General features: G+C 73.0%; 43 protein-coding genes, 3 tRNA genes and 2 pseudogenes (2 of these 48 cut by a window edge). 21 read left to right on the forward strand and 27 right to left on the reverse strand.

Going from position 1 to position 57483, the window contains the following annotated elements; all coding sequences use genetic code 11:
- Both ACFV1L_RS03315 and ACFV1L_RS03320 read left to right on the forward strand, forming a co-directional pair.
- Positions 1–944 carry the 3' portion of a low temperature requirement protein A gene (locus tag ACFV1L_RS03315; protein ID WP_380362407.1) on the forward strand. The gene continues 238 nt to the left of window position 1, outside the view, so the window shows 944 of its 1182 coding nt (coding positions 239–1182); its start codon lies off the left edge, out of view; its stop codon occupies positions 942–944.
- Between the two features lie 6 nt (positions 945–950).
- The gene (locus ACFV1L_RS03320) at positions 951–1586 is read left to right on the forward strand and encodes a pentapeptide repeat-containing protein (RefSeq protein WP_380362408.1); all 636 of its coding nucleotides are present in this window, start codon (positions 951–953) and stop codon (positions 1584–1586) included.
- 68 nt (positions 1587–1654) lie between these two features.
- Here ACFV1L_RS03320 and ACFV1L_RS03325 read toward each other — a convergent pair whose 3' ends face one another.
- Complete coding sequence (locus ACFV1L_RS03325) at positions 1655–1915, reverse strand: hypothetical protein (RefSeq protein WP_380362410.1); 261 nt, start codon at positions 1913–1915, stop codon at positions 1655–1657.
- Positions 1916–2105: 190 nt separating this feature from the next.
- On the opposite strand from ACFV1L_RS03325, the gene ACFV1L_RS03330 reads away from it, so the two are divergent.
- Complete coding sequence (locus tag ACFV1L_RS03330; RefSeq protein ID WP_380362412.1) at positions 2106–4157, forward strand: phosphocholine-specific phospholipase C; 2052 nt, start codon at positions 2106–2108, stop codon at positions 4155–4157.
- A 7-nt stretch (positions 4158–4164) separates the two neighbouring features.
- On the opposite strand, the gene pflA is transcribed toward ACFV1L_RS03330, so the two are convergent.
- The 3 genes from pflA to adhE form a co-directional block, all read right to left on the reverse strand.
- A complete protein-coding gene (gene pflA, locus ACFV1L_RS03335) occupies positions 4165–4923 on the reverse strand; it encodes a pyruvate formate-lyase-activating protein (protein WP_380362414.1) in 759 nt (252 codons plus the stop codon).
- 29 nt (positions 4924–4952) lie between these two features.
- The gene (pflB, locus tag ACFV1L_RS03340) at positions 4953–7220 is read right to left on the reverse strand and encodes a formate C-acetyltransferase (RefSeq protein ID WP_380362416.1); all 2268 of its coding nucleotides are present in this window, start codon (positions 7218–7220) and stop codon (positions 4953–4955) included.
- A 103-nt stretch (positions 7221–7323) separates the two neighbouring features.
- Positions 7324–10029 (reverse strand): bifunctional acetaldehyde-CoA/alcohol dehydrogenase, encoded by a 2706-nt coding sequence (adhE, locus tag ACFV1L_RS03345; RefSeq protein WP_380362418.1) that lies wholly within the window; start codon positions 10027–10029, stop codon positions 7324–7326.
- 288 nt (positions 10030–10317) lie between these two features.
- Between adhE and ACFV1L_RS03350 the strand changes: the two genes are divergently transcribed.
- The 3 genes from ACFV1L_RS03350 (at position 10318) to ACFV1L_RS03360 (ending at position 12048) form a co-directional block, all read left to right on the forward strand.
- Entirely contained in the window at positions 10318–10503 is a 186-nt protein-coding gene (locus tag ACFV1L_RS03350) for a hypothetical protein (protein WP_380362420.1), read from the forward strand.
- Positions 10504–10604: 101 nt separating this feature from the next.
- The gene (locus tag ACFV1L_RS03355) at positions 10605–10814 is read left to right on the forward strand and encodes a hypothetical protein (protein WP_380362422.1); all 210 of its coding nucleotides are present in this window, start codon (positions 10605–10607) and stop codon (positions 10812–10814) included.
- 193 nt (positions 10815–11007) lie between these two features.
- The gene (locus tag ACFV1L_RS03360; protein ID WP_380362424.1) at positions 11008–12048 is read left to right on the forward strand and encodes a hypothetical protein; all 1041 of its coding nucleotides are present in this window, start codon (positions 11008–11010) and stop codon (positions 12046–12048) included.
- Positions 12049–12216: 168 nt separating this feature from the next.
- Here the strand turns inward: ACFV1L_RS03360 and ACFV1L_RS03365 are convergent, their stop codons facing one another.
- A complete protein-coding gene (locus ACFV1L_RS03365; RefSeq protein ID WP_380362426.1) occupies positions 12217–15459 on the reverse strand; it encodes a S41 family peptidase in 3243 nt (1080 codons plus the stop codon).
- Positions 15460–15727: 268 nt separating this feature from the next.
- Between ACFV1L_RS03365 and ACFV1L_RS03370 the strand changes: the two genes are divergently transcribed.
- Both ACFV1L_RS03370 and ACFV1L_RS03375 read left to right on the forward strand, forming a co-directional pair.
- Positions 15728–17404 (forward strand): chitinase, encoded by a 1677-nt coding sequence (locus tag ACFV1L_RS03370; protein ID WP_380362428.1) that lies wholly within the window; start codon positions 15728–15730, stop codon positions 17402–17404.
- A gap of 389 nt (positions 17405–17793) precedes the next feature.
- The gene (locus tag ACFV1L_RS03375; RefSeq protein WP_380362518.1) at positions 17794–18174 is read left to right on the forward strand and encodes a VOC family protein; all 381 of its coding nucleotides are present in this window, start codon (positions 17794–17796) and stop codon (positions 18172–18174) included.
- Between the two features lie 52 nt (positions 18175–18226).
- Here ACFV1L_RS03375 and ACFV1L_RS03380 read toward each other — a convergent pair.
- Positions 18227–18300, reverse strand: a tRNA-Lys gene (locus tag ACFV1L_RS03380).
- A gap of 111 nt (positions 18301–18411) precedes the next feature.
- On the opposite strand from ACFV1L_RS03380, the gene ACFV1L_RS03385 reads away from it, so the two are divergent.
- Both ACFV1L_RS03385 and pgi read left to right on the forward strand, forming a co-directional pair.
- Positions 18412–19992, forward strand: coding sequence for a Na+/H+ antiporter (locus ACFV1L_RS03385; RefSeq protein ID WP_380362430.1), 1581 nt, complete (start codon positions 18412–18414; stop codon positions 19990–19992).
- A gap of 171 nt (positions 19993–20163) precedes the next feature.
- Entirely contained in the window at positions 20164–21828 is a 1665-nt protein-coding gene (gene pgi, locus ACFV1L_RS03390) for a glucose-6-phosphate isomerase (protein ID WP_380362431.1), read from the forward strand.
- Positions 21829–21891: 63 nt separating this feature from the next.
- Here the strand turns inward: pgi and ACFV1L_RS03395 are convergent, their stop codons facing one another.
- Entirely contained in the window at positions 21892–22551 is a 660-nt protein-coding gene (locus tag ACFV1L_RS03395) for a GntR family transcriptional regulator (RefSeq protein WP_380362433.1), read from the reverse strand.
- 58 nt (positions 22552–22609) lie between these two features.
- Here ACFV1L_RS03395 and ACFV1L_RS03400 point away from each other — a divergent pair, with 58 nt between their 5' ends.
- Genes ACFV1L_RS03400 through ACFV1L_RS03410 form a run of 3 tightly spaced genes read left to right on the forward strand, consistent with a single transcriptional unit; the run spans position 22610 to position 25439 of the window.
- A complete protein-coding gene (locus ACFV1L_RS03400; RefSeq protein ID WP_380362435.1) occupies positions 22610–23398 on the forward strand; it encodes a (Fe-S)-binding protein in 789 nt (262 codons plus the stop codon).
- Complete coding sequence (locus ACFV1L_RS03405; protein WP_380362437.1) at positions 23395–24825, forward strand: LutB/LldF family L-lactate oxidation iron-sulfur protein; 1431 nt, start codon at positions 23395–23397, stop codon at positions 24823–24825. Before ACFV1L_RS03400 ends, ACFV1L_RS03405 begins: the two co-directional genes overlap by 4 nt.
- Positions 24822–25439 carry a lactate utilization protein C gene (locus ACFV1L_RS03410; protein ID WP_380362439.1) on the forward strand — a complete coding sequence of 206 codons (618 nt, stop codon included), beginning with the start codon at positions 24822–24824 and terminating at the stop codon, positions 25437–25439. Before ACFV1L_RS03405 ends, ACFV1L_RS03410 begins: the two co-directional genes overlap by 4 nt.
- Positions 25440–25447: 8 nt before the next feature.
- Here the strand turns inward: ACFV1L_RS03410 and ACFV1L_RS03415 are convergent, their stop codons facing one another.
- From ACFV1L_RS03415 to ACFV1L_RS03445, 7 genes are all read right to left on the reverse strand, one after another.
- Positions 25448–25699, reverse strand: coding sequence for a hypothetical protein (locus tag ACFV1L_RS03415; RefSeq protein ID WP_380362441.1), 252 nt, complete (start codon positions 25697–25699; stop codon positions 25448–25450).
- A 127-nt stretch (positions 25700–25826) separates the two neighbouring features.
- Positions 25827–25900 (reverse strand) — tRNA-Lys (locus ACFV1L_RS03420).
- 86 nt (positions 25901–25986) lie between these two features.
- On the reverse strand, positions 25987–26532 hold the full coding sequence (locus ACFV1L_RS03425; RefSeq protein WP_380362442.1) for a bifunctional DNA primase/polymerase: 546 nt from the start codon (positions 26530–26532) through the stop codon (positions 25987–25989).
- 115 nt (positions 26533–26647) lie between these two features.
- Positions 26648–27046, reverse strand: coding sequence for a hypothetical protein (locus tag ACFV1L_RS03430; protein ID WP_380362444.1), 399 nt, complete (start codon positions 27044–27046; stop codon positions 26648–26650).
- 141 nt (positions 27047–27187) lie between these two features.
- On the reverse strand, positions 27188–28585 hold the full coding sequence (locus tag ACFV1L_RS03435) for an AAA domain-containing protein (protein ID WP_380362446.1): 1398 nt from the start codon (positions 28583–28585) through the stop codon (positions 27188–27190).
- A gap of 7 nt (positions 28586–28592) precedes the next feature.
- A complete protein-coding gene (locus ACFV1L_RS03440) occupies positions 28593–30191 on the reverse strand; it encodes a hypothetical protein (RefSeq protein ID WP_380362448.1) in 1599 nt (532 codons plus the stop codon).
- Positions 30188–31405, reverse strand: a complete 1218-nt coding sequence (locus ACFV1L_RS03445; protein WP_380362450.1) for a hypothetical protein — start codon at positions 31403–31405, stop codon at positions 30188–30190. The genes ACFV1L_RS03440 and ACFV1L_RS03445 overlap by 4 nt, the downstream gene beginning before the upstream one ends.
- 258 nt (positions 31406–31663) lie before the next feature.
- On the opposite strand from ACFV1L_RS03445, the gene ACFV1L_RS03450 reads away from it, so the two are divergent.
- Positions 31664–32308 (forward strand): histidine phosphatase family protein, encoded by a 645-nt coding sequence (locus tag ACFV1L_RS03450; RefSeq protein WP_380362452.1) that lies wholly within the window; start codon positions 31664–31666, stop codon positions 32306–32308.
- Between the two features lie 83 nt (positions 32309–32391).
- Here ACFV1L_RS03450 and ACFV1L_RS03455 read toward each other — a convergent pair whose 3' ends face one another.
- Complete coding sequence (locus tag ACFV1L_RS03455; protein ID WP_380362454.1) at positions 32392–33858, reverse strand: tetratricopeptide repeat protein; 1467 nt, start codon at positions 33856–33858, stop codon at positions 32392–32394.
- Between the two features lie 335 nt (positions 33859–34193).
- On the opposite strand from ACFV1L_RS03455, the gene ACFV1L_RS03460 reads away from it, so the two are divergent.
- From ACFV1L_RS03460 to ACFV1L_RS03475, 4 genes are all read left to right on the forward strand, one after another.
- Complete coding sequence (locus ACFV1L_RS03460; protein WP_380362455.1) at positions 34194–34655, forward strand: hypothetical protein; 462 nt, start codon at positions 34194–34196, stop codon at positions 34653–34655.
- Positions 34656–34797: 142 nt separating this feature from the next.
- Entirely contained in the window at positions 34798–35367 is a 570-nt protein-coding gene (locus ACFV1L_RS03465) for a DUF6232 family protein (RefSeq protein WP_380362457.1), read from the forward strand.
- Positions 35364–35723 (forward strand): hypothetical protein, encoded by a 360-nt coding sequence (locus ACFV1L_RS03470; protein WP_380362459.1) that lies wholly within the window; start codon positions 35364–35366, stop codon positions 35721–35723. The genes ACFV1L_RS03465 and ACFV1L_RS03470 overlap by 4 nt, the downstream gene beginning before the upstream one ends.
- Before the next feature lie 123 nt (positions 35724–35846).
- Positions 35847–36731, forward strand: coding sequence for a spermidine synthase (locus ACFV1L_RS03475; RefSeq protein WP_380362460.1), 885 nt, complete (start codon positions 35847–35849; stop codon positions 36729–36731).
- A gap of 622 nt (positions 36732–37353) precedes the next feature.
- Here ACFV1L_RS03475 and ACFV1L_RS03480 read toward each other — a convergent pair.
- From ACFV1L_RS03480 to ACFV1L_RS03500, 5 genes are all read right to left on the reverse strand, one after another.
- Positions 37354–37980, reverse strand: coding sequence for a hypothetical protein (locus tag ACFV1L_RS03480; protein ID WP_380362462.1), 627 nt, complete (start codon positions 37978–37980; stop codon positions 37354–37356).
- A 160-nt stretch (positions 37981–38140) separates the two neighbouring features.
- Positions 38141–39595, reverse strand: a complete 1455-nt coding sequence (locus ACFV1L_RS03485; RefSeq protein WP_380362464.1) for a glycoside hydrolase family 1 protein — start codon at positions 39593–39595, stop codon at positions 38141–38143.
- Positions 39596–39656: 61 nt separating this feature from the next.
- Positions 39657–40571, reverse strand: a complete 915-nt coding sequence (locus ACFV1L_RS03490) for a carbohydrate ABC transporter permease (RefSeq protein ID WP_380362466.1) — start codon at positions 40569–40571, stop codon at positions 39657–39659.
- A 1-nt stretch (position 40572) separates the two neighbouring features.
- Entirely contained in the window at positions 40573–41538 is a 966-nt protein-coding gene (locus tag ACFV1L_RS03495) for a carbohydrate ABC transporter permease (RefSeq protein ID WP_380362468.1), read from the reverse strand.
- 323 nt (positions 41539–41861) lie between these two features.
- Entirely contained in the window at positions 41862–43184 is a 1323-nt protein-coding gene (locus tag ACFV1L_RS03500) for an ABC transporter substrate-binding protein (protein WP_380362470.1), read from the reverse strand.
- Between the two features lie 401 nt (positions 43185–43585).
- On the opposite strand from ACFV1L_RS03500, the gene ACFV1L_RS03505 reads away from it, so the two are divergent.
- Positions 43586–44650 carry a LacI family DNA-binding transcriptional regulator gene (locus tag ACFV1L_RS03505; protein WP_380362471.1) on the forward strand — a complete coding sequence of 355 codons (1065 nt, stop codon included), beginning with the start codon at positions 43586–43588 and terminating at the stop codon, positions 44648–44650.
- Between the two features lie 347 nt (positions 44651–44997).
- Here the strand turns inward: ACFV1L_RS03505 and ACFV1L_RS03510 are convergent, their stop codons facing one another.
- The 5 genes and pseudogenes from ACFV1L_RS03510 to ACFV1L_RS03530 form a co-directional block, all read right to left on the reverse strand.
- Positions 44998–45444: a DUF4442 domain-containing protein gene (locus ACFV1L_RS03510; RefSeq protein WP_380362473.1), complete on the reverse strand. Its 447-nt coding sequence runs from the start codon at positions 45442–45444 to the stop codon at positions 44998–45000.
- A gap of 202 nt (positions 45445–45646) precedes the next feature.
- Positions 45647–45722 (reverse strand) — tRNA-His (locus ACFV1L_RS03515).
- 114 nt (positions 45723–45836) lie between these two features.
- Positions 45837–46439, reverse strand: a complete 603-nt coding sequence (gene orn, locus ACFV1L_RS03520) for an oligoribonuclease (RefSeq protein ID WP_380362474.1) — start codon at positions 46437–46439, stop codon at positions 45837–45839.
- 815 nt (positions 46440–47254) lie between these two features.
- A pseudogene (locus ACFV1L_RS03525) lies at positions 47255–48250 on the reverse strand (helix-turn-helix domain-containing protein); the annotation flags it as partial.
- 1332 nt (positions 48251–49582) lie between these two features.
- Positions 49583–50527, reverse strand: coding sequence for an HAD family hydrolase (locus ACFV1L_RS03530; protein WP_380362476.1), 945 nt, complete (start codon positions 50525–50527; stop codon positions 49583–49585).
- 1265 nt (positions 50528–51792) lie between these two features.
- Between ACFV1L_RS03530 and ACFV1L_RS03535 the strand changes: the two are divergent.
- Positions 51793–52230 (forward strand): annotated as a pseudogene (locus ACFV1L_RS03535) (universal stress protein); the annotation flags it as partial.
- Between the two features lie 2577 nt (positions 52231–54807).
- Positions 54808–55602 (forward strand): hypothetical protein, encoded by a 795-nt coding sequence (locus ACFV1L_RS03540; protein ID WP_380362478.1) that lies wholly within the window; start codon positions 54808–54810, stop codon positions 55600–55602.
- Between the two features lie 101 nt (positions 55603–55703).
- On the opposite strand, the gene ACFV1L_RS03545 is transcribed toward ACFV1L_RS03540, so the two are convergent.
- A complete protein-coding gene (locus ACFV1L_RS03545) occupies positions 55704–56894 on the reverse strand; it encodes an acyl-CoA dehydrogenase family protein (protein ID WP_380362480.1) in 1191 nt (396 codons plus the stop codon).
- 57 nt (positions 56895–56951) lie between these two features.
- Positions 56952–57483, reverse strand: partial view of a hydroxymethylglutaryl-CoA lyase gene (locus ACFV1L_RS03550; RefSeq protein WP_380362482.1) — the 3' portion only. 464 nt of this gene lie beyond the right edge of the window; only the last 532 of its 996 coding nucleotides appear in the window; its start codon lies beyond the right edge, outside the window; it ends in the stop codon at positions 56952–56954.

Genomic DNA, 57483 nt, shown 5'->3' on the forward strand with positions numbered 1-57483 from the left:
GGTTCGCCTCCGCGTACGACGTCGACGACGTCCCCTACCGGCTCACCACACTGGTCCAGATCACCGGCGTGCTGGTGCTCGCCGCCGGCATCCCGCGCCTCTTCGAGGACCAGGACCTCGCCCTCGTCGTGGCCGGCTACCTGCTGATGCGCCTGGCGATGGTCACCCAGTGGCTGCGCGCCGCCCGCAGCGAGAGCGGCCCCGCCCGGACCGCGGCGCTGCGGTACGCCGTCGGCATCATGGTCGTCCAGGCGTTCTGGGTGGGCCTGCTGTTCGTCCCGCACGGGCTGGTGGCCCCGCTGTTCCCGGTCGGCGTGATCGCCGAACTCGCCGTCCCCGCCTGGGCCGAGCTGCACAACCCGACGCCCTGGCACCGGCACCACATCGCCGAACGGTACGGGCTGTTCACCATCATCGTGCTCGGCGAGACGGTGGCGGCCGCGACCGTCGCCACCCAGGCCGCGCTGGACGAGCACAGGGCCGTCGCCGAACTGCTGCCGATCGCCGCCGGCGGCCTGCTGATCTGCTTCGGCGCGTGGTGGATCTACTTCGCCGACGACGCCCACCCCTACCTGCGCTCCGGCCGGACGGCACTGTCCTGGGGCTACGGCCACTACCTGATCTTCGCCTCGGCCGCCGCCGTCGGCGCCGGGCTGGAGGTCGCCGTCGAACACGCCGTCGGCGTCGCCCACATCTCCCAACGGGCCGCGACCGCCGCCGTCACCGTCCCCACCGCGCTGTTCCTGTTCACCGTCTGGGCCCTGCACGCGCGCCACCACAAGCGCGGCGCCGCCCAGGCGGTCCTGCCGCTCGCCGCACTGTCCGTGCTGGCTGCCACGCTGGCCGGGAAGGCCGGCGTGCTCGCCGCCGGCCTCCTGGTGGCGCTCGCCGTCACCGTCGGCATCGCCCTGTCCGCGAAGAAGACCGCCCCGGAACGGAGCTGACCACCCGTGCGCCTGGAAGACCTCCCCTACGCCCACCTGCTGCAACGCCACACCGGCCCGCTGCGGGCCGACGCCCGCTACGACACCGTCCACTTCGACGACCTCGACCTCGACGGGCAGCTCGGCGGCGCGTCCTTCCTGGAATGCGCCTTCACCGGCATCCGCGCCGAGGGCACCAGGCTCCGGCGGGCCGGCTTCAACGAGGCCTGGCTGCACGGCGGGCGACTCGTCGGCGTCGACCTCGCCGAGAGCGAATGGCAGGACAGCGAGATCGACTCCACCGTGCTGGCCGGCATCTCCGCGTACAGCTCCGCGATCCGGCGCACCGTCTTCCGGCAGTGCAAGCTCGAAGCGGTCAACCTGCGCGGCGCGGTGCTGCGCGACGTGGTCTTCGAGGACTGCCTGCTCCGGGACGTCGACTTCGCCGACGCGAAGCTCACCGACGTGACGTTCCCCGGCTCCACCCTCGACGACGTGCGCCTGCGCGGCGCGACGCTGAAGAACACCGACCTGCGCCGCGCCGCGGGCCTCGACCTCCCGGACGGACACCTCGGCCTGCGCGGCGCGATCATCTCGACGCACCAACTCCTGGACCTGGCACCGCGTTTCGCGCAGGCCCTGGGAATCACGGTGAAGGACTGACGGTGGGTTCCGCCTCGCGGCGCGAGGAGGGCCGTCGGGGGCTGCTCCGTGCCGGGGTCCCCGGGGTGTCAGTGGCGGAAGGCGGTGATCAGGCCGGCGGTGAGGGCGGTGAGGCCGACGGTGAGGGTGAGGAGGCCGATGAGTCGGACGGCCCCGGGGGTGGCGGTGCGGCGGCGGGTGGGGAGGTCGGGCGTGCCCTCGGAGAGCGCGGACCGGAGGCGGGTGAACCACCGGGAGGCCAGGAACGCGCCGAGGAGCGTCGCGGCCGCGCCCCAGCAGATGAGGATCACGCCGGGGTTCTCGACGGTCCGGCCGGCCAGCAGGGTCATGGGGAGATGATCCGCGCCGGCCGGGGCTCCGTCAACGGCGGTGCGCGCACCGGACGTTCATCTGGTGAACAGTCCAACAATCCTTCGGGGAAAGTCATGGCCATGTCGCCCCGGCTGCGTGAGGATGCTCGGCGTTCCGGACGAGGTGTCTGGACAACATCATCAGCAGCCGAAGGGCGGGCGGGTCAGAGTGGCAGAGCTGAGTCGTAGGAAGTTCATGGCGTTGTCGGCGAGCGCGGCGGCCGGTGCGGCGGTCGCGGGGTCGGCGGTGGCGGGCGGGACCGCGCCGGCGGTGGCGGCGGGGCTGAGCACCACGGGGACGATCACGGACGCGAAGCACGTGGTGATCCTGATGCAGGAGAACCGCAGCTTCGACCACTACTTCGGGACGCTGAAGGGCGTGCGCGGCTTCGCGGACCGTTCGGCGATCCAGATATCCGGCGGCTACAGCGTGTTCAACCAGCCGAACCTGCTGGGCCGTCAGTACCCGTGGCAGTTCTCCGCCACCAAGCCGGCCGGCGGCGCCGACCCGGAGCGGCTGGCGCAGTGCAACGGGGACCTGTCGCACGCCTGGTCGGACCAGCACAAGGCGTGGAACGGCGGAAAGCTGGACTCCTGGGTGGCGGCGAAGGGCAACGTCCGCACGCTGGGCTACCTGACCCGGGCGGACATCCCGTTCCACTTCGCGCTGGCCGACAACTGGACGGTCTGCGACGCGTACCACTGTTCGGTGCTGTCGGCGACGGGCCCGAACCGCACCTACCACTGGTCCGGCCAGATCGACCCGTCCGGTGCGGCGGGCGGCCCGGCGTACGACGGCGGCGACGAGTCGGGGCTGCGCTGGCAGACGTACGCGGAGGCGCTGGAGAACGCGGGGGTGAGCTGGAAGGTCTACCAGAACGCCTCGGACAACTACGGCGACAACGCCTTGGCGTACTTCACCCAGTTCTCCTCGGCCCCGGCGGGCAGCCCGCTCGCGGTGAAGGGCATGGGCTCGGTCCCGAAGGCCACCAACCGCACCCCGGACGACATCGTGGCGGCGATCCGCGCGGACGTGCTGGCCGGCACCCTGCCGCAGGTGTCGTGGATCGTGCCGGACCAGGCGTCCTCGGAGCACCCGTACGCCACGCCGGCCGACGGCGCGCACTTCGTGCACAACGTGATGGACGCGCTGAACGCCGACCCGAACGTCTTCAACTCGTCGATCCTGTTCATCAACTACGACGAGAACGACGGCTTCTTCGACCACGTGCCGCCGCCGGCCGCGCCCGCCGGGACGGCCGGGGAGTTCTACAACGGCGTCAACATCGGCCTGGGCTTCCGCGTCCCGATGCTCGCCGTGTCGCCGTGGAGCCGCGGCGGGTGGGTCTCCTCGGAGACCTTCGACCACACCTCGGTGCTGCGCTTCCTGGAGAAGTGGACGGCAGCCCAGGGCAAGCCGGCGACCTGCGTGAACATCTCGGCCTGGCGCCGCAAGGTGTGCGGCGACCTGACCGGCCTGTTCGACTTCGCCAACCCGGTGTACGGGATGCCCGCGCTGCCCGACACCTCGGGCACCATCGGCCTGGCCGCGTGCGGGCCGCTGCCGAACCCGGCGCCCGTCAACAACCAGCTGCCCGCGCAGGAGCCCGGCACCCGTCCGGCCCGCGCGCTGCCGTACCAGCCGGTGGCGAACCTGGACCACCTGGAGTTCGGCTCCGGCGGGGTGATGAAGGTGTGGATCGCGATGTCCAACGCGGGCACCGCCACCAGCCACTTCGCGGCCTACGCCAACGCCTACCGCTCCGGCGGCCCCTGGCAGTACACCGTCGACGCCGGCGGTGCGACCAGCGACTTCTTCAACTGCGGCACCGGCTACGGCGCGGGCAAGTACGACCTGACGGTGATCGGCCCGAACCGCTTCCTGCGCCGCTTCACCGGCGACGCCACCGCGGCCGGCAGGAACGTCGCCGTCACGACGAGCTACGCCGCCGCGCCCGACACCGGCCGGCTCGCCCTCTGGTTCAAGCTGGCCAACGCGGGCGCCGCGCCGGTCACCTTCACCGTCACCTCGAACAACTACCGCACCGACGGCCCGTGGACGTACCAGGTCGCCGCCGGCGCGGCCACCAGCGACTGGTTCAACGTGGTGGCCAACGCCAACGGCTGGTACGACTTCACGGTCACCGTCAGCGGCGACGCCAGTTGGTCGCAGCGGTTCACCGGCCACCTGGAGACCGGCGCGCCCTCGGTCTCCGGCTGACGTCCCGTCACACGGCGTGCAGGCCGTGCGCGGCGAAGGCGTCGCGTGCGGCCCGCACCTGTTCGGCGGTGGGCACGGGGGTGTCGGCCAGGGTGAACTCCCGGCCCAGCGCCTCCCACTTGGCCCGGCCGAGCTTGTGGAACGGGAGCACGTCGACCCGGGAGACGTTGCCCAGGGAGGCGGCGAAGGAGGCCACGCCGTCGACGTTCCCGGCCGGGTCGGTGAGGCCGGGCACCAGGACGAAGCGGAGGTGGACCTCCTTGCCGAGGTCGGCGAGGCGGCGGGCGAAGTCCAGGGTCGGGCCGAGCGGCCGCCCGGTCACCCGGCGGTAGAGCGCCCGGTCCCAGGACTTGATGTCGAGCAGGACCAGGTCGACGTCCGCGAGCAGCGCGTCGTCCGCCCGGGCGCCCAGGTAGCCGGAGGTGTCGAGGGCGGTGTGCAGGCCCAGTTCGTGCTTGAAGCGGTGGAACAGCTCGCCCGCGAACGCGGGTTGGAGCAGGGGCTCGCCGCCGGAGACGGTCGCGCCGCCGCCGGCGGCGTGGATGAAGGCGGTGCACTTGGCGGCCTCGGCGACCACCGCGTCCGCCGTCGTCCGGCGGCCGTTGCGCATCTGCCTGGTGTCGGGGTTGTGGCAGTACAGGCAGTTCAGCGGGCACCCGGCGAGGAACACCACGAACCGGGTGCCGGGTCCGTCGACGCCGGTCGACAGGTCCCAGGAGTGCACCGATCCGACGGCCGGCGCGCCGGGCGGGAGCGTGACGGTCATGGCGGGGCCTCCCGGGACCTGTCGGGGCGTCAGAGCGAGCCGTGGAAGGTGCGGTTCAGGACGTCCAACTGCTGTTCCCTGGTCAGCCGGACGAAGTTGACCGCGTAGCCGCTGACCCGGATGGTCAGCTGCGGGTACTTCTCGGGGTGCTCCATGGCGTCCACCAGGGTCTCCCGGTTCAGCACGTTGACGTTCATGTGGAAGCCGCCGACGGCCGTGTACCCGTCCAGCACGCCCGCCAGGTTGCGGACCCGCTCCTCCGGGGTGCGGCCCAGCGCGTCGGGCGTGACGGTGTTGGTCAGCGAGATGCCGTCCTCGGCGGCGTCGTACGGGAGCTTCGCCACCGACAGGGCGCTGGCCACGTAGCCGTGGGTGTCGCGCCCGTTCATCGGGTTGGCGCCCGGCGAGAACGGCTCGCCGGCCCGCCGGCCGTCGGGGGTGGCGCCGGTCTTCCTGCCGTACACCACGTTCGAGGTGATGGTCAGCACCGACTGGGTGTGCTCGGCGCCCCGGTACGTGGGGTGCTTGCGGACCTTGCGCATGAACTCCTCGACCAGCCACACCGCGAGGCCGTCCGCCCGGTCGTCGTTGTTGCCGTACGCCGGGTAGTCGCCCTCCACCGTGTAGTCCACCGCGAGGCCGGACCCGTCGCGCACGGGCCGCACCGTCGCGTACTTGATCGCCGACAGCGAGTCCGCCGCCACCGCCAGCCCGGCGATGCCACAGGCCATGGTGCGCCGCACGTCGCGGTCGTGCAGGGCCATCTCCAGGCGCTCGTACGCGTACTTGTCGTGCATGTAGTGGATGACGTTCAGCGCGTGCACGTACGTCTCGGCCAGCCACTCCAGCTGCCGGTCGAAGCGGGCCAGCACCTCGTCGTAGTCGAGGACCTCGGACTCGATCGGGCCGGTCCTCGGGCCGACCTGCTCGCCGGTCTTCTCGTCCCGGCCGCCGTTGATCGCGTACAGCAGCGTCTTGGCGAGGTTGACCCGGGCGCCGAAGAACTGCATCTGCTTCCCGACCTCCATCGCGGAGACGCAGCAGGCGATCGCGGTGTCGTCGCCGAAGCGCGGGCGCATCAGCTCGTCCGACTCGTACTGCACGCTGGAGGTGTCGACGGACACCCGGGCGCAGAACTCCTTGAAGCCCTGCGGGAGTTTCGGCGACCAGAACACCGTCATGTTCGGCTCGGGCGCCGGGCCCAGGTTGTACAGGGTCTGCAGGTAGCGGAACGAGGTCCGGGTGACCAGCGGGCGGCCGTCCGCGCCGATGCCGCCGATCGACTCGGTGACCCAGGTCGGGTCGCCGGAGAACAGCTCGTCGTACTCGGGGGTGCGCAGGAAGCGGACGATCCGCAGCTTGACGATGAAGTCGTCGATCAGCTCCTGCGCCCCGCTCTCCGTCAGCCGGCCCTCGGCGAGGTCGCGTTCCAGGTAGACGTCCAGGAAGGTCGAGGTGCGGCCGAGCGACATGGCCGCGCCGTTCTGCTCCTTCACCGCCCCCAGGTACGCGAAGTACAGCCACTGGATCGCCTCCCGGGCGGTGGCGGCCGGGCCCGAGATGTCGTGGCCGTAGCCGGCGGCCATCTCCTTGAGCTCCGCCAGGGCGCGGATCTGCTCGGCCAGCTCCTCGCGCTCGCGGATGGTCCCCTCCAGCGCACGCGGGTCGGCGGGCGCGGCGTCCAGGCCGGCCTTCTCCGCCCGCTTGGCGGCGATCAGCCGGTCCACGCCGTACAGCGCGACCCGGCGGTAGTCGCCGATGATCCGGCCCCGCCCGTACGCGTCCGGCAGGCCGGTGACGACGCCGGCCTTGCGGGCGGCCCGGATCTCCGGCGTGTAGGCGTCGAACACCCCCGCGTTGTGGGTCTTGCGGTACACCGTGAAGACCCGCTCCAGCTCCGGGTCGACCGGGTAGCCGTACGTCCGCAGCGCGCCGGCGACCAGCCGCCAGCCGCCGTTCGGCATGATCGCCCGCTTCAGCGGGGCGTCGGTCTGCAGGCCGACGATCAGCTCGTGGTCCCGGTCGATGTACCCGGGCGCGTGCGCGGTGATGGTGGACGGGGTGTCCCACGAGACGTCCAGGACGCCCTTGGCGCGCTCCTCGGGGAACAGGTCGGTGATCCGCCGCCAGATCCGCGCGGTCCGTTCGGTCGGGCCGGCCAGGAAGGCCGCGTCGCCCTCGTACGGGGTGTAGTTCTGCTGGATGAAGTCGCGGACGTCGATCGCGTCCCGCCACAGGCCGCCCCGGAAGCCGTCCCAGGCACCGCTCCGGGTGCGCTCCGCGTGCTGTGTGCTCATTGCTGCTGCTCCCGCCTCTCGCCCTGCGCCACTATTGTGAAACGCTTCACAAAGTCACAAGGGCTCGGAAAGTCCTGATCGGGGGGACCTTCGTCCCCGGAATTCACGCCGCCCGGTCGTCGCCGTAGTACGCCCGGGTCATCAGCAGCTCCAGGTCCCGCAGCATCGGCATCCGCGGATTGGCGGGCGCGCACTGGTCCTCGTACGCGTTCATCGCCTGCTGCCCCAGCGCCGCCAGGAACGCCGCCTCGTCCACCCCGGCCTCCTTGAACGACCGCGGGATGCCGACCCGGTCGCGCAGCTCCTCCACCGCGAGCGCCAGCGACTCCACGCCCTGCTCGGGGGTGTCGGCGGGCAGGCCCAACGACCGGGCGATCTGCTGGTAGCGCTCCGGCGCCACGTAGCTCCGGTACTTCGGCCAGCTGGTCACCTTGGCCGGCGCCGAACCGTTCCAGCGGATCACGTGCGGCAGCAGCAGCGCGTTCGTCCGCCCGTGCGCCACGTGGAAGGTCGCGCCCAGGGTGTGCGCCATCGCGTGCACCGCGCCCAGGAACGCCGAACCGAACGCCATGCCCGCGATCGTCCCCGCGTTGTGCATCCGCTCCCGCGCCACCTGGTCCCGCGGGCCGTCGTGGACCGCCGCCGCCAGGTTCTCGAAGACCAGCCGGATGCCCTGCAGCGCCAGCCCGTCCGTGAAGTCGTTGGCGTAGACCGACACGTACGCCTCGATGCAGTGCGTGAGCGCGTCGAACCCGGAGTCCGCCGTCACCTCGGGCGGCAGGTCGGTGGTCAGCGCCGGGTCCACGATCGCCACCGTCGGGGTCAGCGCGTAGTCCGCCAGCGGGAACTTCTGGCCGGTCTCCGGATCGGTGATCACCGCGAACGGGGTGACCTCGCTGCCGGTGCCCGACGTGGTCGGCACGCACACCAGCTTCGCCTTCTCGCCCAGGTCCGGGAAGGTGAACGCGCGCTTGCGGATGTCGAAGAACTTCTCCTTCAGGTCCGCGAAGTCCACCTCCGGGTGCTCGTACATCAGCCACATCACCTTCGCCGCGTCCATCGGCGAACCGCCGCCCAGCGCCACGATGGTGTCCGGTCGGAAGCCGCGCATCAGCTCCGCGCCCTTCTCCACCGTCGCGATGCTCGGATTCGGCTCCACGAAGTCCACCACCCGCACCTCCACCGGCTCCGCCCGCCGGCGCAGCACCTCCCGGACCCGCTCCAGGTGGCCGATCTCCACCATCGTCCGGTCGGTGACCACCACCACCCGGCGGGCGCCGCGCATGTCCGCCAGGTAGCGCAGCGAGTTGCGCTCGAAGAAGATCTTCGGCGGGACCTTGAACCACTGCAGGTTGTTGTTGCGGCGCCCGACCCGCTTGACGTTGACCAGGTGCAGCGCCGAGACGTTCCCCGACACCGAGGTCCGGCCCCAGGAGCCGCAGCCCAGCGTCAACGACGGCACGAACGCGTTGTACACGTCGCCGATGCCGCCCTGCGAACTCGGCGCGTTCCAGATGATCCGGCAGGCCCGCACCCCGGCACCGAACTCCTCGGCGAACGCCGCGTCCTCGGTGTGCACCGCCGCCGAGTGCCCCAGGCCGTCGAACTCCACCATCTCCGCGGCGAGCCGGACGCCCTGCGCCCGCGAACCCGCCCGCAGCACCGCCAGCACCGGGCAGAGCTTCTCCCGGGTCAACGGCTCCTGCTCACCCACCCCGGCGACCTCCACCAGGATCACCGAGGTGTCCTCCGGCACCTCGAAGCCCGCCGCCCGCGCCACCGCCGCCGCCGACTGCCCGACCACCGACGGATTCAGCCTCGCCCCCGCGCAGTTCGCGCCCGCGGCCGCCCCGAACAGGTGCCGCTCCAGCAGCGCCTTCTGCTCCGCGTCCGCCAGGTGCGCCTTCAACTGCCGGAACTCCGCCAGCGCCGGCTCGTACACCTCCTCGTCCAGGATCACCGCCTGCTCGGAGGCGCAGATCATCCCGTTGTCGAACGACTTCGACAGCACGATGTCGTTCACCGCGCGCTTCAGGTCCGCGGTCCGCTCCACGTACGCCGGCACGTTGCCCGCGCCCACGCCCAGCGCCGGCTTCCCGCACGAATACGCCGCCCGCACCATCGAGTTGCCGCCGGTGGCCAGGATCGTCGCCACCCCGTCGTGCGCCATCAGCGCGTGCGTCGCCGCCATCGACGGACGGTCGATCCACTGCACGCAGTGCGCCGGGGCGCCCGCCGCGACGGCCGCGTCCCGGACGATCCGGGCCGCCTCCGCCGAGCAGCGCTGCGCCGCCGGGTGGAAGGCGAACACGATCGGATTGCGGGTCTTCAAGGCGATCAGCGCCTTGAAGATGGTGGTGGAGGTCGGGTTGGTCACCGGCGTGAGGGCGGCCACCACGCCCACCGGCTCGGCGATCTCGACGATCCCGTCGATGTCGTCCCGGGAGATCACGCCGACCGTGCGCATTCCGGCCATCGAGTGCGTCACGTGCTCGCAGGCGAAGACGTTCTTCACCGCCTTGTCCTCGAACACCCCGCGCCCGGTCTCCTCGACGGCCAGCGCCGCCAGCCGGGTGTGCGCCGCGAGCGCGGCCAGCGAGGCCTTCTTCACGATCCGGTCCACCCGCTCCTGGGTGAGACCGGCGTACTCCTGCAGGGCCTTGCGGCCGTTGGCGACCAGGGCGTCCACGGCGGGGCCGGGGTCGTCGGACGCGACGGCGCCGACGGGGTTCTCCGCCTGCGCGGCGGGGTCGTTCGCGTCCGCGGCGGGGTTCTTCGGGTGCGCGGCGGGGGAGTTCTGACCGGACATGGCGCGGCTCACCTCTCGGGGTGGGGCTGCGGGGGCGCCCCGGCGACACTGCCGGGACCGGTTGACCCCCTCAGCGTCGGGCGGCGGGCCGTCCGGCGGCTACGGCCGATGGGCGCGACCATCCGGGACCATCGGCCTTCTCCATTGCCGCGCAAGGAAGTTCGGGCACCGCCCCGGCCTGCGGCCGGTGTCCGCCGGCCGGGTGAGCGGCGGCCGCCGGGGTGCGACCCCCAGGGGCCGGTGCGAGGGTGGACGCAGCCCGTTGTCCGCGACATCCGAGGAGGAGCGATGGGTCTCAGCGACCAGTTCAAGGACAAGGCGAAGGACCTCGCCGACCAGGCCAAGTCGGCGCTCGGCAACCAGGAACCGAAGGCCGAGGAGGCCGAGCAGAAGGCCCGCGAGAAGGCCGAGGGCGCAGTGCCCCAGGGCCAGGAGACCGCCCAGGACACCCCGCAGGAGGGTGAGTCCTCCTGACCGCCGCGCCACCACGGGACGGACCCGACCGGGCCGTCCCGTTCGGCGTACCGTGACAGTGAGGCAGCCAAGCAGGGGGGACGCCCACCCGAGGAGGAGACATGGGCATCTTCGACAGGTACCGCCACCGGGCGCCCCAGCCGGCCGCCGACTCGCCCGAGCGGGCCGCCCTCGCCCACGACGAGGCCGCCGACGCCTTCGGCGACAGCGTGGAACGCGCCCGTGACGAAGCCGAGCGCCGCATCCGCCAGGAACGCGAGGACCGCCAGGCCGCCGAGAACATGACGGCCGAGGGCGACCCCTGGGGCTGACCCCCACCCGCCGACGCCGGTGCCGAACGGCACCGGCGTCGGGCCGTCCGAGGCCGATGAGAAAAAGTGATCGTCCGGTGTCGATCGGGTGAGATAGTTTGTTCCTGCGCGACCGACCCGGCCGGGGGAGAACGGCCGATCGGGGGCGCCACGCTGAGCTCAGCAGAATTCGATCCCTTGGGGGGACCCCTTCATGACTGCCCGTCGGTTCGCGCCGTCCATCACTTCCTGGAAGAAGACGACCGCCGTTGCCGCGCTGATGCTCGCCGCCACCGGCGTGGCCGGCGGCATCGCCTGGGCGGACAACGACACCCCCGTGGTGCCGTGCGCCGACGGCTCGGTCCACCTGCCCGGCGAGGACGCCGTCGAGAACGGCCCCGCGCACAACGGGCACGTCGTGCTGGAGACCATGCGGGACATGTACCCGGTCGTCGACGGCGACACGGTGACCTACCGGGGCTACATCTGGCTGACGAACAACACCGGGGCCGCGTACCAGCACGTCACCGTGGTGCCGGTGATCACCTCCCACCCCAGCGTGATGGACACCAGCAACACCACGCTGCGCTGGGTGCGCGACGACAGCACGGTGGAACTGCCCACCCGGATGGGGTGCGACCCGTCGATCTGGGGCGCCTCCGGTGCGCTGGACCAGCCGATGGCGAACGGCCAGATCTCCCGCTACGTGGTGACGGTCACCACCTCGAAGGCGATCGCGGCGCAGGCCGACGAGATCCTGCTGAACGTCCGCGGTGCGGCGGACGGCGACCGCAGCCTGGAGGCCCCCCTCGGCTGGCTGAAGGTCCCGCCGGCGCCGCCGGTGTCGCCCTCCCCGTCGGCCCCGACCTCCCCCTGGTCGTCTCCGTCGCCGTCGCCGTCCTCCTGGACCTCGCCGTCGCCGTCGCCGTCCTCCTGGACCTCGCCGTCGCCGTCGCCGTCCTCCTGGACCTCGCCGTCGCCGTCGCCGTCCTCCTGGACTTGGCCGTCCCCGTCGGGCTCGCAGACCCCCTGGACCTCGCCGTCCCCGTGGGTCTCGCCCTCCTCGTGGGTGTCGCCCTCCTCGGGCACCGGCACCACCGTGATGTCCGCGTCGGTTCCCACCAACGTGAACGCCGAGCAGGTCGCCGCCGGCACCGACAAGTCCGCGCCGCTGGCCGCCGGGGCCTTCGCCCTCGCCGCCGCGGGCGGCGTGTTCTTCCTCAACAGCCGCCGTCGCAACCGCGGCACCAAGTAACCGCACCCCACCGTGTGGCCGGCCCCTCCCAGGGGCCGGCCACACGGCGTTTCCGGGCGGGCCGACGGAGTTGACGGCCGGTCATACGTCGCGGCGGTTCACCGACAGCGTGCCCAGGGCCAGCAGCAGTGCGGGCCAGGCGGCCGCCGCGCATGGGGGCGGGGCGTGTCAGGAGCGCGGTGGCAGGGGTGGGCGGCGGAGGTCGGGGCGGGGGGTGGTGGGGGGCGGGGGTGTGGCGGCGGGGGTGGTGGTGAGGAGGTCGAGGGCGAGGGTGACGGCGGCGGAGAGGTCGGTGTGGTCGCCGCGGGCCCAGTCGCGCGGGGTGCGGATCACCTCGATGTCGGGGGCGACGCCCTGGTTCTCGACCGAGAAGCCGATGCCGCCGGTGAACCAGGAGGCGTTCTTCGGGACGGAGATCTGGGTGCCGTCGCCGAGGGCGTGCCGGCCGGTCATGCCGACCACGCCGCCCCAGGTGCGGGTGCCGACCACCGGGCCCAGGCCGAGGGTCTTGATGGCGGCGATGATGACGTCGCCGTCGGAGCTGGTGGCGTGGTCGGCGAGCGCGACCACGGGCCCGCGCGGCGCGTCCCGGGGCCACCGGACGGGCTGCCGGCCGCGGGTGAAGTCCCAGGCCAGGACCCGGCGGTGGAGTTTTTCCAGGACCAGTTCGGAGACGTTGCCGCCGGCGTTGCCGCGGACGTCCAGCACCAGGGCGGGGTGGGCGAGTTCGGAGCGCAGGTCGCGGTTGAACTGGGCCCAGCCGGAGCCGCCGAGGTCCGGGATGTGCAGGTACCCGCACACCCCGTTGCTGAACTCCCGCACCAGGTGGCGGCGCTTGGCCACCCAGTCCTGGTAGCGGATGGGCCGCTCGTCGGTGAGCGGGGTGACGGCGATCCGCCGGACCCGCCCGTCGTGACGGACGGTCAGCTCGACGGTGGTGCCGCCCGTTCCGGCGAGCAGCGGCGTCGGGCCGCGCACCGGGTCGGGCGGGCGGCCGTCCACGGCGAGCAGCTCGTCGCCGTCGTGCAGGCCGTAACCGGCCAGCGGGGCCCGGGCCTTGGGATCGGAGGACTCGCCGGGCAGGATCCGGTCGACCAGCCAGCGCCCGTCCGGGTCGCGGTGCGCGTTCGCGCCGAGCAGGCCGAGCGGCTGCTGCGCGATCGCCGGACCCTCGCCGCGCCGGGACGGGGTGACGTAGGCGTGCGAGGTGCCGAGCTCGCCGAGCAGTTCCCGCAGCAGGTCGGCGAAGTCGTCCGGGGAGGCCACCCGCTCCAGCAGCGGGGCGTACTGGGCGGTGAGTTCCGGCCAGTCGAGGTTGCACATGCCGGGGTCCCAGAACTGGTCGGCGACGATCCGGGCGGCCTCGAAGTACGACTGCCGCCACTCGGCGGCCGGGTGCACGGTGTGGGTGATCCGGCGGAGGTCGACCGGGACGGGAGCGGACGGCGCGGCCATCGGGTACAGCTTCAGCGCGCCGCCCGAGAACACCGACACCGCCGAGCCGTCGGCGGACACCGCGAACCCGTCCAACTGCTCGACCAGGGTGGTGCGGCGGCCCCGCGCCAGGTCGAAGAACTCCAGGGCGGGCCGGCCCGAGGTGTCCTCCGGGTTGGCGAAGGTCTGGCCGAGCGCGCCGGAGATCGGCCAGCGCAGCCACACGACGCCGCCGCGCACCGCCGCCGTCGCCGAGTACTTTGAGGCGATCACCGGGAACGGCACCAGGCGCTTGGTCAGCCCGTCCTCGTCCACCCGCACCGTGCCGTCGCCGCCGGCCTCCTCCGGGTCCAGCCCCATCGGCGGGCGGCCCTCGGCCGGCGAGGCGAACGGGGACGGGGTGTCGGCGGCCAGCGGCACGAGGTACGGGCGGCAGCCCAGCGGGAACGACAGGTCGCCGGTGTGCACGTCGTGCACCGGGTCGAAGCCCCGCCAGGACAGGAACACCAGGAACCGGCCGTCCCGGGTGAACACCGGGTGCTCGTCCTCGAACCGGCCGCCGGTGACGTCGACGGTGCGCTCCGGCCGGTCCACCCGGGCGAGCTGGATCGACCGCAGCGAGCGGCCCGCGACCGGCTGCGACCAGGCCAGCCACTGCGAATCCGGCGAGAACGACGGGCTGGAGACCGGGCCGAACCGGGACGCGGCGACCTCGGTGACCCCGCCCTCGGCGGTGTCCACCAGTAGCAGCCGGCCGTCCGAGCAGGCCACCGCCAGCCGGGCGCCGTCCGGGGACGCCGACAGCTCCTGGACCCGGCCGATCCGGCCCGCCGCGATCCGCCGGTGCGGGGCCCGGACCTCCGGCAGGCCGTCCGGGCCGGCGGCGGCCTCCCGGCCCGGGAGCGGGGCCAGCTCGATCGCGTCCTCGCCCTCCGTGTCGGTGACCCAGGCGGCCTGCCCGCCCCAGCCGAGCACCAGCGGCAGCCGGCAGCGCACCCCCGGCGTGTCGGCCAGCACCCGGGCCGGGCCGTCCCGGTGGGTCAGCCAGTACAGCGACCCGCGCACGTTGATCACCCCGGCCCGGCCGGTCGCGTCGCAGGCCAGGTCCTTGACGTTGTTCGCGGCGCTCACCTGGTACGGGCGGCGGCCGGCCCGGGCACCGCCGAGCGGCACCTCCAGCCGGTGCGGGGCCGGAGCGTCCAACGAGTCCAGCAGCCACAGGTCGCCGGCGTGCTGGTAGACGATCCGGGTGCCGTCGGTGGCGGCCTCGCGCGCGTAGTAGGTGGCGTGGTCGGTGTGCCGGCGCAGGTCGGTGCCGTCCGGGCGCACCGAGTACACGTTGCCGACGCCCTCGTGGTCGGACAGGAACGCCACCCGGGTGCCGGTCGGCGCGGCCACCGGCATCGGCGCGGCCAGGTGCCCCGGCAGGCCCGGCAGCAGCAGGTCGTGGTCCACCCACAGGCGGCCGGTCGCGCCGCCCCGGTAGCGCTTCCAGAACGCCGGCTCGTGCGGCGCGGCATCGGTCAGCAGCACCGTGTGGCCCGCCCCCACCTGCGCGTCCGCGACCGGCCCCCACGGCATCCGGCGGCCCGGCGAGCCGTCCGCGGGCAGCTCCCACGCCCAGGTGTAGTGCGCGAACGGCTCGTGGTACGAGGTGACGGCCAGCACCTCCCCGTTCGGCAGCCAGCCGCGCACCCGGGTGTCCTGGCTGCCCCAGTACGTCAGCCGGGTCGCCGGGCCGCCCGCCACCGGGGCGGTGAACACCTCCGGGGTCAGCGCGAACCAGCTCGTCCAGGCCACCGTCGAGCCGTCCGGCGACAGCCGGGGGTGGCTCACCCTGGTCCGGTCGGCGGTCACCCGCCAGGCCCGCCCGACCAGGCCGTCCGCCGCGAGCGGCGCGACCCAGACGTCGTCCTCGGCGGTGAAGGCGAGCAGACCGTCACGTACATGGGGGAAGCGCAGATATCCGGGCACCATTCCATGGTTCGATCGGCCGCCGGGGCCCGCAAACGCGGGGACCTGCGGTGGAGCGGCCGAGGACCGGCCGCCGCGCCGACCGGGTGGCTGACTCACCGTCAGGGAACGCGGGTCGCCCGTGCATTGACAGGGACGGGCGGAGCCGGTTCAGTGGTCTAGTCCAACTCCCAGGTGCGTGCCGGTGCGGCGGCACGCCCCGGGCCGGAAACCCCACGATCCGGCGGCCGGGAGGCGGGCGTCCCCCACACAGAGGCAGGAGCATCCCCACATGCACACTCCCCGAACGCCCAGAGGCAAGCGGCTGCTCGCCGCCGGAACGGCCTGGGCCGTCGCGGCCGCGGGCGCCGTCGCGATCAGCTTCGGACTCGCCGGGTCGGCCTCGGCCGGCGAGTTCCTGGTCAACGGCGGCCTGGAGACCGGCGCACTGAACCCCTGGACCTGCAGCGGCTCCACCGGCAGCGTGGTCACCGGCCACGCCCGCAGCGGCAGCTACGCGCTGGCCGGCGCCGCGAGCGCGGGCGACACCGCCCAGTGCACCCAGACCGTCGCCGTCGCCCCCAACACCACGTACACCCTCAGCGCCTACGTCAACGGCGCGTACGTCTACCTCGGCGTCAACGGCGGCACCTCCACCTGGACGCCCAGCACCGGCGGCGCCTACCAGAAGCTGTCCGTCAGCTTCACCACCACCGCCACCCAGACCTCCGCCACCGTCTTCACCCACGGCTGGTACGGGCAGGGCACCTACTACGCGGACGACATCTCGCTGGACGGGCCGGGTGCGCCGAGTCCGTCCGCGTCGGTGTCCGCCTCCGCCTCCGCCTCCGCGTCCGCCTCCCCGTCCGCGTCTGCTTCGGCTTCGGCTTCGGCTTCTGCGTCGGCTTCGGCCAGTGCCAGTCCGTCGAGTTCGCCGACCACTCCGCCGCCCGCCGGGAGCCACGCGCTGGTCGGCTACCTGCACGCGAGCTTCGCCAACGGCGCCGGGTACATGAAGATGGCGGACGTCCCCGACAGCTGGGACATCATCGACCTGGCCTTCGGCGAGCCGGACTCCATCACCTCCGGCACCATCCACTTCAACCGCTGCCCGGTCACCGAGTGCCCCGGCGTGGAGTCCGACGCCGACTTCAAGGCGGCGATCGCCGCCAAGCAGGCCAAGGGCAAGAAGGTCCTGCTGTCGATCGGCGGCCAGAACGGCGAGGTCCAGCTCACCACCACCGGCGCCCGCGACAACTTCGTCAACTCGGTGTCCGCGATCATCGACAAGTGGGGCCTGGACGGCCTCGACATCGACTTCGAAGGACACTCGCTGTCGCTGGCCACCGGCGACAACGACTTCAAGAACCCGACCACGCCGGTGATCACCAACCTGATCTCGGCCGTGAAGACCCTGAAGGCCAAGTACGGCGCGAAGTTCCAACTGACCATGGCGCCGGAGACCTTCTTCGTCCAGCTCGGCTACCAGTACTACGGCTCCGGCCCCTGGGGCGGACAGGACCCGCGCGCCGGGGCGTTCCTGCCGGTCATCTACGCGCTGCGCGACGACCTGACGCTGCTTCACGTCCAGGACTACAACTCGGGCTCGATCATGGGCCTCGACAACCAGTACCACAACATGGGCGGCGCGGACTTCCACATCGCGATGACCGACATGCTGCTCGCCGGCTTCCCGGTGGCGGGCAACACCGCCAACATGTTCCCGGCGCTCAAGCCCTCGCAGGTCGCGATCGGCATGCCCGCCAACACCTACGCCGGCAACGGCTACGTCGCCCCGGCCGTCGTCAACCAGGCCCTGGACTGCCTCACCAAGGGCACCAGCTGCGGCTCCTACACCCCGCGGGCCGGCAAGCAGCCGAACCTGCGCGGGCTGATGACCTGGTCGATCAACTGGGACAACTACAACGGGAACGAGTTCTCGAAGAACTTCCACACCTACTTCGGCTGAGCGGTCGAGCGGCAGTACGACGGGGGCCGGTTGCCGGGTGGTGGCCGGTCTTCGTGTGTTGGGTGGTCGCCTGCGGCGGGCTTGGGTGGTGGGGGTTGGGGTGGGTTGAGCGGTCGAGCGGGTAGTGGGAGGGGGCCGGTTGCCGGGTGGTGGCCGGCTTTCGTGCCGGTGGTCGCCTGCGGCGGGCTTTTCCCGACACCGTCACGGCGCCGGCCAGCCCCCGCTGCCTCACGCCCGGGCCCGCCGCGGGCGACCACCCGCTGCAAGAACCGGCGACCGGCCTGGGCCGGTTGCTGGGGGTGAGAGGGCTTTGCGCTGGGTGGGGGTGGACGTAGGGGATCGCGGGGGTGGGGGTGGGTGCCTAGATTGGGGGGCAGGAGGTGGTGGTGATGCTGGGAGATGCGCCGTTGTACGCGGTGATTCCGGTGACCGACCTCGAACAGGGAAAGCGGTACTACCGGGACACGCTCGGGCTGTCGCTGGTGCGGGACGGGGCGGAGGAAGTCACGTTCCGGTGCGGGGACAGTGAGTTCGGGATGTACGAGACGCCCTACGGGGGGCAGGCCGGCCATACGCTGGCCAGTTGGAAGGTCGCGGACCTGGATGCCGAGATGGCCGAACTGCGCGGTCGTGGCGTGGTGTTCGAGGAGTACGACCTGCCGGGGCTGAAGACCGTGAACGGGGTCGCGGAGGACGACGGCATGCGGGCGGCGTGGTTCAAGGACCCGGACGGCAACGTGCTGTGCGTCAATGAGCGGCGCCCGGACTGAACGGAGAAACGCCGGAGGCCCCTCGCTTCCGCGAGGGGCCTCCGACTGTCTGTGCGCCGCCAGGGACTCGAACCCCGGACCCGCTGATTAAGAGTCAGCTGCTCTAACCAACTGAGCTAGCGGCGCTTGCTGACGGAGAGAACATTACCTGGTCAGAGCCGGAAACACACAATCGGTCCGGTCGCGGCCGGAACGTATGCTGAATCCGGCCGTCCGCTTCTGCCGAGAGGATTCTCCGTGGGCCAGCTGACACTGCTCTTCCTGGTGCTGCTCGCCTCCGTGGTGACGATGCCGCTGGCCCGGAGGACCCGGATCCCGCAGCCGGTGCTGATGACCATGGTCGGCCTGGTGTTCGCGCTGGTGCCGCAGATCCCCAACGTGGAGATCGACCCGGAGTTCATCCTGCCGCTGGTGCTGCCGCCGCTGATCTTCGCGGTCGCCCGGCGTTCCTCGGTGCGGTACTTCAAGGCGAACATCAGGTCGATCCTGCTGCTGGCCGTCGCGCTGGTGATCGTCACCACGACCGCCGTCGCGGGCACGTTCTCCTGGCTGGTGCCGGGCGTTCCGGTCGCGGCCGCGGTCGCGCTCGGCGCGCTGGTCTCGCCGCCCGACCCGGTGGCCGCCGTCGCGGTGGCCGGCGAGGTGGGGCTGCCGCGCCGGCTGACCGCGGTGCTGGAGAGCGAGGGCCTGTTCAACGACGTGACCGCGATCGTCGTGTACTCGCTGGCGATCGAGGCGGTGGTCGACGGGGACCTGTCGGCCGGGCACGCGGTGCTGCGGTTCCTGCTGTCGGCGGTGGTCGCGGTGCTGGTCGGCGTCGGGCTGGGCTGGGCGAACGCCAAGCTGGCCGGGCGGCTGGAGGACCCCACCCAGCAGGTGGCGCTCAACCTGCTGGTGCCGTTCGCCGCGTACACCCTGGCCGAGGAGATGCACGGCTCCGGCGTGCTCGCCGTGGTGGTGTGCGCGCTGTACCTCGCGGACCGGGCGTCCGACGCCGACGACGTGTCGTTCCGGCTGGTCGGCAACGCGTTCTGGGAGATCGTCGAGACGCTGATCACCGGCGTCGCGTTCGGATTGATCGGCCTGGAGCTGTCCACCGTCCTGCGGGACGTCAAGGACACCTGGCACACCATGATCGGCGACACCGCGATCGTCATCACCGTGGTGGTGCTGGTCCGGCTGCTCTGGCTGCTGCCCGCGGCGTGGCTGTCCAAGCGGGTCAGCCACGGGGAGGAGGACACCCCGATCAGCTGGCGGGAGACCGTGGTGCTGTGGTGGTCCGGCATGCGCGGGGTGGCGACCGTCGCGCTGGCGCTCGGCATCCCGCTCGCGCTGCACGACGGGCTGCCGTTCCCGGTCCGCAACGAGATCGTCTTCATCGCGTTCAGCGTCGTCCTGTTCACGCTGGTGGTGCAGGGTCTGACGCTCCCTTACGTGGTGAAGCTGCTCGGCCTGGACAGCGACCACGACGCCCACGAGCAGGCGGTCCGCGAGCTGTGGTGGCGGGCCGCGAAGGCCGGGCTGCACCGGCTGGCCGAGCTGGAGGAGGAGGACCAGCTGCCGCCGGAGATCACCGAGCGCCTGCGCGAGCGCCAGCACGACCGGCTGGCCCGGCTCTGTCCGGAGAAGTACGAGGAGGAGGAGGCGCTGGAGGCGAAGCGCCGCGGCAAGAAGTGGCGGCAGGCGTTCGCGGTCGAGCAGGAGATGATCGCCGCCTCCCGCCGCGAGGTGCTCACGGCCCGCAGCGAGGCTGGCGCCGACCCGGAGATCGCGGACCGCGTGCTGCGGGCGCTCGACCTCCAGTCGGCCAGGAAGTGACGGCCCGTCGACCCGGGGGCGGATGTCCCGGCGGGGCGGCCGGCAGGGAATAGGGTTGGGCCGGGCAAGGCTGGCGATGGTGCCGGCTCGTGCACCGTACCCGCCGGCCCCAGCGCAACCCTCCCGCCGGAACCGCCGGTATCTGCACCCGCATGACGCAAGGAGCAACCGATGTCGGACACCCCTGCCAACGGCCGCACCCCGTTGGACCGCACCCCGCAGTGGGCCGCGCTGGGGAAGCACCGCGCCGAGCTCGGCGACCAGCACCTGCGCGAGCTGTTCGCCGCCGACCCCGACCGGGGCACGCGCTACACGCTTCAGGTCGGCGACCTCTTCATCGACTACTCGAAGCACCTGGTCACCGACCGCACCCTGGACCTGCTGCGCCGGCTTGCCGCCGCCACCGGCGTCGCCGAGCTGCGCGACGCGATGTTCCGCGGCGAGAAGATCAACAACACCGAGGACCGGGCCGTCCTGCACACCGCGCTGCGCGCCCCGCGCGGGGCCGTGATCGAGGTCGACGGGGAGAACGTCGTCCCCGCCGTGCACGCCGTGCTCGACAAGATGGCCGACTTCTCCGAGCGGGTCCGCTCCGGCGCGTGGACCGGCCACACCGGCAAGCGGATCCGCAACGTCGTCAACATCGGCATCGGCGGCTCCGACCTGGGCCCGGCGATGGCCTACGAGGTGCTCCGCTCGTACACCGACCGCGACCTGACGGTCCGTTTCGTGTCCAACGTGGACGGCGCCGACCTGCACGAGGCGGTGCGCGACCTGGACGCCGCCGAGACGCTGTTCATCGTCGCCTCGAAGACGTTCACCACCATCGAGACCGTCACCAACGCGGTCGCCGCCCGCAGCTGGCTGCTGGAGCAGCTCGGCGCGGGCGAGGAGGCCGTCGCCAAGCACTTCGTGGCGCTGTCCACCAATGCGCAGGGCGTCGCCGACTTCGGCATCGACACCGCCAACATGTTCGAGTTCTGGGACTGGGTGGGCGGCCGCTACTCGTACGACTCGGCTATCGGCCTGTCGCTGATGATCGCGATCGGCTCCGAGCGCTTCCAGGAGATGCTGGCCGGCTTCCGCCTGGTCGACGAGCACTTCCGCACCGCGCCCGCCGAGCAGAACGCCCCGCTGCTGCTGGGCCTGCTCGGGGTCTGGTACGGCGCCTTCTTCGACGCCCAGGCGCACGCCGTGCTGCCGTACTCGCACTACCTGTCGAAGTTCACCGCGTACCTGCAGCAGCTCGACATGGAGTCCAACGGCAAGTCGGTGGACCGCGAGGGCCGCCCGGTCGACTGGCAGACCGGCCCCGTGGTGTGGGGCACCCCCGGCACCAACGGGCAGCACGCGTACTACCAGCTGCTGCACCAGGGCACCAAGATGATCCCGGCGGACTTCCTCGGCTTCGCCCGGCCCGTCGACGACCTGCAGGTCGGCCTGGTCGCCCAGCACGACCTGCTGATGGCCAACTTCTTCGCGCAGACCCAGGCGCTGGCGTTCGGCAAGACCGCCGAGGAGGTCGCGGCCGAGGGCGTGCCCGCCGAGCTGGTCCCGCACAAGACGTTCCGCGGCAACCACCCGACCACCACGATCCTGGCCGACGAGCTCACCCCGCACGTGCTCGGCCAGCTGATCGCCCTCTACGAGCACAAGGTGTTCGTCCAGGGCGCGGTGTGGAACATCGACTCCTTCGACCAGTGGGGCGTCGAGCTCGGCAAGGTGCTCGCCAAGAAGATCGAGCCCGTCCTGCTGACCGGCGAGGGCGGCGAGGCGCTGGACTCCTCGACCGCGGCCCTGGTCGGCCGCTACCGCGAGCTGCGCGGCCGCAAGTAGCGCGCGAACGGCGGGGGCCCCGGGGGGGGTAGCTCCCCCCCGGGGCCCTTCGCGCACCCGGGGTCAGCGGATGCGCGCCAGCAGCGAGTCGGCGTGCGCGGTGATCAGGGCGCGGGCCAGCGCCGGGTCCGGGACGGCGAGGGCGTCGGCCAGCGCCCGGTGCTCGGCGTGGTCCTCGGCGGCGTGCGCGCGGGTCGCGGTGGCGGCGGCGGAGATGCGTATCTGACGGTCCCACAGGGTCTCGTACAGGGACGCCAGCACGGGGTTGCCGGCCGCCCGCAGCAGGGTCAGGTGGAAGTGCCGGCCGGCCTCCACCGGGTGCGGGTCGGCGTGCTCGCAGGCGGCGCGCAGCTCGGCGGCGGCGGCCGTCAGCGCCTCCGGGCCGCGGTCGGCCAGGGCGTCGACCGCGCCGTGCTCGAACAGCACCCGGGCCGCCAGCACGTCCCGGGCCTCGCCCGGGGCGATCGGGACGACCTGCGCGCCGCGCTTCGGGTACAGGCGCAGGAAGCCCTCCGACTGCAGGCGCAGGAACGCCTCCCGGACCGGGGTGCGGGACAGGCCCAGGTCGATCGCGACCACGCCCTCGGAGAGCAGCGTGCCGCCCGGCCAGGTGCCGTCGAGCAGCCGGCCGCGGACGTGGTGGTAGGCCCGTTCGGCGGTGGACTGGCCGTCGGCGGCAGCGGGCTGCGCATCGGCGGCGGGGCTGGGCTGGGCGTCGGTCACGCCGCCATTCTGCCACGGCGTCCCACCTTGCATCTAAGCTTGCATCTATGATGCGGGCATGCCTCCGAACGTGCCACGCCCCCGCACCGCCCTGTTCGTGACCTGCCTCAACGACACCCTCTTCCCCGGCACCGGCCGCGCCGCCGTCGCCCTGCTGCGCCGCCTCGGCGTCGAGGTCGACTTCCCGCCCGGCCAGAGCTGCTGCGGACAGATGCACTTCAACACCGGCTACCGGAAGCGGACCGCCCAACTGGCCCGGCACTTCGTGGACACCTTCGGCGACTACGACGAGATCGTCGTCCCCTCCGCGTCCTGCGCCGGCATGCCCGCCGAGGCCTACCCCCTGGCCGCCGTCGGCGACCCCGGGCTCGCCCGGGCCGTCGCCGAACTCGCGCCCCGCGTCGTCGAGTTGACCGAGTACCTGACCGACCGGCTGGGCGTCGAGGAGGTCGGCGCGTACTTCCCGCACCGGGTCACCTACCACCCGACCTGCCACAGCCTGCGGGCCACCGGGCTGGGCGAGCGGCCCTACCGGCTGCTGCGCGCCGTCCGCGGCATCGACTTCGTCGAACTGCCCGCCCAGGAGGAGTGCTGCGGCTTCGGCGGCACCTTCTCGGTGAAGAACCCCGCCGTCTCCGGCGCGATGAACGGCGACAAGGCCCGGCACGTCCTGGAGACCGGCGCGAGCGTCCTCGCCGCCGTCGACAACTCGTGCCTGATGAACATCGGCGGCCGGCTCGACCGGGACGGGCACCCGGTCCGCACCGTGCACCTGGTGGAGATCCTGGCCAGGACCGAACAGGACGGGCCGCTGCCCGGCGTCCCCGTGGTGGAGGGAGCACGATGACGAGGTCCTTCCTGGGCTGGCCCGCCTTCCCGGAGGCCGCCGAACGCGAGGTCGGCAACCGGCAGTTGAGGGAGAACGTGCGCCGCGCCACGCACACCATCCGCGGCAAGCGGGCGGTGCTCGCCGCCGAACGCCCCGACTGGGACGCGCTGCGGGACTCCGCCGCCGCGATCAAGGACCAGGTGCTGGCGAACCTGGAGACCCACCTGCTCCAGGTCGAGGAGAAGGTGACCGCCGCCGGCGGCACCGTCCACTGGGCACGGGACGCCGCCGAGGCCAACCGGATCGTCACCGACCTGGTCCGGGCCACCGGCGAGACCGAGATCGTCAAGGTCAAGTCGATGCTCACCGAGGAGATCGGCCTCGACGCCGCCCTCGAAGCCGCCGGGATCAACGCCCGCGAGACCGACCTCGCCGCCACCATCGTCCAGCTCGGCGACGACCTGCCCTCGCACGTCGTGGTGCCCGCGCTGCACCGCAACCGCAGCGAGATCCGCGACATCTTCGTCCGCGAGATGGGCCGGCACGGCCGCCCCGCCCCCGACGGCCTCACCGACGAACCCGCCGAACTCGCCGAAGCGGCCCGGCTGCACCTGCGGGAGAAGTTCCTCGGCGCGAAGGTCGCCGTCTCCGGCGCCAACTTCCTGGTCGCCGAGACCGGCACCCTGGTCGTCGTCGAATCCGAGGGCAACGGCCGGATGTGCCTCACCCTCGCCGACACCCTGATCTCCGTCGTCGGCATCGAGAAGACCGTCCCCACCTGGCAGGACCTCGAAGTCTTCCTGCAGCTCCTCGCCCGCAACGCCACCGGCGAACGGATGGCCCCCTACACCAGCACCTGGACCGGCACCACCGACGGCGACGGCCCGCAGACCTTCCACCTCGTCCTCGTCGACAACGGCCGCACCCGCGCCCTCGCCGACCCGACGGGCCGTCAGGCCCTGCGCTGCATCCGCTGCGGCGCCTGCATGAACACCTGCCCCGTCTACGAACGCACCGGCGGCCACGCCTACGGCTCCGTCTACCCCGGACCGATCGGCGCCATCCTCAACCCGCTGCTCAAGGGACTCGACGACCCGCAGACCGCGTCCCTGCCGTACGCCTCCACGCTGTGCGGCGCCTGCAACGAGGTCTGCCCCGTCCGGATCCGCTTCACCGACGTCCTGCTCGACCTGCGCGCCCAGGTCGCCGACGGAGGACAGCACCCCGTCGAACGCGCCGCGCTCGGCGCCGTCGGCGGAGTGATGGCGCATCAGGCCGCCTGGAAGGCCGCCGTGAAGACCGCCACCACGGCCGGGCCGCTGCTGCCCCGGCGCGTCGGGCTGCCCGGCGTGCTCGGCGGCTGGACCGACAGCCGCACCCTCCCCGCCATCCCCGAGGAATCCTTCCGCGGCTGGTGGAAGCGGACCCAAGGAGACACCAAGTGACCGACGCCCGCACCGAGATCCTCCGCCGGATCCGCGCCGCCGCCGTCCCGCCCGCGGCCGCCCCGCCCCGCCACTACCTGCGCCACGCCCCCGGCCTCGACGAGGACGACCGCCCCGCCGTCCTCGCGCTGTTCGCCGAACGGCTGGCCGAGTACGGCGCCACCGTGCTGCGCGCGGACGACGCCGGCCCCGCCGTGGCGGAAGCACTCGGGAGCGCCCGCACCGCGGTCGTGCCCGCCGGGCTGCCCGAGCAGTGGACCGCCCACTGGGACGGCGAGACCCGCACCGACCGGCCGCCGCTGACCCACGCCCAACTCGACGCCACCGACGCCGTCCTGACGACCTGTGCCGCCGCCGTCGCCGAATCCGGCACCCTGATCCTCGACGGCGGGCCCGGCCAGGGCCGGCGCGCCGCCACCCTGCTCCCCGACCTGCACGTGTGCGTGGTCCGCGCCGCCCAGGTCCACTCCGCGCTGCCCGGCGCACTCGCCGGACTCGACCCCGCCCGGCCGCTCACCTTCGTCAGCGGGCCGTCCGCCACCGCCGACATCGAGATGATCCGGGTCAAGGGCGTCCACGGACCGCGCCGCCTCGCGGTGGTCCTGCTGCCCTGAGCGCGGGCTCAGCCCTCCGGGGTCGGCGCCGCCGAGGCCGTCGGCCCCGCCGGGCGCGGCGCCGGACCGTGCTGCGCCGTGTACACCAGCCCGAACCCCAGACCGGCCGCCAGCGTCACCGCCCCCGTCCACGCCAGCAGCCGCTTCAACCGCCGCTCCAGCTCCTCGCGCCGGTGCGCGCGCAACGCGGCCGCCTCGGCCTCGGCGAGCTCGGCGTCGAGCCAGGCGGCCCAGTCGGAATGCAGGTCGTCGGACGCCATGACCCGGACATTAGCAGCCCTTTACGCGCATCCGGCCGAGCCCCGAGGAGTCCCGCGCCGACCTGCGCCGACCCGCGACGGGAACGACGAAGGCCCCCCGCTCGCGCGAGGGGCCTTCGACTGTCTGTGCGCCGCCAGGGACTCGAACCCCGGACCCGCTGATTAAGAGTCAGCTGCTCTAACCAACTGAGCTAGCGGCGCTTGCTGACGTGGAAGACTGTAGCAGCGGCCGGGGCCGGAGCCAAAATCCGTTCCGGCCGGAGCGCCGCGTGGCGGGCACCCGGGGTTCAGCGGGCGTTCGGCCGCAGGTCGCCGGGCTCACGCCCGGGGCGGCTGCGGGCCGCGCGGACGCACGCCCAGAGCAGCACGGAGGCGCCCGGCAGCCAGGGCTCCCGGGTGTCGGGGGCGACGATCCAGCGGCCGGCGGCGGTGTCGGTGGCGTCCACCGCGCGCTGGACCGGGGGCACCGTCACCGCGTCGCCGATGCCGTGGCAGAGCAGCGGCGGAACGTCCCGGGCCCACTCCTCCCAGGCCAGCAGGGTGCGCAGGCGGGCCGCCGTGCCCGGCTGCGCGAACAGCAGGGTGCGGCCCCGGAAGGTGGCCACCGGGCCGCAGCCCGGACCGGACGCCCACAGCTCGTCGAGCACCCGGCGGCCGAACACCGCCGGCAGGCTGATCACGTCGAACACCCGGCCGCACGGCAGGACGGCCGGCGCCCACGGGCGGGCCTCCCACAGCGCGCGCATGCTGCTCGGGTACTCGCTGGCGGAGGCCAGCCACGCCTCCCCGGCGACGCTGACGTACTCGACGGATTGATAGGTCCAGATGTCCACCCGTCCAGCCTGGACCGGGCGCGCCCGGGGCCGCGCAGAAAACCGCGTTCGCCGGACACCGGCGGCAGCGAAGGCGTACCATCGCCCGCCGCATATGCCAGGGGCCTGGCGGGGCCTACTCCGCGGGACCGCGCCGCTGCAGGGTGCGGCCGTACTCGACCATCTTCAGCGCGTAGTCGGGCGTCCACTCCGCGCGCTCGGCGATCTGCTCGGCGGACAGCGCGTCGAAGCGGCGCGGATCGGCGAGCTGCGCCGCGGCGATCGCCTGGAAGTCCGTCGCACGCTCCGCCGCGGCGCGGAACGCCAGCGCCAACTCGGTGGAACGGGACAGCAGTTCGGCCGGGTCGGCGATCGACTCCAGGTCGAAGAAGCGCTCCGGCTCGGGCTCCTGGCCCTCCGGTTCGAAGATCAGCTGGGCCGGCCGGATCCGACGCCCCCGATCGCCGGGCCCCGGCACGGCAGCCGGCACCGGCGCACCGCTCTGGTCGGACGCCTGCGGGTGCGAGTCGGGCATGGCGGGGCACCTCCGGGGTGGTGAAAGGGATGACGGCCGGCGTCCATTGTCGCGCGCGGACCGCAACCAGCGGAACGGTGTGCCCGCGGTCGCTATTCCCCACCACCGGCGCGCGGCACCCGCCGCGCGCCGGTGGGCGCGTCACACCAGCCGCACCCGGTGCTCCGACAGCCGCGCCAGCACCGCGTGGTTCGCCTCCCAGCCGTCCGGGAACTTCACCGCCACACCCAGCTGCACCGGCTCCGTCGACGGATGCTCGTCCAGCAGCTCCGCGATGCCCGCCCGGGCCACCACGATGCACGCGTGCCGGTGCCGCGACGCCAACACGCACAGCCGACCCGTCTCCAGGTGGAACGCCGTCGCGTCCGGCCGCCCCGACAGCGGGTGCAGCACCACCGTGACGTCGTACTCCCGGCCCTGCAGCCGGTTCGCGGTGTCCACCGTCACCGCCTCGCCCGCCGCCGGATCCACCGGCACCCCCAGCCGGGCCAGCTCCGCCCGCACCGCCGCCGCCTGGTCCCGGTGCGCCGTCCCCACCGCCACCCGGCCCGCCGTCAACCGCGCCGACCCCTGCTCCGAGACCGCCGTCAACTCCCGCTCCAGCAGCCGCTGCACGGTCCTCGCCACCGCCGCCACCGCCTGCGCGTCGGTGCGCACCGTGTGCCGGGCCGGCAACTCCAGCAGCGCCCAGCCGCTGCCGGCCGCCTCGTCGATCGCCGCGTCCACCGCCGAATCGTCCGACCGCACCCCCGGGTGCAGCGTCCGCTCGCCCGGGCCGGTGCCCGAACGGAACGGCGTGTACGGGTAGAACGCCGACGAGATCAGCGGCGCCGCCGACGCCGGCAGCCGCCAGGACACCGGAAGCCGGTGCGGCCGGATCGACGGATTGTGCGCCAGCAGCGTCACCACCGCCGAGCTCGACGGGTCGTACGACAGGCCCGCCCACTGGTCGGTGCCCACCACCGTGAACGGGTCCAACTGCCCCGGGTCGCCCACGAACAGCGCCCGCTCGAACAGTCGGGCCACCGCCAGCAGCGCGTCCGAGCGCATCTGGTACGCCTCGTCGACGATCGCCTGCCGCCACGGCTGCTCGGCCTTCACCCACTGCCACTTCGCCGCCGTGGAGATCACCACGTCCTGCTCCAGCAGGTCCGCGACCCTGTCCTTCGCGGTGACGTTCGGATGCCGCAGCGCCTCCGGAGCGGGCTTCGAGTCGCTCGCGTGCAGCCGGCCGATCGAGACGTCCGGCGCCTTCGACGCCAACCGGTCCACCAGGTCGTCCACCTGGCTGTTGGTCTGCGCGACGATCATCAGCCGCTCGCCCGCGCCGACCAGCTCCCGGGCCGCCCGCACCACCAGCGTCGACTTGCCCGCGCCCGGCGGCGAATCCACCACCACGCCGCGCGGGGCACCCGGACGCGGACGCACCACCGCGTCCAGAATGCCCGCCACGGCCCGGTCGGCGGCCTCGCCCGGCGACAACGCGCCCGAGTCCAGCGCGTCCTGAGGGTCGGTCACCAGCTCTCCCGAGAAGCTCATCCGCAGGTCATTCCCACTCGTCCGTACCGGCCGGTGAATCCTCGCCGACCACCGGCGGGCCGCCGTGCGTCCACGGAGTGTCCGCGGGCTCCGGCAGCGGCGCCGACTGGCGGGCCGTCAGCTCGAACAGCGTGAACACCACCTCGCTGCCCACCTCCGGCACACTGCCCGGCTCCGGATCCCTGCGCCGCCCCATCCCCGACAGCAGCCGCACCACCACCTCGCCCGGCTCCGCCGACACGATCTCCGCCCGCTGCGCCGGCTCCGCGTGCGCCCGGTACACCTCACGGCCCGGATCGGCGTGCGGACGGTCCCCCGTACGCACCACCAGCAGCGGACGCGGCTTCGGCGAACGGCCCTCGGACCACTCCGGCACCACGTCCACCACCTCACCGGCGAACGCCTCGCCCGCGAGCCGGCGCTCCGCCATCGCCAGCGGATCGTCCAACGCCTCCTGGATCTCCAGCTTCGCCTGCTCCCGCTCGCGCTGCGCCAGCTTGCGGGCCGCCGTCACCGCGTCGTCCCGGCGCGGCTGCGGCGGCTCGCCCGCCGCGACCCGGTCCCGGTGCATGGTGAACGACCAGCGGTCGCCCTCCCAGCGCTCCGGCAGATGACCCGCCGGCGGCAGCCCGCGCAACAGGTCCACGCCCTGCCACACGTCGCGCCAGGTCGGCAGCGTCGCCGCCAGCAGCACCCGGGACAACTCCGCCCGGGCCTGCTCGACCAGCCCCGCCGCCCGGCGCGACTCCACCGCGTCCCGCGCCGCCTCCGCCCGCTCCCACACCGCCACCGCCGCGTCGTGCCGCAGGATCGCCGGAGCCAGCACCTTCTCGTCGAACGTCGGATCCGTCGCCGGACCGGCCGGCGGACACACCGGCACACCCTCCGCGTCGCGCTCCGACTCCACCCACTCCGCCGCCGCCGCACCCGTCACCGGCGGCTCCAGGCCGGGCGGCGGACGGTGCCAGGCCAGCCGGGCCGCCAGGTGCTGGTCCTCCAGACCGGACTGACCCGTCGCCCAGTGCCGCGCCAGCAGACCCGTCATCGCCAGCAGCATCGACGAACCCGGCACCTGCGCCCGGTCCGTCAGATGCGTCAACCACCGCCCCAGCAGCGGAACCTGCGTCGGCGCCGGGTACTCGCCCGGATCCGGGTCCTCCGCCGTGCGACGGAACCGGGTGGACCGGCCCAGCAGCGCCAGGTGCGACACCCCCGCCGCGTTCGGCACGATCAGCTGCGGCGCGTCCGCGCACAGCTCCCGCACCACCGCCACCTTCTCGCCGCTCACCGGGTCCTTCTCCGAACCCTCCAGCAGCTCCACCTGCTCGCCGAACGACTCCAGGTACGGCACCACGTCCGCCGCCACCGCCGCCAGGAAGTCCGACCGCTGCGTGCGGTTCAGCGGCTGCGGCACCAGGTGCAGCCGCGGCGCGTCCCGGTCCGTGCCCAGCAGCACCGCCAGCGGCGCGCCCGCCTCGCCCGCCGCCGCCAACGGCACCAGCACCATCGGACGCTCCGACAGATGGCGGTGCCGCACCGTCGCCAACGGCTCCGCCCGCTGCCCGCGCACCGCCTCCAACCGCGCCAGCGTGGACAGCAGACTCACCGCAGGCCCCCGGCCGTCAGCGCCTCCGCCCGCAGCCGCGCCGCGTACGCCAGCCGCTCGGACGCCTCGTCCAACCCCAACTCGGCCAGCAGCGAAGGCTCCAGGCTCTCCGCCGCGCCCCGCTCGGCCGCCGCGAGCGCCGCCTCCACGGTGCGCAGCGAGCCCAGCTCCCCCCGCACACCGCGGCCCAACTGCTCCACCGCACCCGAGCACCGGGCCTGCGCCCGGCAGTGGAAGCCCAGCTCGCAGGTCGAGATGCACTCCGGACCGTACGCGGCCGGCACCGCCGCCACCGCCTCCGTCAACTCCTCCACCGGACGGGTCGGCGCACCCGAGTCGTCCCGCGCCAGGTCGAAGGTCACCCCCTCCGGCAGCGCCGCGAGCAGCTGCTCCACCCTGGTCATCCGGGACAACTGCCGCCGGGTGGTGGACAGTTCGCGCCGCACGTCGACCGGCACCGCGACCGGACGGTTGGAGAAGTCCTTCGGGCAGACCAGCAGCACCGTCAACTCCGGCGCGCCCGGCAGCTCCTGGACCGCATAAGGATCGCCGGACGGCTCCCGGCCGGCCAGCCGGGCCGCCGCCTCCTGCAACGCCAGCACGTACACCGCGGCCTGCCGGGCCGCCGCGCCGACCTTCGCCGGATCGGCCGAACCGTCCAGCACCGGGAAGGACTTGATCTCCACCACGGTGCACCGGCCGCCGTGCACCACCAGCGCGTCGGGCTCCAGGTACGCCGGGCTGCCCGCCACGTCGAGGCGCAGCATCGGACGGTCCAGCAGCGTCCACGCCGCGGGATCGGCGCACGCCTCGGCCAGCGCCGCCAGCGTCCGCTCCGCGCGCACCGCGGGGGACTGCGACGGCAGCAGGTCCGGCACCCCGAGCGAGGCCACCTCGTCGTCCGGCACCCCCAGCATCCGGCGCAGCGGCTGCAGGAGCACCGCGTAGCCGTCCTGCTTCAGCCGGGACTCGAACTGCAGGCCGCGGCGGATCGCGAACGGCGACTGGCCGAACGGCGCGGGGCGGCCCAGCCGCTGCGCCAGCGCCGTCTTGTCCACCCCCGCGGCGTCCAGCAGGGCGCGACGGCGGCATCCGGGATTGGCGGCGAGAGCGGCGAGGGCCCGGGCGTCGAGGCTGCGCTGCGGCGCGGGGCCGCGCAGCTCGGAGAGCCGCCGAAGCGGCGGGGAAGCCTGCCCCAAGTGCGAGACGTTCATGGTGCGGCCCAGTCTCGCATCCGCCGCCGACAAAGCGGAGCCCGCCGCTCGATCCGCCCCGCCCGGTGAGGGATCATGGGCCCGCGGCCCCGACGACGCGGCCGGCACCTGCCCCGCCCGCGCCCTGTGCCCGCCCCGTCGGGGGTCTGTTCCCGCCTCGTCGGGGGCCTGTGCCCGCTCCGTCCGGGGCCCGTGAAGTACCGTCGAGACCTTCGGGACCTACGAGCTCCCATCGAACATCGAACGAGGTAGACCCCCATGCCCGCCCGTATCGTGCTGGTCCGCCACGGCGAGACCTCCTGGTCGGCCACCGGCCGGCACACCGGCCGCACCGACGTCCCGCTCACCGAGGAAGGCCGCGCCATGGCCCGCGCCCTCGGCGAGCGCCTCGGCCGAGCCCCGTGGAACGGCCTGCCCGACGCCACCGTGTACACCAGCCCGCTGTCCCGCGCCCGCGACACCGCCGAGCTCGCGGGCTTCGGCGACCGCGCGATCGACCGCCCCGAACTGCTGGAGTGGGACTACGGCCAGTACGAGGGCCGGACCGGCGCCGAGATCCGCGCCACCGACCAGCCCGGCTGGCTGATCTGGCGCGACGGCGTCCCCGGCGGCGAGAAGCTCTCCGAGGTCTGCGCCCGGGTCGACGGCTTCCTCGCCGAGATCAACGAGCGGCACGGCGTGCCCGAGCCCGGCACCACCACGATGAACTGCGCCGACTGCGAGGTCGTGGTGTTCGCCCACGGCCACCTGCTGCGCATCCTCACCGCCCGCTGGCTCGGCCTCGCCCCCGAGTACGCGCAGCGCTTCAAGCTCGGCACCGCCGCGCTCTCCGTGCTGTCCTGGGAGTACGGGCTGCCCGCCGTCGAGATCTGGAACGACCACAGCCACCTCGACCGGCTCTGACCCGGCCACCGGGCGGCGGGTGTGGACGGGGAGGCCGTGCCGTTGACGGTGCGTCAGGCGGCCCGTGGCGGTGACGGTGTGCGTCAGGCGGCCACGGCGTCGTCGTAGCCGCTCAGGAACTCCCGCACCTCCGGCACGGCCGCGTGCCCGCGCAGGCGGTCCGCGGTGTGCGCCAGCATGCCGCGGATCCGCGCCGAGCGGACCTGGCCGAGCAGCGCCACCACCGCCGACCCCTGCGCGGCCGCGCCGGCCAGGTCGCCCCGGCCCAGCCGGTCGTGCGCCAACTCGGCGGTGTACAGCGCCCGGTTGCGGACGAAGTGCGGCCGCTGGAGGCTCACCGCCTGCTCCGCCCGGGTGCTCGCCCGCTCCCACTCGCCGAGCGCCGACCAGCACTGCGCCTCCTGGCCGGCCAACTCCGCCTCCCCGAAGAAGGACATCCACTCCGGGTCGGCGTCCCGCGGGCCGCGGTCGAACAGCGCGTACGCGCGGGCCAGCGCCCGTCGGCAGGCGCCCCGGTCGCCGAGCAGCGCCCAGCCGCCCGCCTCGCGCAGCGACAGCAGGGACAGCAGCCGGTCCGAGCCCAGCCCGGCGGCCGCGGCCTGCCCGGCCTGCGCGGCGCGCAGCGCCTCCCGGGGGCGGCCGGCGTCCCGCGCCAGGAAGGCGCTGTTGCTGAACACGTGCGCCTCCAGGTGTGCGTCCTGGGCCATCCGGGCGGTCGCCAGCGCCTCCGAGTAGAACGACCTGGCATCCATCAGCCGGTTCGAGTCGTGCGCCAACCAGCCGACGGAGATGGCGAGTTCGCCCGCGCCGCACTGCAGGCGGCGCTCGGTGGCGGCGTTGTAGTCGCCGTCGTTGAGCAGCACGTAGGCACTGCGCAGGGACTGCCCGGCCAGCTCGAACAGGGCGTCCGCGCCGTGCGCGTCGTCCAGCAGCCGGATGTCGCGGACCGCCTGCTCGACGCCGCGGACCTCGGCCGCGCCGACCCGGCGGCGCTCCGGCTGGGGCGGGGCCGCGGGCAGCGGCGGCCGGTCCATACCGAGCGCGGCCGCCACCGCGGCGGGGCCACCGTTCAGGAACGTACGGCGAAGCACGTCGTCGTTCTCCTCGTCAGACCGATGCGTCGGGTCCGGCGGGCCCGCCGGGGAGGCAGGTCCGGAGGCCGGATCGGTGGGTGGTTGCCTGGTCGGTCGGGCCGCCGGGCCGGTGGCCGGTGTCGGGCCGGCGGCGGGCGTCGCCGGCCCGGCCGCGGGTGCGGCGGACCCCGGGCGGCGGAGGACCGTCTTGCGCGCGGCGAACCCGAGGTCCGCCAAGGACTTCTCCGGCCACATGTGCCGGAACACCCGCTGGTAGGCGTAGTTGGGGCAGCGGATCTCGCCGGCCTCCACCCGCCCGACGTAGCGCGCATCGCACGACACGTGCTCGCCGATCTCCCGGGCGGCCCGGCGGACCAGCGTGGCGAACTCCCGCGGGGAGAGGTCGCCGCGCAGCTCGCGCATCGCCTGGTTGGGGACGGCCGCCGGACGGGGCCCGCCGGATCGCGTGGCTGCCATGGTGCACTCCGAGGTCGTACCGGGGCGGTCGCGCCGACCTCTGGGTGAGAGCCGCCGCGTCGCCACGACAGTACCCGCAGTCACTCGGCGTACACGGCGAGTTGCCGGGAGAAGTAGGGTCAATTGGGGACAATACGGACGCAGTTGCTGTGTTCCGCCACGAAATGCCATGGCTTGCCGTATCGGAGGCCGTGGCCTGAACGAGGGGTTGCGCGTTGTCCTGATACATGGACACCGGCGGCACGGGCCCCCTCCCGTGCCGGCCCCCCGTTGCCCAATCGGGCGTCGGAGCACCTTCCGGCGTCCGCGCGACCCGAGGTGACAGGAGGTCCCCCATGGCCACCGGAGTTCCCCAGTACCGGCGTCCGACCGTCCAGGCCGTGCTGCCCGGCTCCGCGGTGCTGCCCGCGCCGCCGGCCGTCTCGGCCTGCACCGGAGCCGGCCCGGGCGGCGTGGTCGGGAAGGTCGCGCAGTACGACACGGTGACGGTGCCGGTCCGGCACGGCCTGGAGGCGGTCGACATCCTGCGGCTCCGGCGGGCCTGCGGGGCCGTCCAGCAGATCGCCGGCGGCTCCGCGATCGCCTTCCTGGTCCCGCCCGGCACCGCGTTGCGCTGGCACCTGCCCGGCTCCACCTGTACCTCCGGCGCGGACCTGCTGCCGCCCACCGATCCGCACTGGATCATCCCGCCTTCCGGCCCGCAGCACCGCGCCCGCCCCACCGACGCCTGGGTGCTCCGCTCGGCCCTCTGCGAGGCCGCCACCACCCTCACCGCGGGCGGCCTCGGGCCGCTCTGAGCGGAGCCCGTGCAAAACGCCTTCTCGTTCCTGACGGACACTCATACAGTGTTCTGCACAGGCCGATCGGGGGAGGCGTCGAGTGTCGCAGAACAGTCCTGGGCCGGGGCCGCAGCTGCCGCCGGTACCGCAGATGCCGCCGATGCCGACGTTCCGGCCGGGGCAGGTCGAGCTCCGGGTCGACAAGCAGCTGCTGTGGATCGGGCAGGCCGCGTACCCGCTGCACAACATCGCCCGGGTGTTCCCGGTGACGCTCTACCCGCGGAGCGCCGAGGCCTTCGGACGGTTCGGCCGGCGGGTCGCCGTCACGCTGGTGTCCGCCTTCGTGGTGCTCGGCATCGGACAGTTCTCCATCGAGACCGCCAGCAGCCGGTCGACCCGCTCGGACACCTCCTCCTCGTTCACCCACTTCGTCACCACGGTCGTGGTGATCGCCCTCATCGTGTACGTCGTCGAACTGCTCCGGGTGGTCCTGCAGAAGCCGCAGCACGTGGTCGCCATCGAGACCAACGGCTCCTCGGTCGCCCTGATCACCGCCGCCGACGCCGCGAGCCGCCGCGCCCTGACCGAGTACATCGCCGCCGCCATCGAGGACCCCCGGGGCGGCCTGCTCCTCCACGTGGACACCCTGACGATCAACCCGGCGCACTACTACTTCGGCGACACCGTCAACGTCCACGGCACCGGCAACGTCGGAAGGATCAGCACATGAGCGGCGAACAGCACTTCTACCTGGGCAACGTCACCAACGTCCACGGCACCGGGAACATCGGCTCGGTCAACTTCGGCGCCACCGCGCAGCCCGGCCCCGAACAGCTCGCGCTGCTCCGGTCCCTGCTCGCCGAGCTGCGCCGACACGTCCCGGAGGCGGACGCGCAGCGGCTCGACGAGACGGTCACCGACCTCGACCCGACGGGCGGGCCGGCCGGGGAGACCGCGGAGCAGCGCGGGGCGCGACTGAACCGGGCGCTGGAGACCGCGCGGCGGATCGCCGAGACGGCGCGCAGCCTCGGGCCCGGGGTGGTCGAGCTCGCCAACCGGATCATCGGGATGGCGTCGGGGGGCTGAGGGGGCGGTGCCGCGTGGTTCCGGGCGGGGCCGGGGCGGATGCGGCTTGAGGCTTGAGGCTTGAGCTTGAGGGGGCGGGGGCGTCCGTGGCCCGGTTTCGGGTGATCATCGGATAATGGGCGCATGGGCCGCTCACGTACCACCCCCGCCTCCGCCGTCCCAGGCCGCGCACACACCGAGGGCCCGCTGACCGCGACCGTCGCCTCCGGCACCGCCGAACTGCGCCCCGACCGCGACCGGCCGCACGCCTGGCAGCTCGTCCTCGACGGCGCCCCGCAGTCGCTGGTCGACCTCGCCGACCCCACCCACCTCGGCTTCGAGTACCAGCGGCGGATCGGCCACCTGATCGACCTCGCCGCCCCCGCCCGCCAGCCCGTCTCGGTGCTCCACCTCGGCGGCGGCGCACTCACCCTGGCCCGCTACACCGCCGCCACCCGACCGCGGTCGCGCCAGCAGGTCGCCGAGATCGACACCGCGCTCACCGAACTCGTGCGCACCGAGCTCCCGTTGGACCGCACCTGGCAGATCCGGGTGCGCGGCGGCGACGCCCGCGCCGTCCTCGACCGCACCCCCGAAGGCTCCACCGACCTGGTGATCGCCGACATCTTCGCCGGTGCCCGGGTCCCCGCCCACTGCGCCACCGTCGAGTTCGCCCGCCTCGCCGCCCGGGCCCTCACCGGGGCCGGCCGCTACACCGCCAACATCACCGACGGCGGCCAACTCGCCTTCGCCCGCGCCCAGGCCGCGACCCTGCTGGCCGTCTTCCCCGAGGTCTGCCTGATCGCCGATCCCGCCGTGCTGCGCGGCAAGCGCTTCGGCAACCTCGTCCTGGCCGCCGCCCACACCCCCCTCCCGTTCACCGACCTGACCCGCCGCCTGGCGGCCGACCCCGCCCAGGCCCGCCTCCTCCACGGCCGCGACCTCACCGACTTCACCGCCGGCGCAGCCCCCGTCCCCGACACCCGGGCCGTCCAGTCCCCACCCCCGCCCCCGAGGGCCTTCGACTGACCTGCTGATGCCGCCTCAGGAGGGCAGCAGCCCGCGGCTCCGTCGACAGCTGCGGTGCTTGTGGGTGGCGGCGCTGGGGCGGAGGGCCGACCCAGTGCCCGTCGCCGACGCCCGCGCAGCTCGGTCCCTGCGAGGGCCGCCAGGGCCTTGGTGGGAGCGTGGCGCCCGTGCGGGGCGGCTCTGTCGGCGTGGCCGCGATGTTGGTAGGCGGCGGCGGACGTGGGGGCGGTGGGCGGCGAGGGGCGGAGTCGCTGTCTTCGCCGGGCGCAGTTCCCGCGTCCGCCCGCGAATGCCTTCGCCCGAACGTTTGACGTCGCGTCAGATCGCAGCGGTCCCCGCGCGGGGCGGCTCCGGCGGCGGGTGCGGTGTTCGGGGGTGGAGTCGTTGTCCTCACCGACGCAGCCCCTGCCTCCGCCGCCCGCCGGGAGTCCAGTCCCCGCCTCCGCCGCCGGAGGCCGTGGTCAGCCGTTCGAGGTCGTCAGGGCCGCAGTAGCTGGCGCGGAGCGGCTCTGCCGGCCTGGCCGCGGCGCGGGTGGGAGTCGTCGGTCTCGTCGGTGTCGTCCCGTCCCACAGGGTCGCGGCGTCCGGCTTCCGTCCCTGCCAGCGAGACTGCCGGGGGCTGTCAGTGGCCGCCGGGGAGGCCGCGGTGTTTGTAGGTGGCGGCGGCGGTGAGGAGGAGGCCGGCGGCGATGGGGAGGAGGACGGCGAGCGTGGAGTCGTTGTCCTCGGGGCGGGTGGGGGCGGCGGTGAGGGCGAGTGGGGAGCCGTCGTTCTCGGGGGTGGTGCTGGGCGGCGGCGGGGGGAGGAGGGTGACGGTGTCGATCCGCTGGCGGGAGGGAAGCGGGGCGGGGTCGTCGGCGGGCCGGGGAGCGGGCACCCGGGTCGCCGGTTCCTCGGGGCGGCCGTCGGCAGGGCCGGAGCGGGAGGCGCGGCCGCCCTCTTCGGCGCGGCCCTGCGGGGGGACGGTGGAGAGCAGGCGGGTGGCGATGGTGAAGGCGTCGGGGCCGGACTGCTGGCCGGGGAGCGGGAGTTCGCCGGTGCCGAGGTGCTGTTGCAGGACGGTGCCGAGTTCGCCGACCGCGCTGTCCAGCGCGTGGCCGGTGCCGCCGAGCAGCCCCCCTGCGTCGGCCGGGGCGGCCGGACCGGCCGGGCAGAGCGATCGGATGCGGGCGGGGCCGGCCCGATCGGGGTCGGTGGCGTAGGCGTCGCCGGTGCCGAGGACCAGGCCCAGCAGCTGGGCGGCGAGCATCCCGCTCGCCGCCAGTGCCCCGGGCAGGCCCCGCCGGGGGGTGTCCGAACGTCGCGGCCGCTTGGGGTGGTTGGTTCGCACACCAGGGGAGAACGAGCGAGACTCCCCGCAGTCACGCTCGTCACTCACACTCCGTCACATCGGCCGGTGGTGTGGGGAGTCACGCGAGCCCCCCGCGCCGGATCACCTCCGCGTACCAGCGGGCGCTGGCCTTCGGGGTGCGCCGCTGGGTCTCGTAGTCGACGTGCACGATGCCGAAGCGCTTGCCGTAGCCGTACGCCCATTCGAAGTTGTCCATCAGCGACCAGAGGTAGTAGCCGCGGACGTCCGCCCCGGCGGCGATCGCGTCGGCCACCGCCTCCAGGTGGAGCTTGACGTAGCGGATCCGCTCGGGGTCGTCGACCTCGCCGTCCGGGCCGACGACGTCCTCGAAGGCGGCGCCGTTCTCGGTGACCATCAGCGGCAGGCCGAACTCGCGGTGCAGGCCGATCAGCGAGTCGGACAGTCCGGTGGCGTCGATCGGCCAGCCCATCGCCGTGACGTCGTCGTTGGCGAGGTGGAAGACCACGTCCTCGGAGCCCGGCCAGCAGCTGAACTCGCTGTCGCCGTGGCCGTCGTTGCGGGCGGCCTCCGCCGTGGCGCTGTCGCCGCGCGGGGCCGAAACGACCGTCGGGTTGTAGTAGTTGAGGCCGAGCAGGTCGATCGGGCGGCCGATCTCCGCCTCGTCGCCGGGGCGGACCAGCTCGTCCCAGTCGACGATGCCGGCGGTGTCCGCCTTCAGGTCCGCCGGGTAGCCGCCCTTGAACATCGGGCCGGTCCAGATCCGGTTGCCGACCGCCTCGATGCGGCGGGCCGCCTCGCGGTCCTCGTCGCTGTCGGTGAGCGGACGGACCAGGTGCAGGTTGAGCGAGACCCCGATCTGCGCGGAGGCGGGCAGCAGTTGGCGCAGCGCGCCGACGGCCAGGCCGTGGCCGAGGTTGAGGTGGTGCGCGGCCTTGATCGAGTCGGCGGCGTTCGTCCGGCCGGGGGCGTGGACGCCGGAGCCGTAGCCCAGGAAGGCGCTGCACCAGGGCTCGTTGAGGGTGGACCAGACCGGCACCCGGTCGCCGAGCGCGCGGGCGGCGAGGGCCGCGTACTCGGCGAAGCGGTACGCGGTCTCCCGGATCGGCCAGCCGCCGGCCTCCTCCAGGTCCTGCGGGAGGTCCCAGTGGTAGAGGGTGGCGACCGGGGAGATGTCGTGTTCGAGCAGGGTGTCGACCAGCGCGCGGTAGAAGTCGAGCCCGCGTTCGACGGCGGGGCCGCGGCCGGTCGGCTGGATCCGCGGCCAGGAGAGCGAGAACCGGTACGAGGTGAGGCCGAGGTCGGCCATCATCCGGACGTCCTCGCGGAAGCGGTGGTAGTGGTCCACGGCGACGTCGCCGGTGTCGCCGTTCCGGACCTTCCCGGGGGTGTGGCTGAAGGTGTCCCAGATGGAGGGGGTGCGGCCGTCCTCGGCGGCGGCGCCCTCGATCTGGTAGGCGGCGGTGGCCGCGCCCCAGGCGAAGCCGGGCGGGAAGGCGCCCCGGGGGGCCGTCGCGGCGTCGTGGGCGGCGATGGTCGGATCGGTCATGGTCATACGGGAGCGCTCCCATGGCTGAGGAGTGGACAGGGCGGGTGTGCCGGGGTCTTCCAGAGGGTCAGCTCTTGACGGCGCCGGACGTGATCCCGCCGACAATGTGCTTCCCCAGAACGGCGAAGATCAGTAGCAGCGGCAGGGTGCCGACCAGGGCGCCGGTCATGATCACGGCCTGGTTGATGTCGTGGCCGGAGCCGCCGCCGATCGCCGAGAGCGCGACCTGCACGGTCGGGTTCTGCTGGGTGAGGACCACGAAGGGCCAGAAGAAGTCGTTCCAGGACTGGACGAACACCAGCATGCCGAGCACCGCCATCGCGGGCCGGGCCACCGGGAACACCACGTGCCAGATGATCCGCAGGCTGTTCGCACCGTCCACCCGGGCCGCCTCGATCAGCTCGAACGGCAGTGCCTCGGACAGGAACTGACGCATGAAGAACACGCCGAACGCGGCCACCAGCGAGGGCAGGATCACCGACTGGAGGTGGTTGCCCCAGTCCAGCTGGGTGATGATCCGGTACAGCGGGATCACGCTGAGCTGCGGCGGAATGGTCATGGTGGCGACCACCAGGGTGAGCAGCGCGTTCCGGCCGCGGAAGCGCAGCTTGGCGAAGGCGAAGCCGGCCAGCGTGGAGAACAGCACCGTCGACAGCGCCACGCAGCCCGCCACCACGGTCGAGTTGAGCAGCGCGGTGCCCATGTCGGCCTGGTCCCAGGCGACCGAGACGTTCTTCCACAACTGCCCGCCCGGCACCATCGGCGGCGGCGACTGGGCCACCCGCTCGCCGGTGTGCGAGGCCGCGACGAACGTCCAGTACAGCGGGAACAGCGAGACCGCGGCGGCGACCGCCAGCAGCACGTAGGCGACCGGGCCGGCCTTGTCGTGGTCGCCGGCCCCGCGGCGGAACAGGCTGCGCGGGCGGTCCTGTTCGACGGCCTTCGCCTCGCGGGAGGAGGGGGTGGACAGGGTGGCGGCCATGTCAGCCTCCCAGCTCGTGGCGCTTGCGGTAACGGGTGATCAGGAACTGCACCAGGCCGAGCAGCAGCAGGATCAGCAGCATCGTCCAGGCCACCGCCGAGGCGCGGCCCAACTGGCGCGACGGCCAGCCCAGTTCGTACATGTACAGGCTGAGCGTCTGGAACTGGTGCGCGGAGCCGCCGGAGACGCCCACACCGCCGCCGAACAGCATCGGCTCGCCGAACAGCTGGGTGGCGCCGATGGTCGACACGATGATGGTGAACAGGATGGTCGGCCGGATCGACGGGATGGTGATCCGGGTGAACTGCTGCCAGCGGTTGGCCCCGTCCAGGCTGGCCGCCTCGTACAGGTCCTTCGGCACCGCCTGCATCGCGGCCAGGTAGATCAGCGCGTTGTAGCCGGTCCAGCGCCAGGTCACGATGGTGGAGATGGCGATCTGCGAGGGCCAGGTCTCGGAGTACCAGTTCGGGTGGAGGCCGACCAGGTCCAGCGCCCAGTTGATGAACCCGTAGTCCGGGTTGAACAGTTGGACGAACACCAGGGTGGCGGCGGCGATCGAGGTGGCGTACGGGGCGAGGATCGCGACGCGGAAGAAGCCGCGGCCGCGCATCCGGTAGTTGAGCAGGTGCGCGAGCCCCAGCGCCATCAGCAGCTGCGGGACGGTGGAGATCACCCCGATGGTGAAGGTGTTGCGCAGGGCCGTCCAGAACTGGTCGTTGGACCACAGCCGGGTGTAGTTGCCGAAGCCCTTCCACTCCATCACGTCCGGCTTCAGCAGGTCGACGTAGTGCAGCGAGAGCCAGCCGGTCCAGATCAGCGGGAACAGGCCGAACGCGGCGAAGCAGAGGAAGAACGGGGCGATGAAGGCGTACGGCGAGGCCTTCAGGTCGAACCGGTACAGACGGGAGCGCCAGGCGGGGCGTCCCGGGGCGACGGGCGGGGCCTCGGCGCGGACGTTGGTGGCCACTTGGGGTTTCCTTCCCGGGGGTGGCGAGGGGCGGCGGAACGGCGCCCGGCCGGGTGGGCGGACCCGGCCGGGCAGTTGGGATCGGTCACCGGCGGAAGCCGGCCCGGATCGGACGTCTTCCCGGACGGGACGTCGTCCCGGACCAGGGGGCCTCGGCGGCCCGGAACGGACGTCCGGCCGGATCAGAGGTCGGCGATCCGGACCGGGCGTCGGACCGGGTGTCGGACCGGGTGTCGGACCTGGGGTCGGACCTGGGGTCGGACCTCGTGTCGGACCTCGTGTCCGGTCAGGGGTCGGCGATCCGGATCAGGCGTCGGCCCGGGTCAGTGGCCGACCTTGTCGTCGATCAGCTTGGTGACGTTGCTCCAGGCCTTGGCCGGGTCGGTGCCGTGCTCCTCGATGTCGAGGACACCGTTGTCGGTGATGATCGTCTTCACGTTGCCGTCCTGCTCACCGATCGGCGCCGGCTTGATGGACTGCGCGGACGCGGCGAAGATCTGGCCGGTCGGGGCGTTGGTGAAGTACTCGGCCTTGGCGCCCTGGACGGCGGACTGCTGCAGACCGCCCACGGTGGACGGCAGGTTGCCGACCTTCGTGAAGACCTTAGCCTGCTGCTCCGGCGCGGTCAGCCAGGCGGCCAGCGCGGCGGCCTCCTTGGTGTGCTTGCCGGCCTTCGGGACGGTCAGGAACGCGCCGCCCCAGTTGCCGGCGGCCGGCGGGGCCGCGACGTCCCACTTGCCCTTGCCGGAGTCGCCGGCGTACTTGCTGATCACGCCGGTCATCCAGGACGGGCAGACCACGGTGGCGAACTTGGCGTTCGCGAACGCGGCGTTCCACGGGTCCTGGAACTGGCGCAGACCGGCGCTGATCTTGGCCTGCGAGGCGGAGACCGCCAGGTCCCAGGCCTTCTTCACGCCCGGGCTGTCCTTGTAGACCAACTTGCCGCTCGCGTCCGAGTACTGCACCGGCTCGGCGGACAGCGCGGCGTTGAACAGGCCGGACGCGGAGTCGGTGAAGAAGGTGCCGGCCGGGGCGTGGGCCTGGTAGGTCTTGCCCGCCTCGACGAACTTCGACCAGTCGCCCGCCCACAGCTTGCCGACCTCGGTGCGGTCGGTCGGCAGGCCGGCCTGCTGGAACAGGTCGGTGCGGTAGCAGACCGCCATCGGGCCGATGTCGGTGCCCAGACCGATCAGCGCGCCCTTGGCGGTGGTGGCCTGCTTCGACTTCCAGTCCAGCCAGTTGCTCGGGTTGATGCCGTCGGTCTTGCCGAGGTCCACGAACTTGTCGCCCAGGGTGTTCGCGGCCTGCGCGATGTAACCGACCTCGACCGCCTGGATGTCGGCCAGCCCGCTGCCGGACGCCAGGTGGGTGGTCAGCGCGTCCCAGTACTTCTGGCCGTCCTGGACGGTGTCGTACTTGATCGTGACGTTCGGGTGCGCGGCCATGTACTCGTCGTACAGGCCCGCCTCCTTGTAGCCGAAGGTGCCGAAGTCGCCGACGGTCAGGGTGATCTTCGCATTGGCGTCGCCGGAACCGCTGCTGCCGCTGTCCGAGCCCGAGGAGCAGGCCGTGAGCAGCAGGGCGGAGGTGGCCAGCACGGCGGTGGCGAGGACGGCAGCTCTGCGGGGGCGAGTGGTGGTGCGCATGGGGCGAACTCCTTTGTCCGGGTGGTGATCCGGGGCTTCCGGGGGTGGATCGGAGAGGTTCTTGGAGCTACTTGACGCTTCTCGGATGTTCTTGGTGCGCTGATTTGTGGCTACAGTGTGGGAGCGCTCCCACACTTGGCATGCCGGAAGGTTGCTGTGTCGCGGGGGTGAGTGTCAAGACGTGGTGACACAAACGTTGCCGGAGCGTTTCCGGGAGCGTCACCGGGCTCCGGGCTCCGCGGCGCCCCGCCCGGGAACCCGATCGCAGTTCGCCCCGGATGGTCGTGAACGGCGCGGGACCGGCCACAATGAACAGTCCGTACGGGGGCCGGGCGGGCGCGTCGGAACCGTGCCGCCCTCCCCGCCCGTCCCAACCGTCACAGAGACCGAGAGGTGCAGCGATGAGCCCGACCGCACAGCGCCCCGAAGCGCTCCACCCGGGCGCCGGCGGCAGAGCCACCGCGCGCCCCACCCTGGAGGAGGTGGCCGCGCTGGCCGGCGTCGGCCGCGGCACCGTCTCCCGGGTCATCAACGGCTCGCCGCGGGTCAGCGCCAAAGCCCGCGAGGCCGTCCAGAACGCCATCGCCGAACTCGGCTACGTCCCCAACCGGGCGGCGCGCACCCTGGTCACCTCGCGCACCGACTCCATCGCGCTGGTCGTCCCCGAGGCCGAGACCCGACTCTTCTCCGAGCCGTACTTCTCCGACATCATCAGCGGCGTCTCGGCCGAACTCGCCGAGACCGACATGCAGTTGCTGCTGATCCTGGTCCGCAACCAGCGCGAACGCGAACGCCTCTCCGCCTACCTGACCGCCCAGCGGGTCGACGGCGTCCTGGTCGTCTCGGTGCACCGCGACGACCCGCTGCCCGCCCTCCTGGAGAGCCTGGAGATCCCGTCCGTGCTCGCCGGGCGGCGCGGCGACCTCGAACCGCTCAGCTACGTCCACGCCGACAACGCCGGCGGCGCCAGGATGGCCGTCCGGCACCTGCTCCGCCGCGGCTGCCGCCAGGTGGCCACCCTCACCGGCCCGTTGGACATGGAGGTCGCCCAGGCCCGGCTCGGCGGCTACCGCCGGGCCCTGGAGGAGGCCGGGCACCGCTACGACGAGGAACTGGTCGGCCTGGCCGACTTCACCGAGGAGGGCGGCCGGGTCGCGATGCGCGAACTGCTGGACCGGCGGCCGGAGCTGGACGGCGTGTTCTGCGCGTCCGACGTGATGGCGGCCGGCGCGATGCAGGTGCTGCGGGCCGCCGGGCGCCGCATCCCCGACGACGTCGCGGTCATCGGCTTCGACGACTCGATCGTGGCGCGGCACACCGACCCGCCGATGACCAGCGTGCGACAGCCGATCGAGGAGATGGGCCGCACCATGGCCCGGCTGCTGCTCGACGAGATCGCCGAACGCGGCCGGGCCAGGCGGCAGGTGGTGCTGGCGACCGAGTTGATCGTCCGCGACTCGGCGTAGGCGGGTTCGCGCGGGCGAGGTCGCGTAGGCGGGTTCGCGTGGGCGGCTTCGCGTGCGACTGCGCCGAGGCGAGGGTGCGGACGGGTGCCAGGTAGGTGGGGGCCGGGCGGTGGACCTGGCGCTGGGCCGGGCCTGGGCGTTGTGCCCTGGGGCGTTGTGCCCTGGGGCGTTGTGCTCGGCCCTGGGTTCGACCGTGGGTCCGGCTTGGCACGGTCGGGGCCGGGTGTGGGGCCCGGGCTCGCCGGCCGGTGGGGTGCGGGCCGACCGGCCTTGCGGGCCGCAGGCCGGTGGGGGCGGCCTGCGGGGAGCGGTCGGTGGGGGAGTGGCCGGCGGGGCGGCCGGGCGGGTCAGGAGTTGGGGCGAAGTGTCCAGACGATCTCGAGCACGCCGGTGACGGCGCCGTCCTCGCGGGTGATCTCCACGGTGATCGGGAACTCGGGGCGCTTGCCCTCGTCCAGCTCGGCGAGCACCTCGGCGACGGGGCGGCCCAGCGTGGCCGTGGCCGTCACCACACCGCGGGCGAGCTTCTTGAACGAGATCTCGCCGACGGTGGGCAGCGGCACCGCGCGGTTCAGCTGGTCGCCGAACGCCGCCAGCACGATCGCGCCGCTCGCCGACTCGGCCAGCGTGAACATCGCACCCGCGTGCGGCCCGCCCACGTGGTTGCGGTACTCGGGCAGGTCGGGCAGCCGCAGCACGGCCCGCTCCGCGGTGGTCTCCAGGTACTCCAGCTGCAGGGTCTTCACCATCGGGACGGTGTCGGTGAGCAGCTGGCCGATCGCAGTAGAGGTCATGCCGCCGATGTTACTGACAGGTAGCTTGGTCGTCCATGACGGAAGGGACACTGCTTCCTCGGGGCGGTGCCACTGAAGACCTGTCAGGCAGGCAGGCAGGCAGGCAGGCAGGGCGCTGGGCGGTGGTGGTGGCGGTGTGGGCGCGAAATGCCAACAACGAGAAGGGCCCTGGCCAATTCCCTTGGCCAGGGCCCTTCTTCGATGGGGTGAGCGACGGGACTCGAACCCGCGACCACCTGGACCACAACCAGGTGCTCTACCAACTGAGCTACGCCCACCATCTGTCCGGTGCTTTCACGCTTTCGCGTTCCCGCTCCGACAGGAAGAACTCTACAGGATGCCGAGGGGTGCTCGCGCCAGGGTTTCCCGGCCGACCAGGACCCGAGCCCTGGTCAGGCCGGGGGCACCTGGTGGCGGGCGGCGATCTCCCGGGCGGTGTCGCCGTCCGGGCCGGGCTGGGGAACGAACACAGCCTCGCGGTAGTAGCGGAGTTCGGCGATCGACTCGCGGATGTCCGCCAGCGCGCGGTGGCTGCCGCCCTTCTTCGGGCTGTTGTAGTAGGCGCGCGGGTACCAGCGGCGGGCCAGCTCCTTGATCGAGGAGACGTCCACGATCCGGTAGTGCAGGTGGCCCTCCAGCTCCGCCATGTCCCGGGACAGGAAGCCGCGGTCGGTGGCCACCGAGTTGCCGCACAGCGGCGCCTTGCCGGCCTCCGGCACGTGCTCGCGGACGTACGCCAGCACGCGCTCCTGTGCCTCGGCCATGGTCAGGCCGTCCGCGAGCTCGTCGAGCAGTCCCGAGGCGGTGTGCATCTCCCGCACCACCTCGGGCATGGTCTCCAGCGCCTCGGCGGGCGGGCGGATGATCACATCCACACCCTCGCCGAGCACGTTCAGCTCGGAGTCGGTCACCAGGGCGGCGACCTCGATCAGGGCGTCCCGATCGAGGTCGAGGCCGGTCATCTCACAGTCGATCCATACCAAGCGGTCATTCACGCCCCTCACCCTACGGCGCGATCACGAGCCCCCGACACCGTACGCGCCCCGTCCGGTCCGAACTCCGCCGTCCCGCGCGCCCCGCGCTCCGGCTCGGTCTCCGGGCGGTGCGCCAGCCGCTGCCCACGGGCGCTCGGCTGCTGACCGTCCGCATCCTCCGCGATCGCGTGCTCCACCGGTCGATCGCCCCGGTCCGCCCGGTCCGCCCGGTCCGCCCGGTCGGCGTGCTCGGAACGGCCGGAACGGTCGGAACGGTCGGTGCGATCGGTTCGGTCGCTGCGGTCGAGGGCAGCGGAACGGTCCGCCCGGTCCGTTCGGTCGGGCCGGTCCGTCGGGGCCGCACCGCGGCCGCCCGGGTACGCCGCGCTCGGCCGCACCGGCTGGCCCGGCGAGGGCTGGGCGTGCGCGTGCGCGGGCGGGGGGCCCTGATGGGCGCTCGGGTACGGGGAACTGCCGGGCTGGCCCGGTGCCGACGCACCGGCGCCCGCACCGGTCGGGCGGGCGGCGTACCGCGGGTCGCCCGGACGTTCCGGCGTGCGCGTGCCGAACGCCCCCGGCGGCGGACCGGGCTGCGGCGGCACCAGCGGACGCTGCCGCTGCCGCCCCGCCGCTCCGGCCGGGCCACCCGCGCCGACGCCGGAACCGCTCGCCGGAGCCGTGGCCTGACCGTGCGTCAGCCCCAGGTTCCCGCCCGAGCCCTGGGCCTGCTGGCCGAGCCCGCCCTGGACCGTCCCGACGGCACCCGCCACACCCGCCATGCGCTCGGCCTGACCGCCGGGCCCGCCCGACGCGGGCGACGCAGAGGTGCCGGCAGCCGGACGACGGGCCCGGAAGGTGGTGCGGTACGCGGCCGGGGAGACCCCGAGCTGGCGACGGAAGTGACCGCGCAGCGCCACCGGCGAACGGAAGCCGCAGCGGCGGGCGACGTCGTCCACCGACAGGTCCGAGGTCTCCAGCAGGCGCTGCGCCTGCAGCACCCGCTGGGTGATCAGCCACTGCAACGGGGCGCTGCCGGTGAGCGTGCGGAACCGCCGGTCGAAGGTGCGCCGCGACATGTAGGCGCGGGCCGCCAGGACCTCGACGTCGAACTGCTGGTTGAGGTTCTCCAACGCCCAGGTGACCACCTCGGCCAGCGGGTCGTTGCCGATCTCCTCCGGTAAAGACTGATCGATGTACTGGGCCTGACCTCCGCCGCCGCGCCGGTTGGGCACCACCAGTCGGCGGGCCAGCGCGTTCGCGGCCTCGGCGCCGTGGTCGCTGCGGACCACGTGCAGGCAGAGGTCGATGCCGGCGGCGGTGCCCGCGGAGGTCAGCACGTCCCCGTCGTCGACGAACAGCTCGCGCGGGTCGACGTGGACCCGCGGGTAGCGCTTGGCCAGCGTCGGCGCGTACATCCAGTGCGTGGTCGCCGGACGCCCGTCCAGCAGGCCGGCCGCGGCCAGGACGAAGGCCCCGGTGCAGAGGCCGATGATCCGGGCCCCCTCGTGGTGCGCCTTGCGCAGCGCGGCGATCGCCTCGACCGGCGGCGGCTGGGAGATCGACCGCCAGGCGGGCACCACGATGGTGCCGGCCCGGGACAGCGCCTCCAGCCCGTACGGCGCGGTGAGGGTCAGGCCTCCGGTGGTGGTCAGCGGACCTTCCTCGCCCGCACACACCAGCAGCCGGTAACGGGGGACCCCGGCGTCCTGCCGGTCCACGCCGAACACCGACAGCGGGATCGAACTCTCGAAGATCGGCGCCCCACTGAACAGCAGCACCGCGACCGTCTCGCGCCGCCGACGCCCGGCCAGCTTGCGCGGCGCCCCGAGCACGCCCGGGCCGGTCGCACCGAGCGCGTCCGACCCGGACCCGGAGCCGGAGTTGATGCCGTTGCCGGTGGTGTAGGAGGTGCCGGCGGTGGACGCGGAGGGGGCGGACGTTCCGGTGGCGAGGCCACCGCCGTGGCCGCCGTGGCCGCCATGGCCGGCGAGGGTGGCGGACGACTGCGGGGCGGTGGCCGGGTTGTACTGACCCGACGTCAAACTTGCGCCACCGCTGTAGGACTGGTGTCCACTCGGCCCGACGCCGAGCGAACCGGACGACGCGCCACCGAACTTGCCGAGTCTTGCTGCGCCACCGGGAAGGCCCGACGGCTGGCGGCCGCCTTCAGGACCCGCGTCGCTCCTGCTCACCCTGCTCAAGGCGCTCCAGCCCCCTCGGTGGTGTGGTGGTCTCGGCTGCCGCTCTGCGAGCCAAGATCGAATCTACTTGGTGGACCGTTGCTGTTGTGACAAGTTCACCATCCGACGCTATGTCGACATGGCAATTTGGCGTGAAGCATTCGATCACGAAGCGTGGCACCCGTCGACCCCGCTGTGAAGGGGGCGCGGACAACCGTGGCTGGTTGTCGCACGACCTGCTCGTGATTCCTCCGCCAAAGGCGCACCCGCCTGCCGCTGTGTGCTGCAGCTTTGCCCGAACGGCGGGTCGGGCCCGCAAGTTGGCCGAAAACGTACGGTTCAAATCGGGGGCGTGAGCCCAGCTCCCACGCGCCACAGCGCACACCTGAGCCAAGATCCCCGCGCCCCGTCAGCCCCCCGGCCCAACCCGAACCAGCCACCCCCGACCGCCTCCCACCGCCTCCCACCTCACACTCCGTCACTTCGTACGCCTCACGTCCCATCCGCCCCACCAACCCCAGCAGCCCCCTCTGCCCCAGGGGCACCATCGATCGCCGGCCCCATCCGGAACGCCGGGCGGCGGAGCGGTGCGCCGCACAATCGTCCGAATCCGACCCCCCGCCGAGGAGGCGCTTCCCGGGTGGACGCGGGCCCTGCGGGGGGAGGGCTGGGGGGACCTGATGGGGCCGGTGCGGGGGTGCGCGGGTGAGTGCGGGGGCGGGGTGTGCGTGGAGGCCGCCCAAACTCCCGGGGCGGGGCGGCGCGCTGGGCCCTGGGCGGGGCTGGGCGGCCGGTGACGGTTCGCCGGAGGGCTCGGTGGAGCGGCGGGCCCTTGGCGGAGGGGTGCTGAGGGGCGGGGCCGACAAAAGCTGGCGAGGGTCAGGTGCGGTGCTGGCCCTCGGGGACCGTCCGGGCGACAACTCGGCGTGGGCGGGGGCCCGATGGGGCTTCCGGTCACCGCTCTCGGCCGTCAGTCGGCGGCTGTCAGCCGGCGGCCGTCGCGGCGTCGCTCCAGCGGCTTTGGGCGACGGTCGGCAGGGACGCTGATGCGGCGGCCGGCGCGGCTGGTGACTTGGCGGGAGCGGCGACCGGTCCGAGGGGCGTCAGGGGCACCGCCCTGGTGATCGCCGTGGAGCGGGTGAACGGCGCGGTCGGCCCGCTCGACACGGGGGTGGGGGCCAGCCGGGACGCCGGGACGGCCAGTCGGGTGCGGGGTGGGCGCTTGCGGCCGGGGGCGGCGGCGGAACTCCGGGCGGCGGTGGGGCGTTCGGCGGTGCCGAGGACCAGTCGCACCGCCTCCGGCAGGTCGGGAGCGCTGACGGTCGGACGGTAGCCGCGCTCGGCCCACGGGCGGCCGTGGTGCAGCCAGACGCTGCGCAGTCCGGTGGCCTCGGCGCCGGCGATGTCGGCCGGACCGTAGTCGCCGACCATCCAGGTCTCGGCGGTCCAGTCGCCGGCCGGGCGGAACCCGCAGCGCCGGGCGGCGATTTCGAAGATCAACGGATCCGGTTTGACGCAGTGGGCCTCCTCCGAGATGACCCAGCCGTCCACCAGCGCGGCGAGCCCGGTGAGTCGGATCTTCTCCAGTTGGGGTCGCGTCCCGCCATTGCTGACGATCCCCAGAGTCCAACCGGCCTCGCGGGCCGCGCGTAACGCGCTCAAGTGCGAATCGGGGCAATTGATGTGGGAGTTGATGCCCAGGCGATAGTGGCCGAGCATCGACTCGACCGACCGGTCGATGCCGTAGCGGCGTTTCGCCGCTCCCAGTACGGTGCTTCGCGGCACGTAGCCGCTGCCGTCGAGCATGACCAACCAGTCGAGGTCACCGGCGGGCAGGTTGTACTCGGCGAGGAAGTCCTCCGCCCACGCCCGGAATGCGGCATCCCTGGGCAGCAACGTGTTGTCGAGGTCGAGAAGGAGCAGCGGCATGCCGAGCATGCTGCCAGCGGGTGGCCCATATGCACGTGGCAATTGCCAAAGGGAAATCGAATTCCCACGAATTGGCCGAAAGCGGCGGGTTCGCACCCAACTCGGACCATGATCGGGTGAATGGCCGGCCTCCGCACCGCCCGGCGAGCTCCAACCCGCAACTCGCCCCGGCTCGGGGTCTGTTCTCGTACCACCGACGTCGTTCGAGAACGACCGGCAAGCCGCCATGTGTTGACGGTTGTCGCCGTTCAGCTGCACCCTCTACGGTCAGCGGCGATCTCTGACGATGACAGTCGGATCACGTTGTGTGCCTGCCCTGTTGCGCGCACTGCGGGTCGTCGGTCAAGCTCCATGGAACCCGCCGCGGGAGGGGCGCACGCGCCGGCGTGTGATTCCCCCACAAGCGGGAACCTGGTCGTACGTAGGGCCTCGCCGCTGGGTGCGGCCCGCTCCGCGCCGTACTCTGAAAGGCACAGGTCGCCAACGGTGGTAGTCGTTTCCGAACGGTTCGCCATCGCGGTCGTGCCTCTCCCCGGGCCAGGGCGGTCCGCCGCCGTGTCCCCCTGTGCAGGCCCATCCCGGTTGAAGAGTTTTGAGCCATGGCTGGTCGAGAGCCTTCCGGTTCTGCCCACGGCAGTCCGCGGGACGACAGGTCCGCTACCGAGTTCCTCGGCGCCCCGCCGGGGTCCGGCCCGGCACGCCGTTCGGGCGTTGACGCCCCTGGAAGCGGAGGAGCCCGCGCCGGCCAGGACGGCACCGGCCAGGACGGCGGAGGCCAGGACGGCAGAGGCCGGGCTGGAGGCGACCGGGCCGAAGGCGATGGACTTGGCATCGGTGAATTCGGCATCGACGGATTCGGCATCGACGGATTTGGCGTCGACGGATTCGGCGTCGACGGATTCGAGGGCGGCGAACCTGGGAGCAGCGGTGCCGGGGGCAGCGGTGCTGGAAGCGTCGGTCTCGGGAGCGTCGGGCTCGGAGACGTGGGGCCGGGTGGCACCGAGGAGCCGTCCGACCGCTCGGGCCGGGCGAGTTGGGCCATGCTGCTCGGGCGCGCGGGCGTGTTCGGGAGACCCGCTCGTCGCCGTCACCCGGACCGGTGGGGCACCGGACCGCGCCACCGCACCCCCACCACACCCGGCACCGCGGCGGACCCTGCCGCCGGCCCCCGACCCGGTACCGCGGAGGACGCGATGACCGACAGCTCCCGTCCCACCGTCGGCCGCCGCGACGGCGACGGCGAACCCCGGCTCCAGGAGCACGGCTCACGCGCCTGCGACCCCAAGTTCCAGCACGGCGTGGTGGTCGGCTTCGACGGCTCGCTCTCCAGCGAACGCGCCCTGGCCTACGCCATCGGCATGGCCCGCCGTTCCCAGTGCGGTCTGGTGATCGTCCACGTCGCCAACCGGCTCCCCGCCACTGTCTGGGCCGGCTGCGAGCCGCCAGTCTTCGTGGACCTGCCCGACCAGCGCACCGAGATCCTCGGCCTCGAACTCGCCTGCGCCGACTTTCTCTCCGGTGTCCCCTGGATTCTGGTCGAGCGGGGCGGGGACATCTGCCACGAGATCGAAGAGGTCGGCCGCGAGTACGCCGCAGACGCCATCGTGGTCGGCAGCACCCACGGACTGCTCGGGAAGATCTTCGGTTCGGTCTCCGGGCGCCTCGCCCGCCGCGCGAACCGTCCGGTCATCGTCATCCCCTGACCCCGACCCCTGACTCCAGACCCCTGACCCCGACCGCCGACCCCGGTCCGCCCGGGCTGCGGCCCGCTGTTCATCCGGCGATCGCCCGACGCCAGCCGTATGTGGCTGCTGCCCGTTCGTCGTGCGGCTGGTGTGCGTCATGGCCGGAAGTGGGTGCGAGGAATCGGCCACCCGGGAGCATCGGCGGTCAGCTGTCGGCGGGCGGTTCCCCAGCGGTGGTCGTCAGCGGTCGGTCGGTGTCGTCGCTCGGTGCTGCGTTGATGTGGTCCTGTGGGTGGGTGGCGGCGGGCAGGCGGTCGGATACGGCCGAAGGAGTCGTTCCGGGGCTGCCGTGTGCGTCATGCCAGCTACTGAACCTGAGCCTGGCGGACCATGCCTAAGTGACCCATCGTCATATCGGCTTACCAGCAGCCCGACGCCGCCCGGCGGCGACCGCGGCTCGCCGCCCCCTGTCGCCCGCGTTGGGGACTGCCCTGCTGGTACCGATTCTCCTCGGCGGTGGCTGGGCCCCGGGACCCGGCACCCACCGGGGCGGTGAGGTGCGCGACACCGTGACGTTGAGCGTCAGCACCAACAGCAGCATCGATCCCCATGTGCGACTCCGGGCCGGAGAGGTGGCCGCCCGCACCTACCGCCTCACCAACCATGCCGAATACGCGCTCACCCGAGTCGTTCTGAGTGATCCTCAACTTCCGGGCGGCCAGGCCCAGTGCGATGCCGACGGAAGCATTCCACCGGGTGGCAGCCTGGACTGCACCGCCTCCTTCACCGCCGTTGGTGGCGACCAGGCCGCCCAGGTGGTCGCCACCGCCGACGCCCCCAACGGCCTTCCGCAGGCCCACGCCGACGCACCCACCGGCTACCTGGGCATTACCTCCGGACTCCGACTCGCACGACTGGGAGCGCCCAGCGGCACGGGCGTGTCCTCCCGCTCCGTGCCGAGGCGCGCGCTGGAAGCCGCGCCGTCTGCCGCGTCGGATGCCGCGTCGGATGCCGCTCCGTCCGACGGTGCTCGTCGTGCTGCGACGAGGGCACTGACCGTGGTCGGAGGGACCGTCGAACTCCGTTACCGGGTGGAGGCGTTCGGTGACGTCCCGGTCACCGGCGTCTCCGTGATCGAAGGTCTCCCGGGCGTGGGAGCAGTGACCTGCGCGGGCCCCGACGGTGGTCGGACCCTCATCCCTGGCCAGCCTGTCGACTGCCAGGCGAGCGGAACCGCCCGCCCCGGCCACCAGACCGGCACAGCGCGTGCCGACGGTCTGGCAGACGATGCGACCGTCGGACCGGACGGCACCCCGCAGGCTCCGCGGCTGCTCTCCGCAGACGCACCCGGAGCGTACGACGGACTCAGCCCCACCCCGCCCCCCACAGGGCCGGAGCCGCCTCCCGCAGCGCCGGAGCCACCGCCCACCGCGCCGGAGCCACCGCCCACCGCGCCGGAGCCACCGCCCACCGCGCCCGCTGCCGGGCCGCCCCCGGGCACAGGCGGAGGCACCAACACCGGTACGGGCGCCGGCACAGGCACTGCTGCGGCGGCCGGTGCGGGGACGGGTGCTGCCGCGGGCGCTGGTACTGGCGTTGGTGCGGTGGCCGGTGCGGCCGCGGTGGCTGCCGCCGCTCCGGGCGTGGCCGCGCCCGCTGCGGGACAGGCAGCTGCGGTTGTTGCGGCGGCCGCCGCAGCCGGGCTGTTGCCGGTACCGGTGCCGCCTTCTGCCCCAGCGGCGGGTGGAGTGGCGGCTGCTGCCGCGGCGGCCGGGCAGCAAGCCGGCGCAGCGGCCCAAGGGCAGCCCGCCGCAGCGGCCCCTGCCGGCGCAGCCGCAGCCGGTCCCGCAGCCGCCCCCGCAGGCCAGGCACTGACGCCCTTCCTGCCCGGAGCGGCGCCCGCCCTGCTACCCGGTGGAACGGCCTTCGCGCTGCCCGGTTCGCCATTCGCCGCCCCGGGCACTGTTGGCCCGTCAACTTCGCCGGGGGGCAGCCCGGTTGGAGCCGCCGGGACGAAGCCGGGGGGTGCGCCGGCTGGAGGTGGAGCGCTTGCGCTCGGGTCGGGCGCGGGCGCGGGCGCGGTCACCGGGCCGGGCCAGGCTGGTGCGAGCGGTGCGAGCGCGGGAGGGAGCCCCGGCGGCGGGGCCTCCGCCGGCGGGCGGTCGCCGGGCGCGCAGGCCCAACCCGGCGACGACTACTGGAGCCCCGACCAGGATGACAACAACCCGTGGGACATCACCGAGGTGATGATGCTGCTGCTGGTGATTCTCCTTCCTGTGCTGTGCGTGCTGGCGGCGGCGTTCACCGTCCGGGGTCGGTGGCGACGGTGAACGGCTGGCGATGGGAGACGGCTGGCAACGGTGGATGGGTAGAGATGGTGAGCGCACGCGGTGTGGTGATCCGACCGGATGACAGTGTGACCGCGACCGACCCGGTGACGCCGAGGGCTGTTGTAGGCGCAACTCTTGTCGAGTCAAGGAGCGAGGCAAGGAAAGGTGTGCGGCCGGTGGCCGCGTTCGATCTCCGCCTGCCGGGAGCGTTCCGTGGCGGGACGGCGGCTGCGACGCCGGGTGTCCAGGCCCGCGGAGCCGGGTGGTGGCGATGCTGATCGTCGCCATTGCCGCCGTGTCGGGTGCGGCGCTCGCGCTGGTCATCGGAATGCTGCTCGGGCGGACGAAGCGTGCGCGGGAGGGGTCCACAACGCCGCAGGCGCTGTCCTTCGCCGGGGCGGCGATCCTCGGCTTCTTCGCGCTCTTCCTGGGTTTCAGCATCGCCGGCACCTGGCAGCAGCTGAACTCGGCCCGCCAGCACACCTACGAGGAGTCGCGGGCTCTCGCGGAGGCCTACTGGAACGCCGGCAGCCTGCCGGCCGCCGACCGTGCGGCGGTGCGGGACCGTCTCCGGAACTACACCAAGGTGGTGATCGACGACGAGTGGAAGGCGATGCAGCACGACACCGGCAGTCAGGCCGCCTGGCTGGCGATCGACCAGGTGCGGGCCGCCGTCGACAGCGCCACGGTGCAGACCACGGCGGAGACGAGTGCGCGGACCGATGTGCTGCGCAGCCTGTCCGACGTCAACGCCAAGCGGAACGCGCGGCTGGGTGACATCCGGGCGTCCGTGCCGGTGGTGGCGATCGGCGGACTGTTGGTGGGTGCGGTGTTCGTGCTGGCCACGCCCTCGGTGATCGGGCTGACGGCCAACACCCGGAACCTGATGTTGATGTGCTTCGTAGGCGCCTCCGTGGCGTTCGGGGTGAGCATGGTGGCGGTGATGAGCGGCCCGTTCTCCGGCGCGGTGCGGATCCAGCCGACCGCGTTCCAACTGGCGTTGGAGCGGTACGACCAGATCGACACCGATGCCGGGGGATCGGCGCTGCCGCCGTTCTAGCCTCGCTCGGCGGACCGGTCTGCGGGTGGGCCGGGACGCGGCGGTCCGGCCGGCATTCCCACAGGCGTTGGCCCGTCAGCAGGGCTGTCCCGCTGGGTGGTTCAGGAGTTCACGCCGAGCTCGCGCGCGATGAGCATCCGCTGGACCTCCGAGGTGCCCTCGCCGATCTCCAGGATCTTGCAGTCGCGCCAGAACCTGGCGACCGGGTACTCGTTCATGAAGCCGTAGCCACCGTGGATCTGGGTCGCCTCGCGCGCGTTGTCGACCGCGGCCTCGGAGGCGTACAGCTTGGCAATGGCTGCCTCCTTCTTGAAGGGCTCGGAGTGCAGCAGCCGGGAGGCGGCGTCCCGCCAGGCCAGGCGGGAGGTGTGTGCGCGCATCTCCATGTCGGCGAGCTTGAACTGGATGACCTGGTTGGCGCCGATCGGCCGGCCGAAGGCGCGGCGAGTGGCGGCGTAGGACAGGGACTGGTCGACGCACCCCTGGGCCAGGCCGGTGGCCAGGGCCGCGATGGCGATGCGGCCCTCGTCGAGGATGCGAAGGAACTGGGCGTAGCCGCGGCCCCGGCGGCCGAGCAGGTTGGCCGCAGGAACTCGGCAGTCGGAGAAGGACAGTTCGCGGGTGTCGGAGGCGTTCCACCCGACCTTCGAGTACTTCTTCGACACCTGGAACCCGGGGGTTCCAGTGGGGACGATAATGGAGGAGATTTCCCTGCTGGGCGAGCCATTTACACCCCCGTCACTCGAATGTGTGAGCGGTTCGGTCAGTGCGGTGACGGTCACCAGGCCGGTGATATCGGTTCCGGAATTGGTGATGAAGCACTTGCTGCCGTTGATCACCCATTCATCGGTGGCCTCGTCGTAGCGCGCGGTGGTGCGGGTCCCGCCGGCGTCCGTGCCGCCCTCGGGCTCGGTCAGGCCGAACGCACCGAGCATCTGACCGGAGGTCAACTTCGGGAGCCACTCGCGCTTCTGCTCCTCGGTGCCGAAGAGGTGGATCGGCATGGCGCCGAGCGAGACCGCGGCCTCCAGAGTGATCGCCACCGAGGAATCGACCCGGGCCAACTCCTCCAGGGCCAGGCAGAGCGCGAAGTAGTCGCCGCCCATGCCGCCGTACTCCTCCGGGAAGGGCAGCCCGAACAGGCCCATCCGCCCCATTTCCCGAATGATTTCGTACGGGAATTCATTCTGCTCGTAGTATTCGCCGATCTTCGGCGCAACCACGTCGTTGGCAAACTCCGCAACGGTGCGGCGGAGTTCCTCGTAGTCACTGCTCAGCCGGTGGTCGAGCACGGTGATCCTCCCGGGATCGAGGCCTGGTGGGCCTGGTGAGGGTTGTGGAGTCAGCGGTCAGGCCGTGGGCCCGAGCAGGGCGCGGACGGTCCGCGACGGGCTGGGGCGGCCGAGTTGACGCGCCATCCAGCCGCTGGTTTCGGCGAGTGCCGCGAGGTCGACGCCGGTCTCGATGCCCAGGCCGTGCAGCATCCAGACCAGGTCCTCGGTGGCCAGGTTGCCGGTGGCGCTCTTGGCGTAGGGGCAGCCGCCGAGGCCGCCGGCCGAGGCGTCCACCACCGTCACGCCGGATCGGAGCGCGGCCAGCGTGTTGGCCAGCGCCTGTCCGTAGGTGTCGTGGAAGTGCACTGCGATTCGGCCGACAGGAACACCGGAGCGGGTGAATTCGTCGAGCAGCGCCTTGACCTGGCCGGGCGTCGCGACGCCGATGGTGTCGCCGAGGCTCAACTCGGTGCAGCCCATGTCCAGCAGGGTCAGACCGTGCCGGACCACCTGGGCGATCGGGACCGGCCCTTCCCACGGATCGCCGAAGCACATGGACAGGTAGCCGCGGACGGGCACGCTCGCGGCCGTGGCGCGTTCCACCACG

Source organism: Kitasatospora sp. NPDC059646, from assembly GCF_042734615.1.
Taxonomy (GTDB): Bacteria; Actinomycetota; Actinomycetes; order Streptomycetales; family Streptomycetaceae; genus Kitasatospora.

What these genes read in the sequence shown, in the direction of transcription:
- ACFV1L_RS03325 (WP_380362410.1), bottom strand. Translation starts at nt 1,915, where the DNA reads ATGACCCTGCTGGCCGGCCGGACCGTCGAGAACCCCGGCGTGATCCTC.
- pflA (WP_380362414.1), bottom strand. Translation starts at nt 4,923, where the DNA reads ATGACCGTCACGCTCCCGCCCGGCGCGCCGGCCGTCGGATCGGTGCAC.
- pflB (WP_380362416.1), bottom strand. Translation starts at nt 7,220, where the DNA reads ATGAGCACACAGCACGCGGAGCGCACCCGGAGCGGTGCCTGGGACGGC.
- adhE (WP_380362418.1), bottom strand. Translation starts at nt 10,029, where the DNA reads ATGTCCGGTCAGAACTCCCCCGCCGCGCACCCGAAGAACCCCGCCGCG.
- ACFV1L_RS03350 (WP_380362420.1), top strand. Translation starts at nt 10,318, where the DNA reads ATGGGTCTCAGCGACCAGTTCAAGGACAAGGCGAAGGACCTCGCCGAC.
- ACFV1L_RS03355 (WP_380362422.1), top strand. Translation starts at nt 10,605, where the DNA reads ATGGGCATCTTCGACAGGTACCGCCACCGGGCGCCCCAGCCGGCCGCC.
- ACFV1L_RS03360 (WP_380362424.1), top strand. Translation starts at nt 11,008, where the DNA reads ATGACTGCCCGTCGGTTCGCGCCGTCCATCACTTCCTGGAAGAAGACG.
- ACFV1L_RS03365 (WP_380362426.1), bottom strand. Translation starts at nt 15,459, where the DNA reads ATGGTGCCCGGATATCTGCGCTTCCCCCATGTACGTGACGGTCTGCTC.
- ACFV1L_RS03370 (WP_380362428.1), top strand. Translation starts at nt 15,728, where the DNA reads ATGCACACTCCCCGAACGCCCAGAGGCAAGCGGCTGCTCGCCGCCGGA.
- ACFV1L_RS03375 (WP_380362518.1), top strand. Translation starts at nt 17,794, where the DNA reads ATGCTGGGAGATGCGCCGTTGTACGCGGTGATTCCGGTGACCGACCTC.
- pgi (WP_380362431.1), top strand. Translation starts at nt 20,164, where the DNA reads ATGTCGGACACCCCTGCCAACGGCCGCACCCCGTTGGACCGCACCCCG.
- ACFV1L_RS03400 (WP_380362435.1), top strand. Translation starts at nt 22,610, where the DNA reads ATGCCTCCGAACGTGCCACGCCCCCGCACCGCCCTGTTCGTGACCTGC.
- ACFV1L_RS03405 (WP_380362437.1), top strand. Translation starts at nt 23,395, where the DNA reads ATGACGAGGTCCTTCCTGGGCTGGCCCGCCTTCCCGGAGGCCGCCGAA.
- ACFV1L_RS03415 (WP_380362441.1), bottom strand. Translation starts at nt 25,699, where the DNA reads ATGGCGTCCGACGACCTGCATTCCGACTGGGCCGCCTGGCTCGACGCC.
- ACFV1L_RS03430 (WP_380362444.1), bottom strand. Translation starts at nt 27,046, where the DNA reads ATGCCCGACTCGCACCCGCAGGCGTCCGACCAGAGCGGTGCGCCGGTG.
- ACFV1L_RS03435 (WP_380362446.1), bottom strand. Translation starts at nt 28,585, where the DNA reads ATGAGCTTCTCGGGAGAGCTGGTGACCGACCCTCAGGACGCGCTGGAC.
- ACFV1L_RS03445 (WP_380362450.1), bottom strand. Translation starts at nt 31,405, where the DNA reads ATGAACGTCTCGCACTTGGGGCAGGCTTCCCCGCCGCTTCGGCGGCTC.
- ACFV1L_RS03450 (WP_380362452.1), top strand. Translation starts at nt 31,664, where the DNA reads ATGCCCGCCCGTATCGTGCTGGTCCGCCACGGCGAGACCTCCTGGTCG.
- ACFV1L_RS03455 (WP_380362454.1), bottom strand. Translation starts at nt 33,858, where the DNA reads ATGGCAGCCACGCGATCCGGCGGGCCCCGTCCGGCGGCCGTCCCCAAC.
- ACFV1L_RS03460 (WP_380362455.1), top strand. Translation starts at nt 34,194, where the DNA reads ATGGCCACCGGAGTTCCCCAGTACCGGCGTCCGACCGTCCAGGCCGTG.
- ACFV1L_RS03465 (WP_380362457.1), top strand. Translation starts at nt 34,798, where the DNA reads ATGCCGACGTTCCGGCCGGGGCAGGTCGAGCTCCGGGTCGACAAGCAG.
- ACFV1L_RS03470 (WP_380362459.1), top strand. Translation starts at nt 35,364, where the DNA reads ATGAGCGGCGAACAGCACTTCTACCTGGGCAACGTCACCAACGTCCAC.
- ACFV1L_RS03475 (WP_380362460.1), top strand. Translation starts at nt 35,847, where the DNA reads ATGGGCCGCTCACGTACCACCCCCGCCTCCGCCGTCCCAGGCCGCGCA.
- ACFV1L_RS03480 (WP_380362462.1), bottom strand. Translation starts at nt 37,980, where the DNA reads ATGCTCGCCGCCCAGCTGCTGGGCCTGGTCCTCGGCACCGGCGACGCC.
- ACFV1L_RS03485 (WP_380362464.1), bottom strand. Translation starts at nt 39,595, where the DNA reads ATGACCATGACCGATCCGACCATCGCCGCCCACGACGCCGCGACGGCC.
- ACFV1L_RS03490 (WP_380362466.1), bottom strand. Translation starts at nt 40,571, where the DNA reads ATGGCCGCCACCCTGTCCACCCCCTCCTCCCGCGAGGCGAAGGCCGTC.
- ACFV1L_RS03500 (WP_380362470.1), bottom strand. Translation starts at nt 43,184, where the DNA reads ATGCGCACCACCACTCGCCCCCGCAGAGCTGCCGTCCTCGCCACCGCC.
- ACFV1L_RS03505 (WP_380362471.1), top strand. Translation starts at nt 43,586, where the DNA reads ATGAGCCCGACCGCACAGCGCCCCGAAGCGCTCCACCCGGGCGCCGGC.
- ACFV1L_RS03510 (WP_380362473.1), bottom strand. Translation starts at nt 45,444, where the DNA reads ATGACCTCTACTGCGATCGGCCAGCTGCTCACCGACACCGTCCCGATG.
- ACFV1L_RS03530 (WP_380362476.1), bottom strand. Translation starts at nt 50,527, where the DNA reads ATGCCGCTGCTCCTTCTCGACCTCGACAACACGTTGCTGCCCAGGGAT.